This window comes from Microcoleus sp. B3-D2 (assembly GCF_036705345.1).
Classification (GTDB): Bacteria; Cyanobacteriota; Cyanobacteriia; order Cyanobacteriales; family Microcoleaceae; genus Microcoleus.
The window spans coordinates 7,821-52,158 of sequence record NZ_JAUBUG010000001.1; the positions used below are offsets into that span (position 1 = coordinate 7,821).

34 protein-coding genes and 1 pseudogene are annotated in these 44,338 nt (G+C 45.7%); 19 read left to right on the forward strand and 16 right to left on the reverse strand.

All coding sequences use genetic code 11. The features are described 5' to 3' along the window. Positions 1 to 239: 239 nt before the first annotated feature. Both QUB14_RS00045 and patD read right to left on the reverse strand, forming a co-directional pair. Complete coding sequence (locus QUB14_RS00045; protein ID WP_190657725.1) at positions 240 to 824, reverse strand: zf-TFIIB domain-containing protein; 585 nt, start codon at positions 822 to 824, stop codon at positions 240 to 242. 42 nt (positions 825 to 866) lie between these two features. Then, on the reverse strand, positions 867 to 1,268 hold the full coding sequence (patD, locus tag QUB14_RS00050; RefSeq protein ID WP_333213874.1) for a heterocyst frequency control protein PatD: 402 nt from the start codon (positions 1,266 to 1,268) through the stop codon (positions 867 to 869). Between the two features lie 463 nt (positions 1,269 to 1,731). On the opposite strand from patD, the gene QUB14_RS00055 reads away from it, so the two are divergent. From QUB14_RS00055 to QUB14_RS00065, 3 genes are all read left to right on the forward strand, one after another. Further along, positions 1,732 to 4,005, forward strand: a complete 2,274-nt coding sequence (locus QUB14_RS00055) for a bifunctional (p)ppGpp synthetase/guanosine-3',5'-bis(diphosphate) 3'-pyrophosphohydrolase (RefSeq protein WP_333213872.1) — start codon at positions 1,732 to 1,734, stop codon at positions 4,003 to 4,005. 145 nt (positions 4,006 to 4,150) lie between these two features. Next, entirely contained in the window at positions 4,151 to 5,344 is a 1,194-nt protein-coding gene (locus tag QUB14_RS00060) for an ATP-binding protein (RefSeq protein WP_333213870.1), read from the forward strand. After that, positions 5,341 to 6,345 (forward strand): AAA family ATPase, encoded by a 1,005-nt coding sequence (locus QUB14_RS00065; protein ID WP_333213868.1) that lies wholly within the window; start codon positions 5,341 to 5,343, stop codon positions 6,343 to 6,345. Before QUB14_RS00060 ends, QUB14_RS00065 begins: the two co-directional genes overlap by 4 nt. Positions 6,346 to 6,406: 61 nt before the next feature. On the opposite strand, the gene QUB14_RS00070 is transcribed toward QUB14_RS00065, so the two are convergent. Continuing rightward, the gene (locus tag QUB14_RS00070; protein ID WP_333213866.1) at positions 6,407 to 7,327 is read right to left on the reverse strand and encodes a glycine betaine ABC transporter substrate-binding protein; all 921 of its coding nucleotides are present in this window, start codon (positions 7,325 to 7,327) and stop codon (positions 6,407 to 6,409) included. A gap of 163 nt (positions 7,328 to 7,490) precedes the next feature. On the opposite strand from QUB14_RS00070, the gene QUB14_RS00075 reads away from it, so the two are divergent. Further along, positions 7,491 to 8,858: an aldehyde dehydrogenase gene (locus tag QUB14_RS00075; protein WP_333213864.1), complete on the forward strand. Its 1,368-nt coding sequence runs from the start codon at positions 7,491 to 7,493 to the stop codon at positions 8,856 to 8,858. Between the two features lie 146 nt (positions 8,859 to 9,004). Here the strand turns inward: QUB14_RS00075 and QUB14_RS00080 are convergent, their stop codons facing one another. Beyond that, the gene (locus QUB14_RS00080; RefSeq protein ID WP_333213862.1) at positions 9,005 to 11,686 is read right to left on the reverse strand and encodes a tetratricopeptide repeat protein; all 2,682 of its coding nucleotides are present in this window, start codon (positions 11,684 to 11,686) and stop codon (positions 9,005 to 9,007) included. 59 nt (positions 11,687 to 11,745) lie between these two features. On the opposite strand from QUB14_RS00080, the gene QUB14_RS00085 reads away from it, so the two are divergent. The 3 genes from QUB14_RS00085 (at position 11,746) to QUB14_RS00095 (ending at position 12,838) form a co-directional block, all read left to right on the forward strand. Beyond that, entirely contained in the window at positions 11,746 to 12,015 is a 270-nt protein-coding gene (locus QUB14_RS00085) for a hypothetical protein (RefSeq protein WP_333213860.1), read from the forward strand. Between the two features lie 15 nt (positions 12,016 to 12,030). Further along, positions 12,031 to 12,240, forward strand: a complete 210-nt coding sequence (locus QUB14_RS00090; protein WP_333213858.1) for a hypothetical protein — start codon at positions 12,031 to 12,033, stop codon at positions 12,238 to 12,240. 247 nt (positions 12,241 to 12,487) lie between these two features. Then, complete coding sequence (locus QUB14_RS00095; RefSeq protein WP_333213856.1) at positions 12,488 to 12,838, forward strand: 4a-hydroxytetrahydrobiopterin dehydratase; 351 nt, start codon at positions 12,488 to 12,490, stop codon at positions 12,836 to 12,838. 26 nt (positions 12,839 to 12,864) lie between these two features. Here QUB14_RS00095 and QUB14_RS00100 read toward each other — a convergent pair whose 3' ends face one another. Then, entirely contained in the window at positions 12,865 to 13,599 is a 735-nt protein-coding gene (locus QUB14_RS00100; protein ID WP_190657709.1) for a response regulator, read from the reverse strand. A gap of 595 nt (positions 13,600 to 14,194) precedes the next feature. Here QUB14_RS00100 and QUB14_RS00105 point away from each other — a divergent pair. After that, positions 14,195 to 14,443, forward strand: a complete 249-nt coding sequence (locus QUB14_RS00105) for a DUF6761 family protein (protein ID WP_006634037.1) — start codon at positions 14,195 to 14,197, stop codon at positions 14,441 to 14,443. A 394-nt stretch (positions 14,444 to 14,837) separates the two neighbouring features. On the opposite strand, the gene grxD is transcribed toward QUB14_RS00105, so the two are convergent. The 3 genes from grxD to QUB14_RS00120 all read right to left on the reverse strand — a co-directional run bounded on the left by grxD (position 14,838) and on the right by QUB14_RS00120 (position 16,289). Further along, on the reverse strand, positions 14,838 to 15,161 hold the full coding sequence (grxD, locus tag QUB14_RS00110) for a Grx4 family monothiol glutaredoxin (RefSeq protein WP_333201083.1): 324 nt from the start codon (positions 15,159 to 15,161) through the stop codon (positions 14,838 to 14,840). 201 nt (positions 15,162 to 15,362) lie between these two features. After that, positions 15,363 to 15,623, reverse strand: coding sequence for a BolA family protein (locus tag QUB14_RS00115; RefSeq protein ID WP_190657703.1), 261 nt, complete (start codon positions 15,621 to 15,623; stop codon positions 15,363 to 15,365). 42 nt (positions 15,624 to 15,665) lie between these two features. Further along, positions 15,666 to 16,289 carry a hypothetical protein gene (locus QUB14_RS00120; protein WP_190734082.1) on the reverse strand — a complete coding sequence of 208 codons (624 nt, stop codon included), beginning with the start codon at positions 16,287 to 16,289 and terminating at the stop codon, positions 15,666 to 15,668. A gap of 213 nt (positions 16,290 to 16,502) precedes the next feature. Between QUB14_RS00120 and QUB14_RS00125 the strand changes: the two genes are divergently transcribed. From QUB14_RS00125 to QUB14_RS00135, 3 genes are all read left to right on the forward strand, one after another. Beyond that, entirely contained in the window at positions 16,503 to 16,823 is a 321-nt protein-coding gene (locus QUB14_RS00125) for a type II toxin-antitoxin system HigB family toxin (protein ID WP_333213851.1), read from the forward strand. Positions 16,824 to 16,979: 156 nt separating this feature from the next. Beyond that, entirely contained in the window at positions 16,980 to 17,378 is a 399-nt protein-coding gene (locus QUB14_RS00130) for a helix-turn-helix domain-containing protein (protein WP_006634032.1), read from the forward strand. Positions 17,379 to 17,588: 210 nt separating this feature from the next. Continuing rightward, a complete protein-coding gene (locus tag QUB14_RS00135) occupies positions 17,589 to 19,916 on the forward strand; it encodes a S8 family serine peptidase (RefSeq protein ID WP_333213849.1) in 2,328 nt (775 codons plus the stop codon). A gap of 432 nt (positions 19,917 to 20,348) precedes the next feature. Here the strand turns inward: QUB14_RS00135 and QUB14_RS00140 are convergent, their stop codons facing one another. Continuing rightward, positions 20,349 to 21,080, reverse strand: a complete 732-nt coding sequence (locus QUB14_RS00140; RefSeq protein ID WP_333213847.1) for a WecB/TagA/CpsF family glycosyltransferase — start codon at positions 21,078 to 21,080, stop codon at positions 20,349 to 20,351. 207 nt (positions 21,081 to 21,287) lie between these two features. Then, positions 21,288 to 21,425 carry a hypothetical protein gene (locus QUB14_RS00145; RefSeq protein WP_190737207.1) on the reverse strand — a complete coding sequence of 46 codons (138 nt, stop codon included), beginning with the start codon at positions 21,423 to 21,425 and terminating at the stop codon, positions 21,288 to 21,290. A 111-nt stretch (positions 21,426 to 21,536) separates the two neighbouring features. On the opposite strand from QUB14_RS00145, the gene QUB14_RS00150 reads away from it, so the two are divergent. The 3 genes from QUB14_RS00150 to QUB14_RS00160 all read left to right on the forward strand — a co-directional run bounded on the left by QUB14_RS00150 (position 21,537) and on the right by QUB14_RS00160 (position 27,685). Then, positions 21,537 to 24,746 carry a glycoside hydrolase family 15 protein gene (locus QUB14_RS00150; RefSeq protein WP_333213844.1) on the forward strand — a complete coding sequence of 1,070 codons (3,210 nt, stop codon included), beginning with the start codon at positions 21,537 to 21,539 and terminating at the stop codon, positions 24,744 to 24,746. A 525-nt stretch (positions 24,747 to 25,271) separates the two neighbouring features. Beyond that, positions 25,272 to 25,754 carry an Hsp20/alpha crystallin family protein gene (locus QUB14_RS00155; RefSeq protein WP_333213842.1) on the forward strand — a complete coding sequence of 161 codons (483 nt, stop codon included), beginning with the start codon at positions 25,272 to 25,274 and terminating at the stop codon, positions 25,752 to 25,754. 602 nt (positions 25,755 to 26,356) lie between these two features. After that, on the forward strand, positions 26,357 to 27,685 hold the full coding sequence (locus QUB14_RS00160; protein ID WP_333213840.1) for a serine/threonine-protein kinase: 1,329 nt from the start codon (positions 26,357 to 26,359) through the stop codon (positions 27,683 to 27,685). On the opposite strand, the gene QUB14_RS00165 is transcribed toward QUB14_RS00160, so the two are convergent. Further along, entirely contained in the window at positions 27,682 to 27,810 is a 129-nt protein-coding gene (locus tag QUB14_RS00165; RefSeq protein ID WP_333213838.1) for a hypothetical protein, read from the reverse strand. The two genes, QUB14_RS00160 and QUB14_RS00165, sit on opposite strands and share 4 nt — an antisense overlap. 578 nt (positions 27,811 to 28,388) lie before the next feature. Between QUB14_RS00165 and QUB14_RS00170 the strand changes: the two genes are divergently transcribed. The 3 genes from QUB14_RS00170 to QUB14_RS00180 all read left to right on the forward strand — a co-directional run bounded on the left by QUB14_RS00170 (position 28,389) and on the right by QUB14_RS00180 (position 36,998). Further along, a complete protein-coding gene (locus tag QUB14_RS00170) occupies positions 28,389 to 34,463 on the forward strand; it encodes an AAA family ATPase (protein WP_333213836.1) in 6,075 nt (2,024 codons plus the stop codon). A gap of 9 nt (positions 34,464 to 34,472) precedes the next feature. Then, entirely contained in the window at positions 34,473 to 35,972 is a 1,500-nt protein-coding gene (locus QUB14_RS00175; RefSeq protein WP_333213834.1) for a response regulator, read from the forward strand. Between the two features lie 180 nt (positions 35,973 to 36,152). Further along, positions 36,153 to 36,998 (forward strand): TdeIII family type II restriction endonuclease, encoded by an 846-nt coding sequence (locus QUB14_RS00180; protein ID WP_333213832.1) that lies wholly within the window; start codon positions 36,153 to 36,155, stop codon positions 36,996 to 36,998. Positions 36,999 to 37,040: 42 nt separating this feature from the next. Here QUB14_RS00180 and QUB14_RS00185 read toward each other — a convergent pair whose 3' ends face one another. From QUB14_RS00185 to fabI, 4 genes are all read right to left on the reverse strand, one after another. Continuing rightward, positions 37,041 to 37,805 carry a PmeII family type II restriction endonuclease gene (locus tag QUB14_RS00185; RefSeq protein ID WP_333213830.1) on the reverse strand — a complete coding sequence of 255 codons (765 nt, stop codon included), beginning with the start codon at positions 37,803 to 37,805 and terminating at the stop codon, positions 37,041 to 37,043. Next, a complete protein-coding gene (locus tag QUB14_RS00190; protein ID WP_333213828.1) occupies positions 37,780 to 38,751 on the reverse strand; it encodes a site-specific DNA-methyltransferase in 972 nt (323 codons plus the stop codon). Before QUB14_RS00190 ends, QUB14_RS00185 begins: the two co-directional genes overlap by 26 nt. Before the next feature lie 78 nt (positions 38,752 to 38,829). Continuing rightward, positions 38,830 to 39,468 (reverse strand): imidazoleglycerol-phosphate dehydratase HisB, encoded by a 639-nt coding sequence (gene hisB, locus QUB14_RS00195; RefSeq protein WP_190657741.1) that lies wholly within the window; start codon positions 39,466 to 39,468, stop codon positions 38,830 to 38,832. Between the two features lie 207 nt (positions 39,469 to 39,675). Then, positions 39,676 to 40,452, reverse strand: a complete 777-nt coding sequence (gene fabI / locus QUB14_RS00200; protein ID WP_006634022.1) for an enoyl-ACP reductase FabI — start codon at positions 40,450 to 40,452, stop codon at positions 39,676 to 39,678. A gap of 340 nt (positions 40,453 to 40,792) precedes the next feature. On the opposite strand from fabI, the gene ntcA reads away from it, so the two are divergent. Both ntcA and QUB14_RS00210 read left to right on the forward strand, forming a co-directional pair. Then, on the forward strand, positions 40,793 to 41,458 hold the full coding sequence (gene ntcA / locus QUB14_RS00205) for a global nitrogen regulator NtcA (protein ID WP_006634020.1): 666 nt from the start codon (positions 40,793 to 40,795) through the stop codon (positions 41,456 to 41,458). A 77-nt stretch (positions 41,459 to 41,535) separates the two neighbouring features. Beyond that, positions 41,536 to 43,269 carry a DUF3084 domain-containing protein gene (locus QUB14_RS00210; protein ID WP_333213826.1) on the forward strand — a complete coding sequence of 578 codons (1,734 nt, stop codon included), beginning with the start codon at positions 41,536 to 41,538 and terminating at the stop codon, positions 43,267 to 43,269. Positions 43,270 to 43,612: 343 nt separating this feature from the next. On the opposite strand, the pseudogene QUB14_RS00215 reads toward QUB14_RS00210, so the two are convergent. Beyond that, positions 43,613 to 44,338: pseudogene (locus tag QUB14_RS00215) on the reverse strand (hypothetical protein); the annotation flags it as partial.

A 44,338-nucleotide genomic window follows, 5' to 3' on the forward strand; every position in this document is an offset into this window, starting at 1 on the left:
CAAAGATTTTATCACTACATCATTAACCGACCAACCGCTTACTAACAACAGTCAACAGTCAACCGTTAACAGTCAACAGTCAACCGTTATGCTGTTTGTAAATACCAATATAAATTGCTACTAACAAAGATTTTATCACTACATCATTAACCGACCAACCGCTTACTAACAACAGTCAACAGTCAACCGTTAACAGTCAACCGTCAACAGCCAACAGCCAACAGCCAACCGTCAACTGACTAAATTTCCTTTCGCTTCAACTCAGCTCTCCGCAGTATGTAAGTAGCCGCACAATCTGCGTGAGGATGGTCTGCTAAAACTTCCGCCAGTTCCAACACGTATCCGGCGATATCCGGCCCCAGCTTCTCAGTAAGCACTTGACGTTCCCGAGAGGCGAGTTCTTGCACGCGGGCCTTAGCTTGCCAATTGGCAGAAAACATCTTGTCAATCTCGGTGTGGAATCCCAGACTTTCGAGAATGTCCCACTCGCCGTTATCGCACCAAATGCCCCCGCACAACATACAGCGCTCTATGTAAAAGGGCACTCTGCTGAAAGGAACTTTCGCCCGTGACAGATAGTGACCGTCTTCGGGACACAGCGCTGCTTTGCTGTCGTAGACTGACGGCGTGAATTCTATGCCCAGAGTCCCTGTCGCATCTGGCTTCTCGGATTTGTTGTACCACTGGCTCTGCTCTTTCTGCCAAGCTTCGTATTCTCTGCCTGGAATCCAGATACCGTAACAGTTGGGACACCACTGCACCGACATACGGCCGGCTAAGGTACCGCCTTCTAAGTTGGGATGTTTACATTTTGGACATTCCACCGCTTTATTTCTCCTTGCCTTCTTAATTCCCTGTTAATTCAATTATTTATTCTGCATCTGGGCGGGGCCTGAAGAATCAGAATTTTTTTGTAGCAGCGCGCCACAGTAGCCAATTAGCGTGTTGAGCCGCGCGATCGCCGCAGTTTGCCTCGCCTTTGCTGTCGCTGGCTGGCGCGACGCTTGCAAAAACGTGACATCTGTCCCCAACAACCGCAGTTGCTTGTGAATTTCCGTCAAATAGGACTGCTCTGGGGGTGTTTCTGAGCCGTCTAACTCATCGCTTTCGGCTCTCATAATTTGGTTTCCGAAAAATTGTTGCACTTTTCTGTATTCGATCGCCAGCGCGGCCCCATCCAGATTATCCTGTGCTGCAGTTCTTTGTAGTTGTTCTAGTGCTTGCTGTAATTCTTGGTAGCACTGGCGGCGGTCTTCGGACAATATCATGATTTTGTAAACAAATTTGTATTTATAATCAAAGTAGATACTTACTTAAGTTTGCTCATATGGAGGGAAGCCGTGCGTTTTTGGAGCAATTCCCTGTTTTGTGAGAACTTTTTTTGATTTCCTGCCCTGACTCTACCCTTCTGGCTGCTGCTTTTAGTTTAGCGTTGCCGGTAAATGCCGAGCCGCCGCAACCTCAACTGCTACCGCCAAAATATGCTTATTTTACCCGATTTTCCCCGAGCGACAGACTGCGGCGGCGGCAGTGGTGTCACTATATTTTCCTACCTCCGAGGGGGGGCGACTCGGGATTACATAGGTATAGTTAACAAAAAAATACTCGATTTTTTTGAATTGCAAATTGTGGCATTCAATTAGTTTAGTATAGCTAAACACATAATTTCGGCAATTCAACCGGAAACTGGCTTTTAACCATTTGTATTTCTAAGTTTTAAAGGTGTACCCCATGAACGCGAACACTCTGACTCCCTCTCATTCGATCGATCCTGCTGTAGTTCCCGATTGGCTGCAAGAATGCCTGAATACTCGATCGCAGCCTGATGGGGGCGCTAACCCGAATTGCTCGACGGACGACAGCTTAATTTGTCGGGCCTTTGAATTTGCCCGCGACTTGCACCAAGGACAATACCGCAAATCAGGAGAACCTTACATTTGCCATCCGGTAGCGGTCGCTGGAATACTCCGGTATATGGGCGGCAACAACGTCATGATTGCCGCCGGCTTCCTCCACGACATTGTTGAAGATACAGATATTACCCTCGAAGAAATAGAACAGCGGTTCGGCGCGGAAGTGCGACAGTTGGTTGAAGGTGTCACCAAGCTTTCTAAGTTTAATTTTTCCAGCAAAACAGAGCGCCTTGCTGAAAATTTCCGCCGAATGTTCCTAGCAATGGCTAAAGATATTCGCGTGATTGTCGTCAAACTGGCAGACCGGCTGCACAACATGAGGACTTTGGAGCATTTGTCCGAGGAAAAGCAGCGCAGTATTGCCCTAGAAACCCGAGATATTTTTGCTCCCCTGGCGAACCGTTTGGGTATCGGGCGCTTTAAGTGGGAATTGGAAGATTTAGCGTTTAAATACTTGGAACCGGAAGCTTACCGCGAAATTCAGGAATTGGTGGCCGAGAAGCGGGCCGATCGAGAAACTCAACTCGCAGAAGTCACAGATTGTTTGCGAGAAAGGCTTGACAATTTAGGCATTAAATGCTATGAAGTTAGCGGCCGTCCCAAACATTTGTACGGGATTTATGGGAAGATGCAGCGCCGCCAAAAAGGCTTTAACCAAGTGTACGATATTGCTGCGGTGCGGATCATAGTAGAAACCAATGATGACTGTTATCGGGCTTTGGCGATCGTCCACGATTCTTTCCGCCCGATTCCCGGCCGCTTTAAAGATTATATCGGTTTACCAAAAGCCAACCGCTATCAATCTTTGCACACCGGAGTAATCGGAACCAGCGGCCGCCCCATCGAAGTGCAAATTCGCACCGTAGCAATGCACCACATTGCAGAATACGGCATTGCCGCCCACTGGAAATACAAAGAAACTGGCGGTTCTAACACAACAGTCACCGGCGACGACGAAAAATTTACTTGGCTGCGACAACTCCTAGAATGGCAAAGCGACCTCAAAGACGATCGCGAATATTTACAAAGCATTAAGGACAACTTATTCGACGAAGATATTTACGTTTTTACTCCTAACGGAGACGTGATTGCTCTCAATAGCGGGTCAACTCCCGTAGATTTTGCTTACCGCATTCACACAGAAATTGGCAATCGCTGCACCGGTGCCAGAGTCAACGGGCGAATGGTAACACTAGACAAGGTTTTAAAGAACGGCGATATTGTAGAAATCTTGACCCAAAAAAATGGTCATCCAAGTTCCGACTGGCTGAATTTTGTCAAGACAAACGGAGCGAAAAACCGAATTCGTCAGTGGTTGAAGCGATCGCACCGAGATGAAAATCTAGCTCGGGGACGGGAATTGCTGGAAAAAGAATTAGGTAAAAACGGCTTAGAATCTTTGCTGAAATCTGAACCCATGCAGTCGGTGGCTCAGCGCTGCAACTACCACAGCGTCGAAGATTTAATCGCGGGTTTGGGCTACGGCGAAGTGACTCTAAATCTCGTAGTAAATCGACTGCGAGATTTAGTAAAATTGCAGCAAAAAATTGAAGCTGCTCCCGCAGGAGGGCAGGAATTGCCCCAGCTAATACCTGCATCGACGGCACCGAAACCCGTACCGAGTTCGTCTCCGAGCAAATCGCCGATCGCAGGTGTAGAGGGATTGCTCTACCATTTATCAGGCTGTTGCTGTCCGATTCCCGGGGAAGCAATTATTGGAGTTGTGACTCGCACTCGCGGAATTTCGATTCACCGGCAAGGTTGTTCCAATGTTGAAAGCGTACCGGGCGATCGGTTAGTTCCCGTAAGTTGGAATTCGAGCGATCGCAATGCTAGCCGCCCGAATACTTATGCTGTAAACATTCAAATTGAGGCTCTCGATCGAGTAGGAGTTCTCAACGATGTATTGTCGCATTTAAAGGACAACAAAGTCAACGTCCGCAGCGCTCAAGTAAAAACCTATCCCGGTTTGCCCGCATTAATTGACTTGTGCATGGATATTGAGGATAAGGAACAGTTCGAGCGGACTTGTATGCAAATTAAAAAAATGAGCGATATTTTGAATTTGCGTAGGCTGAGTCAAGTGAATTAGGAATTTAATTAAGCGGCTGATTCGGGAAATTGGTAAGTAGTAATGGACAATAAACTTTTCTATTTTAACTCTTAACAATTCCCAAACTAGCCGCAGTCTGCTGTTAGCAAGCAGTAAGAATAATTTACGAGAAATAAGTTAAAGCATGGATGACAGTCAGTTAGAAACTCTCCTCAAAGACATTGAATCCGATCGAGTAGAGCGCAAGGCCTCAACATCCGATAAAGGTAAACTCCGTCAGGCTATATGCGCTTTTGCCAACGACTTGCCCAACCACGGACAGCCAGGGGTACTATTTATAGGTGTTAATGATGATGGAAGCTGTGCCAATTTGAGCATCACCGATCAACTTTTACAAACCCTCTCGGATATACGTTCAGATGGAAATATACTGCCTTTTCCCGCGATAACCGTGCAAAAGCGAACGCTTGCCGGGTGCGAGTTAGCAGCAGTCATTGTAGAACCATCAGATGCGCCCCCTGTCCGCTATGACGGGCGAATCTGGATACGGGTGGGCCCCCGCCGCGCTACTGCCACAGCCCAAGAAGAGCGCCGTCTCTCAGAAAAACGGCGTTCCAGAGATTTACCTTTTGATATTCAATCTTTGCCTTCCGGGACACTAGATGACTTAAATTTAACTTTATTTCAACAGGAATATCTACCTTCAGCATTGCCGAGTGACATATTAGAAGAAAATCAAAGAACCGTCGAACACCAATTAGCATCAGTAAGGTTTATTAGCACTTTACCGTCAATTCAGCCAACAAATTTAGGTATATTGGTAGTAGGAAAAGACCCAAGGCAATTGATACCGGGTGCTTACATTCAATTTTTGCGAATAGAGGGAACTGAGGTAACTGACCCAATTAAAGACCAGAAAGAAATTGCCGGGCCACTTTCTATGATGCTGAGAGTGTTAGATGAAATACTGCAATCTCATATCTCAATAGCTTCTGATATTACCGCTCAGTCAGTGGAAATCCAGCAGCCAGATTACCCGTTAGTAGCACTGCAACAGCTTGCTAGAAATGCGGTCTTGCACCGCACCTATGAAGGGACGTATGCACCAGTAAGAATTACCTGGTTTAGTGATCGCATTGAAATTCAAAACCCCGGGGGGCCATTTGGACAAGTTAACAGACAAAATTTTGGTAGGCCTGGAATCACTGACTACCGCAATCCAAACTTAGCAGAAGCCTTAAAAAATCTTGGTTATGTACAAAGGTTTGGAATGGGTATCGCCATAGCTCGCAATTCACTGCAAAAAAATGGCAGTCCACCACCGGAGTTTGTTGTCGAAGATGCTCATGTTTTAGTAATTATTAGGAGGCATCCGTGACAGTACCCATTATTGCTTTTTTCAATAATAAAGGTGGCGTCGGTAAAACTTCGCTAGTCTATCATTTAGCCTGGATGTATCGCAATTTAGGACTGCGGGTGCTAGCAGCAGATTTAGACCCCCAAGCCAATCTCACTGCTGCTTTTCTAGAGGAAGAACGTTTAGAAGAATTGTGGGAAGGCAATAACCGACCTAACACAGTTTTTCGCTGCGTACAGCCTTTAATTAGAGGAATTGGTGATATTGCTACTCCAGAAGTAGAGCACATTGAAGAGAGATTGGGACTCTTGGTAGGAGATTTATTGCTCTCTGGATTTGAAGATGACCTCTCAGCAGAATGGCCCGGGTGCACCGATCGCAAGGAGCGTTCTTTTCGGGTCATTTCTGCTTTTTGGCGGCTCTTGCAAGAAGCAGCAGCAGTTCATCAAGCTGATGTAGTTTTGACAGACATCGGCCCGAATTTAGGAGCGATTAACCGGGCCGCTTTGATTGCAGCTAACTATGTAGTAGTTCCTCTATCACCGGATTTATTCTCACTGCAAGGATTAAAAAATCTCGGCCCAACTCTCAGACGTTGGCGGCAAGAATGGCTGGAAAGATTAGAGAAAAATCCTGCCCCTGATTTAAAGCTTCCTCAAGGTCTAATGCAACCTGTTGGTTATATTGTCCTGCAACACTCGGTACGGCTAGACCGCCCAGTGAAAGCTTATCAGCGATGGATTGGACGGATTCCTAATATTTATCGGGAAGCTGTGCTCAATGAATCGGAAAATAGCACGCTTTCCATCGCCGAAGATCCTCACTGTTTAGCTTTGCTAAAACACTATCAGAGTCTGATGCCGCTTGCCCAAGAAGCCCATAAACCTATGTTCCACCTCAAACCTGCGGATGGGGCAATTGGTTCTCACGTCCAGGCCGTGCAAAGTGTTTACGGAGACTTTCAAAAGCTAGCTCATAAAATTGCGGAAACCGTACAAATCCCAATACTTACCAATTTCTAATCCCAACTTTTAAGTAAGCTGCTACGCATATAAAGTGAACTTTTAGGAGAGAAACTGCCGATTATTTTGCGCTACGTGCGGGCTTTGACTCGCCCAACTTGTGCTGCAAAAACTCCTGCGCCACTTGTCCCGCTTCCTGCTGTTGCTTATCAACTTGATAATTCAGTCGTCGCATATCTTCCTCGGAGATTTGGCCGCCCAATTCCGCGATTACAGGGCGCAATTCTGGGTATTTCTCCAAAACTTGCGATCGCACCACCGGAACGGCTTCGTAGGGCGGAAAATAGTTCTTGTCATCTTTGAGCACTACCAAACCCAAACTTTGAATCAAACCGTCGGTTGTATTACCAGCAATCACATCTACTTCTTTTTGTTGCAGCGCTTGATAAAGCAATCCTAACAGCAACTCCTTCGGTTCTTCTCGAAATTTAATCCCATAAGTTTTAGCCAATCCCGGGAATCCATCTTCTCTCTCTTTGAACTCTGGCCCGAAAGCAGCCCGCAGTTTGGGTGCAGCTTTTCCAAGTTGCGAGAGAGTTTGTAAATTAAGTTTCTTAGCGTCATCTCCCCGCACGATAATCGCAAAACCGTTATTAAATCCCAGCGGTTGCATCCATTCTGCCTTAAACTGTTTGGGATACTCTTGTTTTAGATAATCGAAGACTTTTTTTGGGTCAGAAATCGGTTTTTGTTTTAGCAGGTTGGCGTAAGCAGTACCCGTATATTCGACGTACAAATCGATTTTACCTGTTGTTAGAGATTGATGGCAAAGCGAACCTCCGAGGTTGAGTTCGCGTTCTACTTTGATATCTGTTTTAGCTTCGATATGGCGTGCTAAAATTTCTGCTAGAATGACTTGTTCGGTAAAGTCTTTCGAGCAGATGACAACTCGCTTTTGGGAGTTAGAGGTACATCCTGCTACTGCAAGCAAGCAAAGCAGCCAGCAGGAATAGAAAAAAAAATCGTTCTTAGAGATTTTCATGACTTAACTCACATTAAAAATCTACACTTAATACCTTATAAGTTATAGCATAAAGCCAATATCCCCGACTTATTGAAGAAGTCGGGAATCTAACACCGATCGCACTTTACCCAAGTTCCGTTTTCCTGTTGTAACATTTATTGATAGACATGGAGGACTAAATATGGTAATCAGAGTCAGCGATATTATCCAGCAGCAGCGACAATTTTTTGCGACTGGGAAAACTAAGGATGTGGATTTCCGGATCGAACAACTCAAAAACCTCAAGAGTGCGATCGCTTCCAATCAATCACGGATTGTGGATGCTGTCAACGCTGATTTAAACAAGCCGGAGTACGAGGCTTATTTTGAACTTGCTACGATCGCAGACATTAATTATGCCATCAAAAACGTTAAATCGTGGGTAAAGCCGAAAAAAGTGCGTACTTCGATCGAGCAATTTCCAGCATCGGCCCGCATTTACCCAGAACCTTTGGGCGTAGTTTTAATCATCGGGCCTTGGAATTACCCATTTCAGCTAATGATATCACCCTTGATCGGGGCGATCGCCGCAGGCAACTGCGCCATCCTCAAACCTTCAGAAGTCGCCTCGCACACGTCGGCAGTTGTCGCCGACTTGATTACCAAAACCTTCGATCCGGCTTATGTAGCCGCCGTCGAAGGAGGAGTCGAAACCAGTCAACAATTATTAGCGGAAAAATTCGACCACATCTTCTTTACCGGAGGCACAAAAGTCGGTAAAATAGTGATGCAAGCCGCCGCCAAACACCTGACACCTGTCACATTAGAATTAGGCGGCAAAAGTCCTTGCATTGTAGACTCAGAGATTCAAGTTGAATACACTGCTAAACGCATTGCGTGGGGCAAATTTATCAATGCTGGTCAAACTTGTATCGCTCCCGATTACCTGTTAGTTCATAAAAAAGTTAAACCAGATTTGATCCAGGCAATTAAAACAGCAATTCACGAATTTTACGGCGACGAGCCGCAGAAAAGTCCCGACTATTCCCGAATTATCAATCAGCATCATTTAGGACGTTTGGCAGAGTTAATGAAAGACGGAGAAATTGTCGCCGGCGGTCAAACAAACCCCGAAGATAAATATATTGCACCGACGGTTCTCGACAAGGTTTCCTGGGATTCGCCTGTGATGCAGGATGAGATTTTCGGGCCGATTTTGCCAGTTTTGGAATATGATGATTTCGGGGAGGCGATCGCCCAAATCAACGCCCGTCCCAAACCCCTAGCTTTGTATTTGTTCTCGAAGGATAAAGAGAAACAAGAGCGAGTTTTGCGGGAAACTTCTTCCGGCGGAGTTTGCATAAACGACACGGTTATGCAAGGCGGACTAAGCTATTTACCTTTTGGCGGAGTTGGCGACAGCGGCATCGGCACCTATCACGGAAAAGCAACTTTTGACACTTTTTCGCATCAAAAAAGCGTGCTGCAAAAGTCATTTTTACTTGACTTAAAATGGCGGTACGCTCCCTATCTAGGTAAGTTGGATTTGATTAAAAAGCTGATCGGTTGATATTGCCTAAGCACCAGATTCCCCCTCACCCCCCAGGGCTGTTTCTTTCTTCCGAAGTCCGGCAGGGGTTTCAACCCCTGCCGGACTGAATGCTTGACGTGTTTGTTGTTAGCAAAGATCGCCTCCTTCAATCCCATATCCCTGTTCTAATCGGTGCTGTGCCATTCTCGATCGATTCTCTCCAAATCCATGGCGGCTCCCAATTGTTGAAAAATTTGATGTGCTGTATCGTAATGTTGTTGAGCAACTTCTGTGTTGCCGCGCTTTCGCTCAAGTCGTGCGAAACAGTAGTTAAATTCGGCAATATGCCAAGTCATCCCCAGTTTTTGCATTTTTCCTAAAGCTTCTGTTAACAGTTGTTCTGCTGTATCTATATTGCCTCTAGCGAGCTCATTTTCTCCGAGACTACCGATCGAAGTTGCCATCCCTGGGCGATCGCCCAATTCTGTGCTCAATGCCAAAGATTGCCGGAAGAGTTTCTCAGCTTCATCCCAATTGCCGCGATTTCGCTCGATACCTCCCAACAATCCCCAAGAAGTTGCCATGCCCGATCGATCGCCCAATTCTGTCATCATTTCCAAATGTTGCCCGTAGAGTTTCTCTGCTCCATCCCAATTGCCGCGACATTCCTCTATATATCCCAAGAAGGCCCAAGAATATACTATGCCGCTCTTATTATCTTCTTCTTCTGCGATCGCTAGTGCATCTTGAAAAAATTTTTTTGCTAAATCCAAATTCCCCAAATACCCATGAATTGCACATAATACACTCAAGCAATAGGAACGTCGAGGGCCTTCAACATAAGGTAATATTTGCTCGTACAATTCTTTTGATAAATTCCAGTATCCCCACCTTGTTAAGTATTTATCTGGGATTAAGTAGTAAGCTTCGCGATAGTTGCCCAACCTAAAGGCAAAATGTTGAGCTTCTAGAACAGCTTGTAAATCGGCTAAACTTTGAGGATTATCCACAGTTTTACCAGTACAGTAAAACTTATAAACACTTTGCAGCAGCTTTGGCAGTTCATTTCTATATTCCCCTTGCAAAAACTCCTCAATCACCCGGTGCAAATCATAAAAATCCTCACATTTCTCCTCGTCATAACGACTCTCCACCAAACTCGCACCGACTAATCGCTGTAAAATTGATTTTGTCTCGTTAATTTCTGCGTCTGTAAATTCCGCAGGTGCTGCTAATTCTGCTGCTAATTCAAAGCGGGGATCTTTTTCAATATCCTCCGTATACAGTCGCAAAAAAGTTAAACCCCTGACATCTATCGGCACTCGCAAAACACACATCCGACGCAGTAAATCTCTTGCCGCTTCACTTTGCCTTGTTAGTTGTTCTCGCAACATCGGTTGTGCATTCTTCGTTACCAATTCGGGATGCTTCCGCAGATACCCCGGTTTTCCCTTGCCGAGAGCAGCCAATTGAGTTAATAAAAAAACATGACCTTCAACCCGCTGAGATATCCACTGCAAATCAGCTAATGTATCAGTCAACTTTCGCTGCCGCAAAATCTCGACACCCGCCGCTAAATCCACACCTTGCAACATTTCTATATGCACCAATTCCGAATCCGGTGCTAACCCCGGATAGCGGGTATGTGCCAAATCCGCAGGCACTTCCCGGCTGGTTAAAATCGTTTGCGATGGGTGCTGCTGATAAACCAAAGCATTCAGCAACTTACCCCAATCCGGTGAAATTGCTCGATGTACCTGCGCCGCAGCCAAAATGTCTGGATTTCCCGCCTCAACAGCAGGATGCAAAATAGATTCCAGGTTGTCGAGTACCAAAAGACAGCGAGTTTGTTGCAAGCCAGCCATAATTTTCGCAATCTTTTCATCGGCAGTTTTCAACGCTTCCGCAGCCTGAATCCCCAAACCTTCACTTAACAGAAACCCAGCCACGTCATCAAAACTCGTTCCCTCCTTTGCCTCGAAATACATCGCGCACTCATAACCGCCACCGGGCAAAATTTCCCCCTTTTGAAAAACAGACTTCTGCCAATTCACTCCCAATGCTTCTAAAAGTTTGACAGCCAAACTCGTTTTGCCCATACCGCCTTGCCCGATTATCGCCAATACTTTCGGCGGCGAAGTGCCATCGGGCAGCATCTGTACTAATTTTGCCGTTAAATTTTCCACCAATTCATCCCGCCCTTTCCACACAGGAATAGAGTCAGGTAGTTGAGAGAAAGCCACCTTGATTGCTTTGTCGGGAGGGGCATCTGCGGGCACATCATGATTCTCGCTTTTGCCGTCAGTATTTTGTCCGCTGTTACTCTGACTGCTGATACCGGGTTCGCCGTTAACGCCCCACACTTCTGCCAACTTTTCCAAATTCTTGGCTTTGTCCTTTTGACTCCACAGCTTCAGAGTAAAAACCCAATTGCTAGTACCGCGCCTTGCATTCTCCGGGCGGTTATCCTCCAGAATTTTCAGCACATCTCTGAGATAATCAGTAAGTGCCTCACCGATATACTTTTTAACTTGCGCCTCAGATGTTTTTTCAGTTGGTTTAAAGCTTTCTATATCTTTAAGCAGATGGCGCAAGGCTTCCAGCGTCGCCGTGACGGTTAACTCAGTGGTGTCACCTTTCCAATCGGCGCGGAGATAAGAGATGTCATTTCTATTATTTAACTTATAATCTAGCAGCGCCTCAACCAAATCAATCACTCGCTGCCGAGACTTTTCGCCTTTTCCCTGCTTGGGCATAGCTTCGGAAAGTAAATTGCTAAAAAAAGTTTCGGGAAAGTTTCGGGAATCCCGATACCGAATGACAGTCCCGAATATCCCTAATGCCGATTCTAGCACAGTTCCAGCCATTCTTTGCCTTCGGGTATCCCGAAATTCCACACTCAATTTAGTTGAGTTGGAAATGGTTTATGGGATTATCAAAACAGCATCAATGGATGATTGGAGAGGCGATTGTCGGTACTGTAGTCGGTGCCATCAATTCTTCGGCGGGGATATTGTTGACTTTTGGGTTAGTAGGTTTTCACCTCTGCTTTGACAAATATCAACAGGAAGTGTCGCGTTGCCCTCTCGAACAAACTTTAAACAGCGAGGAAGTATCGAAACTCTATTCTTGTAATGATTGTCCTTTCAAGAAAGCGGCGATTGATGTAGAAAAAGTTGCAGAAGAAAGTGAGTAAACTGTGGTGCATCTAATGTGGAACAGTCTGCAAAGCCTGTTCGGGCGGGACACCCCACAAGAAAATTTATTATTTGTGGAACACGCCCGAAAGCCTGTTGCTAACCCACAAGAAAATTCATTATTTGTGGAACAGTCTGGAAAGCCTGTTGCTTATCGGCGGGCGGGACACCCCACAAGAAAATTCACTCAGGATGTTAACTCGAAAGTGCGATCGCTCTTTTAATCAGTATAGGTAAAAAAGGACGCTCGCCCGATCGTGAATTGAACTTTACAAACAAACTTTTAGTGTAGTAAAATCAATCCTCAAAATCAGATTCGCATATTATAATAACATGAAACGGGTGTTATAACTTCTGAGCGAAACAGCGATCGCCTCTACCTCTTTTGCTAGTTACGTTGCGCCCAGCTACTTGCTGCGATTAGAAAATGTCTATAATATCTTTTAGCATCCGATCGCTAATAAGCAATTTATGGAACCTTTAGCAAAAGAACCCTGTGCCGCCTGCCGCCCAAACTCTCCCCGCCTCACAGCTTACGAAATTGTCCAGCTAAAACCTCAAATTCCCGACTGGAATTTAATCGAAAAAAATGGCATTCCCCAAATAGAACGCACCTACGAATTCCCGGATTTCAAAAGTGCGATCGCCTTTACAAACAGCGTCGGCGAAGCAGCAGAAACCGAAGGACATCACCCCGCACTGTTAACCGAGTGGGGAAAAGTTACCGTTACTTGGTGGACTCACGCGATTTCTGGACTGCACCGCAATGACTTTATTATGGCTGCGAAAACCGATGCGATCGCCAATCAATTCTCAAAATAAAATCCGACTTATAGCCCGATCGTAGTCTAAGAACTCACAGCTCCGGGTACCAGCGGAGAATGCCGTTGATTCCCATTCAACAACTCCAGATTCAATCGGTAGCCGACATTCCGTACAGTTTGAATCAGGCTCGGCTGTCGCGGGTCGATTTCGATTTTTTTACGCAGAGAGAGTACGTGAGTGTCGATCGTCCGGGGGTTATCAATCGCATCGGGCCACGCCCTCCGCAGCAAATCCGAGCGCGACAGCGGCACTCCTCCAGCTTGAGCTAGCACGTACAGCAGGCTAAATTCCTGGGGAGTCAGCTCAATATGTTCCTCGTACAACCTGACTCGGCGCTGCACCAAATCAATTTTCAGCAGCCCGCACTCCAGCGTCGCCGGCGGTACCATCGTGCGGTTGCGGCGCATCAGAGCTTCCACCCTGGCCATAAATTCTTGCATCCCAAAGGGTTTAGTCAGGTAATCGTCTGCCCCCGCCTTCAAACCTTCAACAATATCCGATTCCGAATTCCGCGCCGACAGCATCAAAATCAGCGACTGCTGCTGCTGTTGCAGCCAGTGGCAAAATTCCAAACCGTCCCCATCCGGCAATTGGGCATCCAGAATGACTAGGGTGGGCTGACGGCTGAAAAATATTTCCCTAGCGTGACTGATATCCGCTGACTGGTGCACCCAGTGACCGACTTGCTGTAGATGCCAGCCCAAGAGCGATCGCAGGTGCGGATTCCCTTCAACAATTGAAATACTTGCAGATTCCACAGAGGCGAGCTTCCCATATCACTAATTGCTACAAGGTTAACAGAGCTTTTGTCAAGCTTTTGTAACCATCGCTACTCAAGCATGAGCTGCGTTTAAAGCAGCGGACATACCTAGGCTAGGACTTTTAAATATTGGCTCAATTTCCGAGGGTCAGCCTGCAGAAAGGTTAAATCATTCTGGCGGTAAGCTTACAATGAAAATAAGACAGTGTAAAGCCGATCGATCCCATGCCCCAACCGCCTGCCAAAAGCGAACCCCCCGACCCAGCCCCCACTCCCAGGAGGTTGACAAATCGCGCAAGTGAAACTAGAATTCCTCCAACCGTTAGCTCGGTAGCCGGAAGACTCAGCCACTTTGACCGCCAAATTCAGCAACATCCCGACTCCATTAAACGCACAGCGAATTATCTAGGTGCGCGCCAAAAGTCGAGCAACTGCATTGCAACGAGTGAAATTTTTTATGGAGGGTAGCCTGTAGAGCAGGGTAAAAACTTTTATTTAGAAATCGCCTCAAGCGGAGCCACTCAGCATCAATCGAGGCCATTCCTAAATCCCGCCGTCATTATACAAACCACAAAGGATTTCAACCTCACACCATGCTACAAGACACCCAAACAATCCGGCACTACCAAAAACTCACCGACGCCCTCGTCGAAATGTGGAATAGAGGTTATCGCTTCGATGACCTGCGGCTTTACTTAGACGGGTATTTAGCAGCCCTGCGGCATTCCAACGGTCTGGAACCCTATCTGATTCACAGACTAGAGGAAGAAGCAGCGCGTTACATTCACGACCCCTCCAATTTTGCAATGCCACAGACCCAAACTGAAGCCGACTACTATTAAATAGCAAATTCGGTTGGATAAACCCTTGATGATTTGGGAATTGGGAATTGGGAATTGGGAATTGGGAATTGGGAATTGTAACGGGTTCCCTGGCTCTGCCTGGGAACCGATGTCCAGAGGCTCGGCCTCGCTTTGGGAGCCTAAAAATTCGATGCCGAGCCGACCGCATTGCGTTCCCAGGCAGAGCCTGGTATAGCAATCCTAAATGAGCCGTAAATTTTTTACCCCACCCCAGCCCTCCCCGAACTGGCGGGGAGGGAGTAAGAAATTCACAAATGATTTAGTATTGCTATAACGAATAATTAAGTAAATCAACCTAATTCCACGTTAAACGCGATTGCTGTTATATCCCCGACTTCTTTAAGAAGTTGGGGATATGTTTTTTCTGTCTAATTTAAGAAGCCAAAGCCACTTCTACAACTTCTTGCAATTCGCCCTTTTGATACATCTCGATCATAATATCCGAGCCGCCAACAAACTCGCCGTTGATATAAACTTGGGGAATTGTTGGCCAGTTGGAATACTCTTTAACGCCTTGACGAATTTCCTGGTCTGCCAAAACATCAACAGTTTCGTAAGGCACTCCCAAAGTATTGAGAATTTGCACCACAGTATTAGAAAAACCACACTGGGGCATTAACTTATTGCCCTTCATAAACACCATGATTTTGTTTTGCTTAACCAACTCGTCAATTCTTTGATGTGCTGTTGTACTCATGGTAGCTCCTAATATTGTTTGAAAATTTTTAAACGTTGACTGACGCAGAAACCGGGTTTTTTACGAAAATCTTTCGTTACAGCCATAGATTCCGGTAAAAAAACCGGGTTGTATGGGTTTTTGTGCGTAAGTGGAGCAGTTGTATTTCAAGCAACTATTGACACCTGCACAAACTTGTGGTATGCACTTGCAAGTCAACAATTAAGCGACTTGACTTTTCGCTTCCCATTCTGCGGGAGTTAAGGTTTCCAAGCCCAAAGCGTGGATGGCTTCACTAGCCATTGCCTGTTTGAGAGCGCCGTAGACCAGTTGGTGCTGCTGTACTCGGCTTTTTCCTTCAAAGGCTGCAGAGACGACTCTCGCCTGGTAGTGGTCACCGCCACCGGTCAAATCCTCAACTTCTATTTTAGCGTCGGGCAACCCTGCCTTAATCATTTCTGCTACTTGAGACGGTGTAACCATTGGTTTCTCTGATAAACGGCTGTAATTTAGATTTTAGTGGAACTATTTTGTCGAGGAGCTCGGTTGACTGCTGGCTGGCCGGGGAAAGGGCGAATCCACAAAACCCAATTCCAGTAACTGCTGGTAAGCTTTCTTGCCCAAGTCGCGAGTTGGCTGCTGCGATCGAATAATCTGAATCAGCAGGGGCACAGCCAGTTCGGGCTTATTTTGCGCCCGGTGTACCAACGCCAGCCGGTAGGTAGCTTCGTCCCGCATTTGGGCTGTTTCTACAGCTTTGGTGCGGTGGCTTTCGGCCAAGCGGATGTCAATTCCGGCAAAACTGCTCCCCAGTTGTTGGTAAAAGTTGGACAGTTGATTGAAAATTTGGCGGGATTCTTGGAGTTTTTGACTGGCGAGTGTGTAATTTTGATTGGAAATAGCACTGCTGGCTTCTGTCATCAAACGCTGGCCTCCTTGGACGCTCAGCAGACTGCTGTCTTGCGTCAGAGGGCGAAGATTGTTGGGGTCTGTGGGGTCGTCGGCGGGTTCGACTTGCGGTTGGTTCTCTGGCCCAGAAGGTTGTTGTGCTTGGACTTGGAGCGGTTGCAACAGGGTAAAAGCTGCGATCGCCCCGATCGTAATCCGGGCAGTGGAGCGAAGCCAGCAAACAGTTCCAGAGTATACCATGAAATTACTTTGCGCCTGTGCGCTTTAAAAAAATATTTAGCTTGAGCCGATCTTACCATTGGCGATCGCAACCGGCTAAGTGTAAACCAAATTTGTTGAAATGTCAAAGGGTTCGATCGGGCAAAAGGCTCTTTAGGAAAAATTCAAGTAGAGACTTGACAGAAAGTTCTCAGTCTGAGAACATAGAGGTGTCGTGTAAAAAACGGTACTGGAATGAGGCTAATTTCCAAGAAAAATCTGGAGAGTGCGATCGAATCCTACTCCGACGATGCCAAGGCTGCGATCGCAGTCTGGCGCAAGGCCATCAAAGACAACGATTGGGAATCACTAGAAGAGATTCGACAGGGATATTCCAAATCGGTCGATCAAGTCTGTGGATATACCATATTTAATATTAAAGGCAATCAGTATAGATTAATCGTAAAAATCAACTATCCCGCCAAAATTATATATTTTAAAAAATTTTTAACCCATAGCGAATATGACAATATCAAGTGGAATGATGAAGATGAAGTCAAACATAAAATAGGTTAAGTTCCACTAAAATCATCAGGGAAACATTACAGATTCCCTGATGTATTCAATCACTCCAAAACATTTACTCCAAACGTCAAAATTATGATGCCGAGAAACAAACACCCACCTTCTACTTGAGAACCATGTCTAAGTAAGCAAGCAAAGGAATGAGAAATGAACATCACAATTGAAAAAACAGCTTACGGTCAACTGCTGGCTAAATCTCAGCCTAAGCCAATCCTGAACGAAGAAGATAATGATCTTGCCCTCGCAGAAGTTGATTTTCTGATGTCTAAGGAAGAATTAACAGTAGAAGAAGAAACTTTACTGAGTCTCTGGGGGCTGTTGATCGAAGAATACGAATCAAAATATTACCCAGATCCAGAAGTGACTCCCCGGGATGTTCTATTGCATTTCATGGAAGTTCGCGAACTCAAACAAGCCGATTTAGTGGGCGTGATTGGTTCCAAAGGAGTAGTCTCTGAGGTGGTTAATGGGAAACGGGCGATTAGCAAGGCGCAAGCTAAGGCGCTGGGAGAATTTTTTAATGTTAATCCTAGCGTGTTTATTTGAGCGTGTTTATCTGAAAAACTCGCCGATCTCGAAAAAGACTCGGCGGTTGAAACCGCTAGCAACGCGATAGCACAAACTAAGTCCGACGCGGACTGATGGAAAAACTACCGCTGTTAGTTACAGTTTCAAACCCCTCATGGTAAAAACATCCCTGACGCCTTATAAATATGTTTGATAAATAGACATCAAAGTCAAACAGGAACATTTCTGATGGTACAACCCGGCAAACCGACCTCCGACACTCTCCAAAATTATCAAGGTATCGGAGTTCCAGAAGAAAGTCTGGCAGTGATTTTGCAGCGCGGCGGCGACGAATTGCTGCTGTCAAAAGCGGACGATCGCTTTACAGTCCGCCCCTCATCAACAGCATCAGCCTCAAACGATTGGGCTGCAACAACTGGGGCAAAACTCAACCGCCGCGTCGGCCAAAGCAATCTCGATGAATATCTCGTTGCGGCCTCTAACCTAGAAGCAGCAATGCAAGCAGCCCGCGCCAGCGATGCTGTAGCTTTTGCCAGCCACGTCTATTGCCCCGCGAACAATCCGAGTACATTCTTTTATTTAACCGACCAAATTACGATTCAATTTGGCGAACAAGTAGACGAACAATCGCGAAAGGTGATCGCCAATGCAGCAGCTTTAAAAATAGTGCGGCCAGTAGAAGGAATTCCCAACACCTTCGTCTGCGAAGTCACAAAACAAGCAACAGAAAACCCGGTCAAAATTGCCAACCGCCTGACAAGATATCCAGAAGTTCTCGTAGCGGAACCCAACATTTTAGTAGAGACGCAGCAGCATTACACGCCCCGCGATCCGCTTTATCCCAAACAGTGGTATCTCAATAACAAAGGCGGCAACCAACTTGTCGGCGGTGCTCAAATTTATGCCGAACCAGCTTGGGACATGACTCGTGGAGTTCGATCGATCGTAATTGCGATCGCCGACGATTCAGTTGACATCACCCACCCAGACTTTCAAGGCCAAGGCAAAATCGTCTCACCCATCGATTTCAAAGAGGGCGACACTTCCCCGATGCCAGTCGCCGACTCAGACAACCACGGCACAAGTTGTGCCGGCGTCGCCATTGCAGAAGAAAACGGCAAAGGCATTGTCGGCGTCGCCCCCGGATGCGCCCTGATGCCCATCCGTACCAGTGGTTTTCTCGATGACAATTCTGTCGAAAAAATATTTAATTGGGCGATCGAAAAAGGTGCCGCCGTCATTTCTTGCAGTTGGGGGCCTGCTGCAGTTTACTATCCCCTTTCCCTGCGGCAGAGTGCAGTCATCACCAAAGCAGGAACCCAAGGGCGGGGCGGCAGAGGCTGCGTTATTCTGTTCGCTGCGGGGAATGCCAACCGCCCAGTCAACGGTACTGTTAACGAGAAAGGCTGGCCCAACAACGTCGTGGAGGGTCAAACTAGATGGCTAAACGGATTTGCCGTTCACCCCGACGTAATTGCCGTCAGCGCTTCCACTTCCCTCAACAAAAAAGCAGCCTACAGCAATTGGGGCAGCAGCATCTCGGTTTGCGCCCCCAGCAACAACGCGCCGCCGGGAACTTGGTTGCCCGAAACTGGATTTATCGCCACGCCGCCGCAGGTGACGCAGTATTTGCCCGGTTTGGGGGTGTTTACTGCCGATCGAGTCGGTAATCGGGGCTACGACTGGGGGGACTATACGGATACTTTTGGCGGTACTTCCAGCGCCACTCCAGTAGTCGCTGGGGTTGCAGGGTTGATACTTTCGGCTAACCCCCGTTTGACGGCGCGGGAGGTGCGGGGAATTCTCGAACAAACTGCTGAGAAAATTGTCGATCCCGATCCCGATCCCCAGTTGGGCAATCGCATGGGAAATTACGATCCTAACAACGGTCGCAGCGATTGGTTTGGTTACGGGAAAGTGAATGCTTTGAAAGCTGTGCAAGCTGCGGTGAGAAAGGGCGGGGGCAATCCGAATATCGGCGGTGCGGTGTTCAGCGATATTTCTGGACATTGGGCACAGAAGTTTATTGAAGCTTTGGCTGCGGCGAATATAATTAGCGGTTTTCCTGACGGTTCTTTTAGGCCTGATGACAGTTTAAACCGTGCTCAATATGCGGCGCTGTTGGTGAGTGCGTTTAGTCCGATTCCGAGGGTGCCGGCTACAAATTTTATTGATGTTTCTGCTACTTTTTGGGCGAGAAGTGCGATCGAACGGGCAAATCGGGGGGGTTTTTTGGCGGGGTTTCCCGGGTTGAAGTTCGGCCCGAATCAGAATTTGACTAAGAGTGAGGCGATCGTATCTTTGGTTAACGGTTTGGAACTCAAGGGCGGCAATCCTGATTCTTTGAAAGTTTACAACGATCGTTCTCAAATTCCTAATTTTGCTTTAAGTGCGATCGCCACAGCAACTGCTTTGAAGATTGTGGTTAATTATCCTTCCCGCGATTGGCTTTCGCCGCAGCGGGATATTACCCGCGCTGAGATTTCGGCTTTGATTTACCAGACTTTGGTGGCGATTAATCGGGCAAAGGCGATCGATTCTCCTTACATTGTGTAGCTAGAGTCAAAAAAAGTTCGGCTGAGATATTGCACCATTCTGGATTAACCTGTAGGGGGGGGGTTCACCAATAATATCTAACAAGTACCAACAATTTGAATAAACCCGCCCCCACCCAACTCTGCCCTAAAAAAGAAAGGATTACCTATTGACTTTCTTGGATTTATTGTGGTATATTATACATAATGGAAGTGGTGGTAAAAATAAATTTTTTACCACCACTTCCATTATTAAATAATACATAATTAACTGGTCAAAGTCAAGCATTTAACCAGAAAAAAGCGGCGTTTTTTTTATTACCATAAAATATTTTTTGTACAATGCCTAATATAAATAAATGGTAAGATTAAATGAACCGCGAAGGCGCTAAGAACGCGAAGGAGGAGAAAGAAGAAGATGCAGTTCTTCCTTCGCGCTGTTGAAATAATTAATTTAAGCTCGAAAATTCCCCAAAGCTTTCAAGGCAAACTGTGGCAAAGCTAACATCCTGCGCCAGCGCCAAGGTTCTTGATAAAGTCGGTACAGCCATTCTAAATGATTGTCGCAAAACCAAGCCGGCGCGCGGTCTTTTGTTCCCGCCCAAATATCAAAACTGCCACCAACTCCCACCCAAATTGACTGAGGACAAAGGTGTCGGTGTTCGGCAATCCAAAATTCTTGGCGCGGCACTCCCAAGCCTACAAAAATTAGTTTGGGCTGCATTTGTTTGAGGCTTTCACGGAAGTCTTTTTCTTCATCTGCGGAAAGATAACCGTGTTGAGAAGCAATCGACAATCCGTTAACCTTTTGCTGCCAAGTTTGGGCCGCAGCAGCCGCTACTCCTGGGGAACCTCCAAAGAAAAATAGTGGTTCCGAATCAGGTAATTTTCCAGCTTGTTGCAGCAGCGATTCTGCTAATTCAATCCCCGGATAGCGCTGTGCCGGTTTGCCACGCAGCCGCAAGTACAACACTACTCCCGAACCGTCGGGAATCACCAGTTCCGCTTTGCGGATTACATCTGCTAAAGTTTGATTTTGCTCGGCTTGCATCGCCATTTCAGCATTCAGCGTCACGACGTGACTTCCTAACCCTTGATGCAGGCGCTCCATCAGCCAACCTGCATAATCATCTAATATGTGAACTGGTAGTCCCAGCACTGAAAATTGCGGGCGCGATCCATCCATATTTTTTTCTTTGAGATTCCTACACACCTAGTTATTTAAATTAGCTTAGATTGGCGATCGACGCTAGACCAGTCTTGGTGGCAAAAAACCCGGTTTCTGCCACCAATAGTCTGTTAAGTCATCGTCCGGTGGCCCAGAAACCGGTTTTTTTGTAAGCGACAGGTCGCGCAAGTTCATTAGAGTTGGCCCGCCAAGTGCGATCGAGCATTAGTGTTCGATTTTTTTGACAGAGCCGTCTGCGTACCATTCCATCGGTACTAGCTCTATTTTACCATTAATTTTCACTGTAGAGTAGACAACTTTCACGAAAGGAACGCTGTTGTTATTGCGGTTTTTGGTAGACATGGCAATTACCTTTTTGTGTTTGGATAACTTGAGAAATGATCTAATATCTGATATATTTAAAAGTCTATTCACCGCAAATCTACTCGCATCAGGAAAAAGAAGGAAAACGAAATGGCGATCGCAAAAACCCAGCGGCAAACCAGGTTAGATTATTACTACCAGCAAATCAAAAACATCATCCTCAAGCGCCAAAATCCAATTACTGGTTTGCTGCCGGCGAGTACCGCCGTTAACGCCCACGGCGACTACACCGATGCCTGGGTGCGCGACAACGTGTATAGCATTCTCGCGGTTTGGGGTTTGGGTTTAGCTTACCGCAAAATTGATGGCGATCAGGGCAGAACTTTTGAACTCGAACACAGCACAGTCAAACTGATGCGCGGTTTGCTGTTTGCGATGATGCAGCAATCGAGCAAAGTAGAACATTTTAAAAATACTCAGTCGCCCCTAGATGCCCTGCACGCTAAATACAACACTCAAACTGGAAGTATTGTTGTCGGTGATGACAAGTGGGGCCATTTACAGTTAGACGCTACATCTATATTCTTATTAATTCTTGCTCAAATGACGGCTTCCGGGCTGCACGTAATTTTTACAATAGATGAAGTCAATTTCGTGCAAAATTTAGTTTACTACATCGGTAGAGCCTACCGCACGCCCGATTACGGAATTTGGGAAAGAGGCCATAAAATCAATCGTGGCAATGCAGAATTGAACGCCAGTTCAGTTGGCATGGCAAAAGCAGCGCTGGAAGCAATAAATGGGTTAGATTTGTTCGGGATTAAAGGCTCTCAAGCATCGGTTATTCACGTTTTGCCAGACGAAATTGCCAGAAGCCGCATAACTTTGGAATCGCTTTTGCCTCGCGAATCTAGTTCAAAAGAAGTAGATGCTGCTTTATTGAGCGTGATTAGTTTTCCGGCTTTTGCTGTGGAAGACCGAGAATTAATAGAACGGACTCGAAATAAGATTATTGACAAATTGCAAGGAAAATACGGCTGCAAGCGGTTTCTGCGGGACGGACACCAAACAGTGTTGGAAGATGCCGATCGCCTGCACTACGAACCCACAGAATTAAGGCAGTTCGAGCACATTGAATGCGAGTGGCCGCTATTTTTCACTTATTTGCTCTTGGACGGCATATTTCAGGGAAATCAAGCCCAAGTGCAAGAGTACCAGCAGCGTTTGGAATCTCTCGCAGTCGATCGCTCTGGTTTGCCGCTGCTACCCGAATTGTACTACGTCCCCGCCGAAAATATAGAAGCAGAAAAGCTAAATCCCCGCAGCCAGCAGCGCTTACCCAATGAAAATATTCCCCTCGTTTGGGCGCAAAGTTTGTATTTTCTCGGTCAATTGCTGAACGAAGGATTAATCGCAGTTGGCGACATCGACCCGCTGGGAAGGCACCTCTCAGTGGGCCAACAGAGAGAACCTTTAGTGCAAATTGCACTGTTAGCTGAAGACGAAGATTTGCAAGCAGAATTAGCCGCTAACGGCATTGCGGCACAAACCCCAAAACAGGTAGATCCAATTCAAGTCCGCCAGACTAAAGAATTATCAGCTATTTACACGCAAATTGGACGCAACGACCAATTAGGCTTAACCGGCCGCCCCGTGCGCCGTTTGCGGAGTTTAACAACTTCTCGGGTGTTTAAAATTCGCGAAGAGGCGATCGTATTTCTCCCCTCATTTTTGAACCGACAAGAGTTTTACTTAACTTTAGATTACCATTTTTTAGTAGCTCAAATCAAGAGCGAAATAGCTCACATTCACCGCCACTGGTATCAGTTGGGACGCCCTACGGTAACGCTGATGCTGACTCACACGATGCTGGAAACCGGCCGGGAAGCGTTGTTAGAATTAATGAAGGAATTCCGGGATGGACACTGTAACAACACGCCAGTTAAACTCGGAAATCTTAAGCAGTTAATGCTGACTGCAGGCACGGAGAGAATTGATTTGATGCACGATTTTGAATTTACCGAATCTCCGGTGACAGGTGCAGTAGAAACGCGCAGCTATCTAACTTACAATTCTGAAAAAACTTGGCCTTTAGGTCACACGCAAGAATTTAAATTAGAGTGCGAAACTAATACTCAATTCTTGCTAACTAGCCTGCGAGATTCCGAAAATATGTACGAACAAGTTGAGTTGCTGCACACCTTAGTTAGACTCAAAGGCTTAAATTTTGATACAGGATTTGGAGGTGCTGAAGAAACAGTTAAAGTTGTCGATTTGCTCAACGAAGTTTATACAAAAGCTGGAGAAAGTTCGCAATCAAAAATCCAATGGGCAGTCATCCGCCATGCCGCAGGTTTGCTGGACAAAGTTGATATTAGCTTGTCCGATGCGGTGACAGATATTTTGGTGCGGCAAAAACAAATTGCTGTGGGGAAAGCCTACAGCGAAGATTCGATAATTTCGCGACCAGGTTCTTACACGGAAGTGATGGACAAAATTCGCCAATTCTGCGGAGAAGATATTCGCGATCGAGTTCTCACCCAAGAAATTCTAATTTACCTCAGCGTCCTAATTAAAGCAGAACCGCAATTATTTAAAGGTCTGCTGACACTGAGAGTTAGCTACTTTATTCTGCTGTTAACAAGCGAATTAGCCCGCGAATTGGCAGTGACCCAAAATGAAGCTTACGAACATTTAATGCAGCTAAGTCCCTTTGAAATCAAAAATCGCCTGCGCCAAGTGTTGACAGAATACGAGGAAATGAATCAAATCCTCAAACAGCAAGAATCCCTGCGCGTCAAACAGCAGGAAAAAGATATTGAATGGGTAGTAGCGCCAGTTTCCGAAGAATCGCAAATGCTTGCGGGAGGATGGCGGCGGAAGCGGCAAATGGAAGGTGCAGTCAATCGCGTACCGAAGGATTTTTATCCGAGTGTTTGGGGACTGCTGCGGCACTGCAAAGGCTTGATAATTGGCGACAAATTAGAGCGGCGCAATCGGTTAGATAGCCATATTATATTATCGGAAATGACGCCGGGCGAAAAGAATTTTGCGCTACAAATCGAGCATTTGCTCAATAAAATTGTCGCCCCGGAATACCGACAAGTCAATATTGAGGCGCTGATGGAGTTGGCGGCGATCGCCCAGCGCAACCCTGAATTGCAAGTAGAAGAATACATCGTTTTAGATGTATTAGTCGGTCACGCAGTCCGGCTGAATTGGCAAGGAAAATACCCGGAAAGAGCCGGTAAATACGACGAAGATAAAGCGGCGGCTTGGCAAGCTTTTTACAATACTTCGCCTTACGTTTGCGCGAGTCACGTACTCGATGCTTTCCGGTTCTTGACGAAATTTGGATAGATTGAGTGGGGGTGGTTAATACAAGCTACGACCTCGATAGTTCGGCGGTTGAAACCGCAACTACACAAACTAAGTCCGCCTCTGCGGACTAAGAAATAAGGGAGATATTTAAGCTCGATCGGGATTATGCGAGATCCCTCAGAGAGCGAGCGATGGCTATTAGAAAGCAGCTTGCGCCCGCTCTGCACCTCCTTACCCTGCTACACATCACCCGCACCGCATTTTTTGTACGGTTGGCAACACCAGCGCTCCTTCCCCCGACGCTCGCGCCGTGCAGAGTTCGATCGGCTGGCTCATCATGGCGTTGCCCCAGTATTGTCGGTTTCTAGGAATAGCTTTGTACGGTTTTCTTCACTGCCAATTAATTCTGATTCTTTCACGTTCATTCTGGTAAATACGACCAACTCAGTGGGGTTTTCCTGGCTGTTGCTCCCAGTTATAAAGCGGCATCATGATAACTGTAAGCAACGAGCTTCAACCCAAACTTTCGTTATAAAGTCTTACCAATCTTTGAGGTGACAGATTATGTTGATGCGCTATTGGCAACCATTCACAGAAATTGAAACGATCCGCCAGCAACTCGATAAAGTTTTTGACCAACGGGCAACAACGAAAGATAACTCACAAGCCACTTGGGTGCCCGCTGTGGAATTTGCTGATGCTGGGGACAACTTTGTATTAAAAGCGCAACTGCCTGGAATTGACCCCAAAGACATTGACGTTCAAGTCACTCGGGAAGCAATTTCTATCTCTGGCGAACGCCGCTACGAAAACACAGACGAAAAACCCGGCTACGTCCGCTCAGAATTCCGCTATGGCAAATTCCACCGGACGCTTCCCTTGCCCGCACACATTGAAAACGACTCTGTGCAAGCTGAATACAAAGATGGCATTCTAACGCTAACGCTGCCCAAAGTGACTAAAGCTCGCAATAAAGTCGTCAAGATTAATTTGGCTCAAATTGCTGGAACTACAGCGAATCCGACCCTGGAACAGGCTAACCAATAACGATCGGCGTTTGGTGTAACGAATGGTGAACTCAGTACGCAGAAGGCTGCGCTTAATTGAGTGAGACAAATTTTACCAAATTGAGCCTGATGGGATTTACCTAACAACAACGGAATTGGAAAAACTCATACCGGGAGCTAGAATTGCTCTCGGTATTCTTTATTTGGGAAAGCCGAGCGAAAAACCTACAGATGCCGTGAGTCCGCGCTGATTCCAGTTAGTCTGCCAAAATATTTCACGCTTGTCGGCACCAATTTTATTGAGTCTGCGAACCTACACAGCATTGGCGATCGCTCCAATGGCCGCTCTCTGGTTGCAAACTTTAGATGGGGTGCTGGCGTTTTGATTCAAATAACCCAGTCTCTACCGGGGGTTTCTTAATATTTCTTTACCTCATACCATCGGAAAGCCGTTATCTCAGCTACGGTATCAGTGGATGCGTGTGGGCCTGCCTCCAAGTGCTGCTGTGCCTTAAGTGCCTAACCCAGGATGGTGTAGTATATACTGTATTATGGTCAGGCAAAACTCCCGAATATTTTTATATGAATTCTGCTCGCTTTGCGAACGAGTAATCATCTCCGTCAACCCACACTTTTAAAACTATGAGCAAACAGAAAAACAAACCTTGGGATGAAAAATGGGAAATAGTCAAACCGATTGGTGGTGGCGGACAAGGCGAGACTTTTCTTGTCCAACCTAAAGATCCTAAAATTTTGTCTCAGACTTGTGTATTAAAAAAACTCAAAAATCAGAAAGATCCTGAAAGACGCAAGAGAATGGACAGAGAGGTTGCTGCGTTGAGAACCCTCGATTGCCCCGGCATCCCGCAATTAATTGACTCGAATTCCGACCAATTTGCTGCCGACGTTCCGCTTTACATGGTTGGTGAATTTATTGAAGGGAAAACACTTTCTCAAGTCCTAGAGCTCGGTCAACCTATGGGGATTGGGGATGCTGTTAATCTTGTCCTGAAACTTCTAGATACCGTACTATACTGTCACAAGGCTGGCATCGTACACCGAGATATCAAACCGGATAACATTATCATCCGCAACAATGACCTCAGCGCTCCAGTTCTTATAGATTTTGGCATATCGTTTAATGAATCCGATACTGACAAAACTATTTTAACCCCCGCTTGGCAGCAACTGGGAAACAGATTTTTAGCACTTCCCGAACTCCAGGTAAATAGCAGTATGCAGCGCGACCCCAGGGCAGATATTACGCAATGCTGCGGGATATTATTTTTTGTGATCGTCGGTTCGCCTCCTGTCACTTTGCTCGACCACGAAGGAAGAATGCCCCATCAAAGACCGGAAAGTCAAAAAGCTCTGGCTAAAATCCCTGATGATTTGCTGGCTAAAGTGAATGGAATTTTTGACCGAGCTTTTGGAACTCAAATCGACTACCGCTGGCAATCTATACCCGAGCTACAACAAGCCTTGATAGCTTGCATTTCTGAAACTGAGAACGCTCGCAATGCCCAACAATATATTGCTCGAATTCAAAATAAAGTATCAACTTCATCTGATTATGCCCGACGCCAGTCTTTTAAAGAACTTGCTCAACAGCTTAATCGGGAACTTTATAACATGAGTCGAACTGTTGCAAGGGAACTTGGAAAAGGCTTTGGTACAGTTCATAATAGAACGTACTTGAAAAGCCGCGATTTCGAGCGAATTGACATAGACTGGACTCACCTAAAGTTCTCGGAGAGGCACGGCATCACTAATGAATTTTTACCAAATGATTTTTTTCCTAAGTTTACAGGAGCTGCAACAGGAAACGAACTCGTTTTGGTGGCAGAGGTAAATGGAGCACAAGTTGAACTATTAAGGACTCCTTTAAACTGCGAGCCTGATTTGACTCCTTTGGGCGAACGTCTCAGGCTTTTCTATCTTGAAGGAGCGAGGAACCTAATGGGAGCCTAAGCTACACAGCGCCAGCGATTGCCGCCAACTCTGATTTTGAGCCAAACTAAAACCAAACCCCACTGTCGCCATGCCCAAACTTCCCGAATGCGATCGCTCTCTCCTCGATCGCCCCCAACCCACACTTAATCTGTGCAGTTCATCCCACAGGCTCAGACACCGACACTTGCCCCGACTTTTGAGCAGACGCCAACGCTGAACCCGATGAAGTGTGGGAAGCCGAAGGGGCAAGCTACTATGGTGGCGAATTGATTCTGCAACCGAGACAGCGGTGGACACCAGAAAGAAAAACAGTTAGAACTTTTGGATACCCACCCACTGTTTACTGACCGGTGTCCCCAATGTGAAATGACTTACCCCCAGTATGAAACGCCGCCTGTTCATTGGGATTGTTCGGCTTACGGATGGATAGATGATTCGGTTTGAGGTGATGGTTGACAACGATAATTATCAGCAACGGCAAAACACTCGATCGACATCCCCCTTGAAAGTGCAGCCAACTAATCCCCCAACAAACACCCAAAACGCGCCTTGAGGCAGCACAGTTAACAACACAATCTCATGAGACCATGATTGCCAGAAGCGAAACATGAGCTCACTTTTGTTGAGTAAATTACTATGTTACGATCAGCTCCAATAATAATTAACTTTTAAAACCGGCCTTAACCTCACACTCAATTCCCTTGCGATCGGTAGAATAACAATGACCATCAACTTAGCTGGCTATCAATTCGTTGAAACCCTCCACAGCGGGATAAGAACTTCAGTCGATCGCGCTCGGAAGGATTCAGACTTTTCCAGCGTGATCGTCAAAAGGCTAAAGGCTGAGTATCCCACTCTTTCGGACATCACCCGCTTGCGACACGAATATCAAATCCTGCACAGCTTGAACGTAGAATCGATTATCAAAGCCATTAGTTTAGAAAGCTATAAAAACGGTTTAGCACTGATATTAGAAGATTCCGGCTCCGAGTCTCTCAATGATTGGATGAAGGGTAAAAAAGTCTCAATCATTCAATTTCTTTCTTTGGCTCTCCAGCTTGTCTCTGCCTTAGCAGAACTCCACAAACATAACATTATTCATAAAGATGTAAAGCCACAAAATATTATCATCAACCCCGCCACTGAAAAAGTTAAAATTATTGATTTCAGCATCGCTTCGCGCCTGGAGCGAGAAAATTCGACGCTCAGCCATCCAGATTTGCTCGAAGGCACACTCGCCTATATGTCGCCAGAACAAACTGGCCGGATGAATCGGTCAATTGACTACCGCACTGATTTTTATTCACTAGGCGTTACCTTCTATGAAATGCTCACAGGCGAGTTGCCCTTTAATTCCACAGACCCGCTGGAATTGGTACACAGCCATATTGCCAAAACTCCCATTCCCCCTCACCAGCTAAATCCTGAAATCCCACCCCAAATTTCAGCGATTGCGATGAAGTTATTAGCTAAAAATGCTGAAGACCGCTACCAAAGCACAGAGGGACTAAAATTTGACTTAGAAACTTGTTTTATCCAACTACAGGCTAGCGGAGATATTTCCAACTTTGTTGTTGGAAGTGCGGATAAAGCAGGGCAATTAAATATACCGCAAAAGCTCTACGGTCGCTACAAAGAAATTGAAGAAATTCTAGAAACTTTCGATCGCGTTGCCAGTGGCACCACCGAATTAATGCTGGTCTCCGGTTATTCCGGGATAGGCAAAACAGTTTTGGTCAATGAAGTTCACAAACCCATTGTGCGGCAACGAGGCTATTTTATTGCGGGGAAATTTGACCAGTTCAAGCGCAATATTCCTTATGCTTCCCTGATTCAAGCATTCCAATCCTTAACTCAGCAACTTCTAACCGAAGGCGAAGTAGAAATCCGAACTTGGAAAGAAAAACTGTTATCCGCTTTAGGCGATAACGGACAAGTCATCATTGATGTTATCCCTGAAGTCGAATTAATTATTGGCAAACAGCCACCCGTAGCAGAACTAGGGGCAACTGAAGCTCAAAACCGTTTCAGCCGCGTCTTTAAACAATTCATTGGCGTATTTACGACTATTGACCATCCCTTAGTTATCTTCCTCGATGACTTGCAGTGGGCGGATTCAGCATCGTTGAAGTTAATTGAATTGCTAATAACTGATTCTGATAGCAAGTATTTATTGCTGATTGGGGCATATCGAGATAACGAAGTTTCTCCAACTCATCCGACGATTCAAACAATTGACAAGATTCGCCAAAGTGGTGCGACGGTGAATAATATTGTCCTTCAACCATTACACCTAGTTCATGTCGAAGAATTAATTGCGGATACTTTAAATGAATCGGGCGGTTCGGAAGCCCTGTCTGTAAAAACGCGAAATTTCGCGTCTCTACTTTTTAATAAAACGCAGGGCAATCCTTTCTTCATAAGTCAACTCCTCAAAACTCTCTATCAAGAAGATTTTTTGACTTATAACTTCACCCCCCTAATCCCCCCTTACCAAGGGGGGACACAGGGGGGTTGGCAATGGAATATCGAGCAAATTCAAGCGATCGGCATCACCGATTACAATGTTGTCGAACTGATTGCTAGAAACATACGCAAATTGCCAGAAGATACCCAAAAAGTATTAAAATTTGCTGCTTGTATTGGCAACACTTTTAACTTAGAAGTTTTGGCGATTGTCAATCAGGAATCTTCCTTAGTCACGGCAGCGCAATTGTGGGCAGCACTTCAAGCTGGGTTGATTTTACCTTTGAGCAACGAATACAAAATTCCCCTCGTATTTAGTCAGGAAGAATCGGGCGGTTTTACCTTAACTGATGTGAAGGTTGACTACAAGTTTTTACATGACCGAGTGCAGCAAGCTGCCTATTCTTTGATTCCAGATGAGCAGAAAAAAGAGACCCACTTAAAAATCGGTCAACTGCTGCTGCAAAGTACAACGCCCGAAGACCGAAAAGAAAATATTTTCGCTTTAGTTAACCAACTCAATTATGGTACTGACTTACTTACCACTGAATCCCAAAAATATGAACTAGCCCAATTGAATCTGATTGCAGGTCAGAAAGCGAAAGCTGCTACAGCCCACGATTCCGCCGTCAAATATTTGCAAGTGGGTTTATCTCTGCTAGCGGTAGATAGTTGGGACAATCGGTATGAACTGACATTAAGGCTGCATGAGGAAGCAGCAGAGTCAGCATATTTGAGTGGTGATTTTGACGGAATGCAGAGATTCGTTGAGATAGTACAAAACTGCGCCAACACGCTATTGGACAAAGTAAAAGTGTACGAAGTCCAGATTCAAGCTTATATGGCGCAGAACAAGCTGGTCGAAGCATTGAATACGGGGCTGCAAGTCTTAAAGCAGTTGGAGGTAGAGTTTCCCGACTCGCCAAACCCATCTGATATTGGCCAGGCGCTGGGGGAAACTGCGGCAATTTTGAGCGGAACCCGAATTGAGGACTTAATCGATCTCCCTGAAATGACCGATCCTTATCAATTAGCAGCGATCAGGATTTTGTCAAGTATATTTTCTGCTTGCTATTCTGGGATGCCCGCACTGGTGCCTTTAACAGTGTGCAAACAGGTCGATTTATCCGTTCAATATGGCAATGCTTCTGTGTCTCCCTTTGCATATGCGGTATATAGTCTTCTTCTTTGCGGGGCGGTAGGAGATATTGAGCGGGGCTATGAGTTGGGCCAATTAGCTTTACGTCTAGTGTCAAAGTTAAATGCCAAAGAAATCGAAGTCAAGACTTGCCACTTAGTGTATGCTGCCGTTCAACATTGGAAAGAACACGTCCGGAATACGTTAGAGCCTTTCCTGTCGGCTTTCTCTACTGGGCTGGAAACTGGAGATTTAGAATATGCTGGCTATGCCGTCATGGTGTGGAGTCATTACTCGTTTTTTGTTGGGAAGCAACTAATGCAACTCGAACAAGAGATAGCAACTTACACAGATGCAATTCATAAAATCAGCCAAGAAACAGCGCTTAACAATACAAAAATCTGTTGGCAAGCAGTCTTAAACATGATGGGAAAAAGCGCAAATTTCTGCCTGTTAAAGGGGGAAGTATACGACGAAGAGAAAATGCTGCCGCTATATCAGCAAACCAACAACCAACTGGCAATTCATTACTTATACTTGCACAAAGTTGCGCTTTGTTATGTGTTTGAAAATTACGCGGAAGCTTTAAAGAACATCCCTCAAGTAGAAAGTTCTTTCGGATCGTCTACAGGGCAGCTAACTGTTGTTATCTTCTATTTCTACGATTCTCTAGTACGGCTAGCTGTGTATCCTGAAACTTCGCAGTCCGACCAACAGGACATTCTTAACCGAGTACAAGCTAATCAAGAGAAATTGCAAAAATGGGCGCAGTATGCCCCAATGAATCATCTGCATAAATTCTATTTAGTAGAGGCCGAAAAATATCGTGTTTTAGGCGAAAAAGTAGAAGCGATCGAGATGTACGACAAAGCGATCGCTCTTGCTAAAGAAAACGAGTATATCAACGAAGAAGCACTAGCTCAGGAACTCGCTGCTAAATTCTATTGTTCATGGGGTAAAGAAAAGATTGCCCGCACCTACATGACCGATGCTTATTATGCCTATATGCGCTGGGGATCTGTAGCTAAAGTTAAACATCTAGAAGAAAAATACCCGAAATTAATAGCGCGATCGCCTGCGGTCACCGAAACCCCTTTAGATCCTAAGATGACAATTGCTCCTTTGACCATTACAGGCGGTCAACCAGAGTTGCTAGACTTGGCAACTGTAATGAAAGCATCTATTGCCATTTCTAGCGAAATTGTTCTACCTAACTTGCTCACCAAGTTAATGAAAATTTTGATAGAAAACGCCGGCGCTGAAACTGGATCGCTTATTCTCTCAAAAGAGGGTCAACTTGTTATAGAAGCGGCGGGGACTAAAGATCGAGTCCGAGTGCTAGAATCTTTACCAGTATCAACTTATGGGCAAGTGCCTATCTCGGTACTTAATTACGTCACCAGAACTCAGAAAGATGTCGTTTTAAATGATTCCAGCCGCGAGGAAATCTTTAACGCCGACCCCTACATTGCCCAACACAAACCAAAATCAATTTTGTGTGCGCCTATCCTATCTCAAGGTAAGTTAAGTGCCATCCTGTACCTAGAAAACAACGTGATTGCTGGCGCTTTCACGCCGAAGCGGGTAGAAGTGTTGCGGATGCTATCGGGACAAGCTGCGATCGCCTTAGAAAATGCCAACCTCTATCACACTTTAGAAGTCAAAGTAGAAGAGCGAACCGAGGAATTAAAAGGCAAAAATACGAGCCTAGAAGTGGAAATTCAAGAGCGACAGCGAGCCGAGCAAGCGGCCGAAGCCGCAAACCGCGCCAAGAGCCAATTTCTCGCCAACATGAGCCACGAACTTCGCACACCGCTCAACGGCATTTTAGGTTATACCCAAATCCTCAAACGAGACACAGGTTTAACCAGTCAGCAAAATTCTGGTATTAACATCATTCATCAGTGTGGCGAACACCTCCTAACTCTGATCAATGACGTTCTAGACCTGTCCAAAATCGAAGCCGGAAAAATGGAACTCTACCTCACCGAGTTTCACCTGTCAGACTTTCTCCAAGGCATTACTGAAATCTGCCAGATTCGCGCCCAACAGAAGGGAATCTCTTTGATTTACGAACCGCTAACTCCACTTCCCACTTGCGTCCAAGCCGATGAAAAAAGGTTGCGGCAAATTCTCATCAACTTACTCGGTAATGCCATAAAATTCACCGAAAAAGGAGGCGTTAGTTTTAAAGTAGACAGGCTGGAGACTCAGCAATCTTTGTCATCACCAATCGCCAATCCCCAATCCCTAACAGCGAAATTTATTTTCCAAGTAGAAGATACAGGCATTGGCATCGCGCCGGAGGAACTCTCAAAAATATTTTTGCCCTTCGAGCAAGCCAGCGGTTCAGTTAGCCAGATAGAGGGGACAGGATTAGGGCTGCCAATTAGTCGCCAATTAGTGGAGATGATGGGCGGCGAACTGAAAGTAAAAAGCTCTTTAGGTAAAGGCAGTATTTTCTCGTTTGAGTTAGAGTTGCCTATTACCGAAAACTGGGAAGGGTATCAAAAAGAAACTGAAAAAATTATCAGGGGTTTCTCAGGCGATCGGCGGAAAATTTTAGTAGTTGACGATCGCTGGGAAAATCGCTCTGTCCTAGTTAATCTTTTAGATCCTATTGGGTTTGAATTAATGGAGGCAACGGACGGTCAAGACTGCGTGAATAAAGCGCTGTTATTTCAGCCGGACTGTATTATAATTGACTTAGTAATGCCAGTCATGGACGGCTTTGAAGCGGTGAGGCGGATCCGAAAAATCCCTGCATTGAAAGATGTAATCGCGATCGGAACTTCTGCTAGCATTTTATCGGGCGATCCCCACAGCATTTTCCAGGCTGGCTGCAACGCTTTTCTCCTCAAACCAATTCGGGCAGAAAAGTTATTAGAATGCTTGGGAAACCATTTAGGTTTAGAATGGGTTTATGAGGAGCGAACAACTTTCAGTTCAGAAGGTATATTTACCGATGCCTCTTCCCAAATCCAAGACCAACAAATGATTGCTCCCCCTTCGGAAGAAGTTGCAGTCCTGTTCGATTTAGCGATGAAAGGTGAACTCCTCAGTATTGAGAAGCGAGCCAGCAAGCTGAAGGCAATAGATATGCGTTATGCACCTTTTGTCAATCAGTTGCTTGAATTAACTAAAAACTTTGAAGAAGACAAATTAGTAGAATTTGTTCAACAGTTTAGATGAGGAGTAAAAATGACTAGCGAATCTTTAGACAGAGGCACCATTTTAATTGTGGATGATACGCCCACTAATCTGGGTTCAGTATTGGATTTTTTGAGCGCATCTGGCTTCACTGTTTGGGTAGCTCGCAGTGGGTCTAGCGCTCTCAAAAAAGTGCAATATTCCCAGCCGGATTTAATTTTGTTGGATGTTCTGATGCCAGAGATGGACGGATTTAAAACCTGTCAAAATCTAAAAGCAAATGACTTAACTAAAGATATCCCAGTTATTTTTATGACCGCGCTGGACGATACAGAAAGCAAAGTCAAAGGCTTTAATGTGGGGGGAGTTGATTATATCACTAAGCCCCTTCAACAGGAAGAAGTTTTAGCTCGGGCTATCACGCACCTGAATCTGCGAAATCTAACTAAAAAGCTTCAGGCGCAAATTGTCGAGCGCGAGCGAGCGCAAGCCGACCTACAAGTTTTGACACAAGAGCTAGAGACGCGAGTAGAACAGCGCACCGCTGAACTTTCCCAAACGAATGAACGCCTCAACCAGGAGGTTGCTGAACGCAAGCTTGCAGAAGCAGCTTTGCAAGCATCGGAAGCGCGAGAGCGGCACAAAGCCCTAGAGCTCGAAAATTCCCTGCACGAACTCAAGCAGGTGCAAAGCCAGCTCATTCAGAGCGAAAAAATGTCCGGGCTAGGTCAGCTCGTAGCTGGCGTAGCCCATGAAATCAATAATCCAATTAATTTTATTTATGGAAATCTTTCTTATGCTCTGGAATATTCAAAAACTTTGGTCACTATCCTTGACCTCTACGAAAAGCACTATCCTAATCCGGCTCCAGATATACAAGCAGAAATCGCCACAAGCGAGCTAGATTATCTCAAAGACGACTTGCCTAAAATGTTCAAATCGATGTACTTAGGAGCCGATCGCATCCGCGAAATCGTTTTATCTTTGCGCCTCTTCGCACGGCAAGAAGGATATGAAATGAGATCGGTCAACCTTCACGAAGGGATCGACAGCACGCTGATGATTTTACAGAGTCGGCTAAAATTTAACTCAGACCGCCCCTCGATTGAAGTAGTGCGGGACTATTGCCCAAACCTGCCCGAAGTGGACTGTTATGGGGGAGAAATGAATCAGGTATTTATGAATGTACTTGCAAATGCGATCGATGCTATTGACGAGTGGAACACGCAGAGATCGCTAGAAGAAATTAAAGCGAATCCTAGCGTGATTCGGATTAGCACAGAAGTAACAAGCAGCAATTGGGTAGCTGTCCGAATTGTGGACAATGGGCCAGGGATATCGGAAGAGGTTCGTCGCCACGTATTTAACCCGTTTTTTACGACAAAACCCCCCGGTAAGGGCACAGGGATTGGGTTGTCGATTAGCTGGCAAATTGTAGTGGAAAAACACCGGGGAAGCTTGGGGTGTATTTCTGCACCAGGCGGGGGAACAGAGTTTACTATTGAGATTCCGATTCGGCAGGAGTCTCCTGTCTTGTCGCTGTCAGCTTGATCTTCTGCAAAAAAGTTAGTGAATCCATAGGGTTAATTTTTTAAACTACTCCCCAATCTAGCCAGCTTAAAAAAAGTTGTCTGGCCGCTGCTTGTCAAGTTTCCTCACCAACGATCGTCATCCCAATTTGGTATTACAGTTTTCAACAAGTCTCGTCAACAGAATGTTGGCAGTAAAATAATGTCAGCTATTAGCTCAACTACCCGCGTCATAATCAAAGCATACTTAGAAGTTTTCATCGACAATCTTGTCAATGAATACAGAGGACGGCTAATACCGAAACTTGATATTCCAGCAGCATATTTATCATGCAAATCCTCTAAAGGTCAATTGAAACCATTCCAGGCTGCTATTATGCCCTCAGAATTGCTCCGAATTAACGAGTTTGAAAGAGGTTTCAGCAGCAGCTTGGGCACAACTTATGAAGAATGTGCAAAACTCATTGCTTTGGAACATCACCAAGAAGCAAGCAGAAGCTATGAAATTTCTGGCGAAGTTAGCATAGAGGCTATCAATGAAATTGAGCGTCAGATAGCGCTATTTGAACAGTCAGCAGACAATAATGCAAATAAACCTGCTTTTGAAGAAATGATAGAAGCTGTTCTTGTGGCTCAAAAAACGAACCATTTAGTTACGCGATCGGTCAGAGTCAAAGCAGATTTGTACGTCCTATCCCATGACGGGAGGAAATTTTTCTTTGAAATTAAAGGATCGAAACCCAACAAAGGGCAATGTTTGGAGGTAATTCAACGCCTGCTGAGATATCATTTACTGTGCGGACTGTCTCGGCCCGATGCTCAATCTTATTATGCTATGGCTTACAATCCTTACGGGCCAAATCGTTCAGATTATAAATGGCCAGTGGCAAGGAAGTACACGCCTTTTGAACAAGCTGTCATTATGGGACATGAGTTTTGGAATATTATAGGGGGAGAGACTGCCTACGAAGAACTTTTGGATATATATCAAGAAGTGGGGCGGGAGAAGGGTAAGCATATGCTTGATGCTCTTGCTTTTGGATTTTAGGGGTTCAAATAATGAACACATGGTTAAAATTAGATAGAGGACTTACTTTTTTTTTCTTGGCTTTCTTGGTGGTATCTTTCCACTGTTAAGCTGAACAATTTTTTCCCAATCTAATGACCCTTCTGATGTAGAAAAGTGTTCTAGAAACTCCTTAGTAAATCTATTGACTGCATTACTCCAAGCATCTTGATAATCAGGGCGATGCCGACTAGGATAATCTTTCATTAATCGGATCAGTTTAAGATAGAATTCCGGATCGCCTGTAATTTCTTCCCAGAATGACTGACCAGACCGGACTGCATAAAGTCGCTTATCACTCGGTTCACTGGTGGCGCGTCCATAACATTGTCCTAGTAATGCCCTAAACTGCTTGTTAATGTTTTTGCTAAGAAACATAGCCTGAGCATTTTCAAAGTTATCTTTTAACTTACGTTTCTGGTCTGCATTTCCCCAATTTGGGCCAGATTTAACTTGAACGACAGTGTAAGCTTGAGGCGTGTCAATAACCACATCCATGCCGACATCAGTGGCTGCCACGCCTCCACCAACAGCTTGAGCAATTGGCTCAAAAAATATATGACCAAATAGACCTTCATCTGATGATGACATATACGCTTGAAGTAATTCTTTGACAATTTCCGAGCCATCCTGCATACCGATAGCACGAAACAAATATGGATTTTTTCGCCGTAAAGTATCCCACAAATCTAAGTGTGAAAGCTTTTTAATGCGGCGGTCATAAAATATGTCGAGTTGTTTCTTAATCAAAGCTTCTAGCTCATCAGGGCTGATTGATAGAATACTCACTGCCTTTCTCCCATAATGTTAATTGAGTTGCTTCGCGCAAACGATTTTGAGCAATAGTGCAGTATTCTGCATTCAATTCTACTCCAATAAATCGACGATTTAACTCTTGACAAGCGACAGCCGTTGTCCCTGACCCCATGAAGGGATCTAAAACTACATCATTATATTGCGTGAACAATTTAATAAACCATTTTGGTAATTCTACTGGAAAGGCTGCACTGTGTCCCCGATTGCTGCATTCTGTTGCTAAATGCAAAACATTTGTGGGGTAAGCCAGCTCGCGATTGACCCAATTAGAAACATTTTTACCAAAGCCACTGCCAACTTTGGAATTGTCCCGCTGCTTGTCTGTCTCGCTCAATTTGGTCAACCTCTTATTTTTCCAATCGCCCATAGGTACCATCACAGCTTCTTGATACATAGCAAATTGTTTGTTCATGGTGAAATGCAAGCAGCGTTCCCATGAATCTCGGAAACGATTTGGCCATTTTCCAGGGAAACAGTTCTTTTTGTGCCAGCAATACTCTTCCACCCAAAGCCAGCCTTGTTTTCGTAAAGCTAATATTATCTCAATCACAAAAGTGTGTCGCTCCCCATTGACAACAGGTTCTTTAATATTGAGAATAAACGAGCCTGTGGGTTTGAGAACCCGCTGCAATTCTTCAGCTATAGGTAAAAACCAAGTGACGTAATCATCAGCTTTCATGCCGCTATAGGTTTTACTTCGCTTGTCTGCATAGGGAGGAGATGTAATAATTAGATCGACACACTGTGCTGGTAACAGAGGCAATATATTACGACAGTCACCTTCAAAAATTCTGTCGGAAAAATCTGAGATTGGTGCCGTTTCTCTCGCTTCTTTCTCATCGAGTGAAGGAGAGATACTGTAACTACCTTTATTGGATATGTTATTAGTCTCAACTAAATTTGTTTTATTAGCTTTCATAGGTTTAATTATAGGGCGATAATAACTGAAAGTAGCAGGTTTGCAGTTGCGCTCGATCGGGCAACTGCAAACCCCATACTACAAAACTCCTTTAGAACTCGGAATCCGACTGGCGCGCCGCGGATCGATTTCTACCGCCATCCGCAGAGCTCGCGCAAATGCTTTAAACGCCGCTTCCACAATGTGATGAGAATTTCCCCCCTGCAACTGTCGAATATGCAGCGTCATTTGAGTGTGGTTCACCACCGCCGAAAAAAACTCTTTGACTAATTCAGTATCGTAAGTGCCGATCCGCTGGTTGGGAATTTCCAAGCTGTAACTTAAGTGAGGCCGTCCCGAAAAGTCTAGCACTACTTCAATTAAAGCTTCATCCAATGGTGCGATGAAATGCCCGAAGCGAGAAATGCCCGATCGATCGCCGACAGCTTTTGCCAGCGCTTGGCCTAAGGTAATTCCCACATCCTCGTTCGTGTGGTGGTCGTCAATCTCCAAATCACCGATCGCCTGCACGTCCAAATCGATCAATCCGTGAGAAGCAATCTGGTGCAACATATGGTCTAAAAACGGAATCCCCGTAGACGCCTTGCAAGTTCCTACACCGTCTAGATTGAGGCTGGCCGTGACATCCGTTTCCAGTGTCGTGCGTTTCACCAAGGCGGCCCTAGCTGGTTGAACTGAAGTTGCAGGAGGCACAGAAGGGCGATCTATTATCTCCATAATTCGCAAGGGGTCATTCATTAGTTATTGATAATTAGTAATTGAAGATTACAGATTGAGCAGCGCTGATTCTCAAGTGTTTAGTTAAGAGAATTATCCACAACTCAAAACTCTCGAAAGGGGCGGTTTTTGCATAAAACTTACTTGTTAAAGTTAAAGTTTATTGTCTCAACCCGCCCCTACATAACTCAAAATTCTCGACAACTGTTACATTCCCATGATTTCGTAACCAGCATCGACATACAAAACTTGGCCCGTAATTCCGCTAGCGAGATTGCTGCACAGAAAAGCCGCAGCATTTCCCACTTCCTGCTGAGTCACCGTCCGCCGCAGCGGCGCCACTTCCTCAACGTGGTGGATCATGTCCAGAATACCGCCAACTGCTGACGAAGCCAGAGTCCGAATCGGGCCAGAAGAAATCGCATTTACCCGAATATTTAACGGGCCCAGTTCAGCAGCCAGATAGCGAACATTCATTTCCAAAGCCGCCTTAGCAATTCCCATCACATTATAATTAGGAACTACCCGGACGCCGCCCAAATAAGTCAACGTCACAATACTGCCACCCTCGGCCATCAGCGGTTTAGCTGCTGCACAAAGCCGTACCAGCGAGTAAGCGCTAATATCCAAAGCATTGGAAAAACCTTGGCGCGAAGTGTTGGTGAAATCTCCCGAAAGTTCGTCCTTGCCGGCAAAAGCCAGACAGTGGATCAGGACATCTAACTTGCCCCACTTGTCGGCGATGGTTTGAAAAGTAGACTCAATTTCGCTCTCGTCTTGGACATTGCAGGGCAAATACAGACTGGGATTGAGCGGTTCCACCAGTTCAGCGACTTTGCGCTCGTGCTTGCCTTTCTCGTCCTTCAAATAAGTTATGCCGAGGTTGGCCCCAGCTTTGTGGAGCTGCTGAGCGATACCCCAGGCGATCGAGCGATTGTTGGCAATGCCCGTAACAAGAGCATTTTTTCCGGTCAAATCTATCATCTGTATTTCTTCTAGAAGCAACTAGCACCGTTCTCATTGGCTCTGTGCGACAACCCCGCCAGTTTAGACACAACTGATTCAGCTTTAACTGATTGAGACACAATTGAGACACAATTGAGACACAATTGAGACACAATTATATTAATTTTGCTGTGGAGCTACATGGGGGCGGAATTGAAAAAGTTAAGAGAAGGGCTAGATTTAATCATACAGTGCGTGTTTACCTTAACATTAGATGGAAGTAACCGAATCCTTGGATATTGGAGGTTGGGCAGTATATTTACTCAATAAGGTTAATCGGCAAGTTATAAAGTATTGATTAGTACAGAAGGATCTAGTCGTGACGCATGATAGACCGCTAGCAGCCGTGTTCCGCCAAATCAGCGGCGGGGCGTTTCCACCCATTGTGGAAACCTTTGAACGGGGCAAGACAATTTTTTTCCCTGGAGACCCGGCTGAGCGCGTCTACGTTCTCATTAGAGGTGCTGTGAAGCTCTCCAGGGTGTACGAAGCAGGGGAAGAAATTACAGTCGCCCTCCTGCGCGAAAATAGCGTATTTGGGGTGCTGTCTCTGATTACGGGACACCGATCGGACAGGTTTTACCACGCGGTAGCCTTTACGCCGGTAGAGTTGATCTCGTTGCCGATCGAACAAGTCGAGAAAGCGCTCAAGGAAGACCCGGAACTGTCGATGGTGATGCTGCGGGGACTGTCGTCTCGGATTTTGCAAACCGAGATGATGATTGAAACGCTGGCCCACCGAGATATGGGTTCGAGACTGGTCAGCTTTTTGCTGATTCTGTGCCGGGATTTTGGCGTGCCCGGTACAGAGGGGATTACGATTGATTTGAAGCTGTCCCACCAGGCGATCGCCGAAGCGATCGGCTCGACTCGGGTAACGGTGACTCGTTTGCTGGGGGATCTCAGGCAAGAAACAATGATCTCGATCCACAAGAAAAAGATCACAGTCCACAACCCGGTGGCTTTAAGCCAGCAATTCACTTGATGCCGAGAAAGTATAGGATTTTGGATTTTGGATTTTAGATTCAATCCAAAATCCAAAATCCAAAATCTAAAATCGGAATGACTGCTGGATACATCCTGGTATTTGTAATGTTAGTGTTGGGGGGTGTGATCGCCACTGTCAGCGATCGCCTTGGGACGAAAGTCGGCAAGGCAAGGTTGAGCTTGTTCAAGCTTCGCCCCCGCGATACTGCTGTTGTTGTGACAGTGATGGCCGGCAGCATCCTGTCAGCAATTACTCTGGCCATTTTGTTTGCTACTAGCAAGCCGCTGCGAACGGGAGTTTTTAGAATAGACGAGATTCAAAAAAGGCTCAACAACGCCCGCAGAGAAATCAACCAGGCCACTCAAGAAAAAAATCGAGTTGAAAGTGAATTAGCTCGAGCCAGAGCCGCTCAAGCGCAAGCTAGAGCCAATTTAGAGCAAATTAATCAATCGCTCCAAGCAGCTAATGCCGAGCAAGCTCGGACGCAAACAAAATTAAACTCGCTGCGGGCCCAGCTCAACAGCGTGCAAGCAGCCAAGTCTAAAACTGAACAGCAGTTAAGTCAGGTAGAAGCGGCTAAATCTAAGACAGAAGAACAGCTCAGCAGCGTGGAAGCAGCTAAATCCCGCACCGAAGAACAATTGAAACTGGTTGAAACGATCCGATCGACTACACAAGCTCAGCTCGATCGCACTGAGAACCAATTGAAAACAGTTTCTGCTCAAAAAACGACTTTAGGATCGGAAATCGCCCAACTGCAAGAGGAACGCCAACAGTTAATCGAGCAGCGAGAGCAGGTAAAAACTCAAATTGCCCAGCGAGACGCAGAAATTGCCAAGCGAGACGCAGAAATTGCCCAGCGGGACAAGGAAATTGCCCAGCGAGAGGGAGAAATTGTTAAGCGAGACGCAGCAATTGTCGATCGCAACGAACTAATTGCCCAGCGAGACAAGGAAATTGCCCAGCGGGTGCAAAATCTCGCCGAGCGCGATCGAACTATTGTCGAGCGCGACAAAGTAATTGCCGAGAGGGAAGCACTCTTAGAAACCTTGGCACAGCAACAAGCTCAACTCGAACAGCAACAAACTGTCTTGCAGCAGCAAGTGCAAGTTTTGGAACGCGACTTTCAGGCAATCCGCGAGGGTACAGTTGCCATCAGGCGCGGTCAAATTTTAGCTGCTGGCGTCGTTCGCATTATCGAACCCGGTATGGCGAGCCGCGCGATCGATCGACTCTTGCAAGAAGCAAATAAAACAACCGTCGAACTGATGCAGCCGGAAAATAAGAAGGCTAAAGAGCAGGTTATTCAAATTACTAAAGCAGAAATCGATCAACTAATTAGTCAGGTTAAAGACGGTCAAGACTACGTGGTGCGGATTGTCGCCGGCGCTAATTACCTGCGGGAAGAAAAGCTAATTAAGGTATTTGCAGAAGCAGAAATCAATCGAGTTGTTTTCCGCGCCGGAGATGTGATTGCAGGGGTTGCTGTCGATCCGGTGACTTTGACCGACGAACAGGTGCGACAGCAGTTGCAGCAATTGATAGAAGCTTGTCAATTTCGCGCTCGCCTGATCGGTGTTGTGGGCGGTAGAGTTCAAGTGGCCGACAATCAGATTGAGACTTTAGCTGGTTTTATCGAGCAGTTGCAGCAGTACGAGAAACCGCTGGACGTTCAGGCGATCGCCACAGATGTCACTTACATCGCCGGCCCGCTTAAAATAGATTTAGTTGCTCTTGACAACGGAGTCGTTGTTTTCCGCACCGGACAACAAAAACAAAGCCCAGGAGATTTGAAAGTTAAAAAATAAGTGCGATCAACTTATCGAATTATTGCAAAAATTTTGGGCGATCGAATTACAATTTTGCTTGACATTTTCGCGCCCTTGACATATCATTAAATCATGGGAATCCGTGCCGCCATATATATAGCAATCGTAGGGTGCGTCGCCACCAAAAATCTGGAAGCACCACCAACAATCTCACAGCGACGCACCGCACCGCTAAGAAGGCAAAGAAAGAAACTAAGAATCGAACCCTGAGATATTGACATCACAGAACAAAATTTTGCTCAATTCATAGCATTTGTAATAATTATTGTAACAGTATATTGTTGAGTTTGTCGATGTACAACTTGGGGGTTGATCGGAAAGATCATAAGTTGTCTAGCCATGATTCTTGGCTTACTTTTTCATCATGCAATGTTTTTCGCATATTCATCTTTCTTGGATATCTTTCCCCGCGAGCTTTCATGGCATCCTTTCTATTTTCCTCCATATACTGCTTGTGCTGATTGTAAAGCGTCGGCAAATTTTCAACTTCTCGATCGGAAAGACCATAAGTAGTTTTCCAATAGTTCTTGGCTTCTTCATGCAATGTTTTATGACCCACCACAATCTGTTTTTCATATCTTTCCAAGCAAGCTTCTATGGCCTTATGAAAGTCTCCGTCCCTGTCACGATACCATATTGGCGAAAAGACACCCATTCCGCGTTCATTTTTCTCAGAAAAACGCCCATATATTGACTCAATGCGTAGATGAAAGCTGGGATCTTTTCGCTCGAATGCATTAATGTACGACTTAACATTCTTAATCCTGTTATACAAAATAGCATCACCGAGACTATAAGCGACTACTACATCACTCCCACCTGGCTCATAACAAAGCGGGTTTGTCCTACTTCCCATTGGGCATGGTCGAACAATTTTCATTAATTCAGGGGGTAAGCCATGCAGCTCGTTATCAAAAATTGCCTCTATTATTCCTCTCTCAGTACGAAAACGCTCTGTAGCTGATGGAATTTGAATATTCTTTGCATGATCCAGATGTACTCCCCCTGGATATTTAGACGATGGAGTTTGATTGTTACTCCGCATCGC

Coding starts and splice junctions, on each gene's coding strand:
- patD (WP_333213874.1), bottom strand. CDS start 1,268: ATGATATTGTCCGAAGACCGCCGCCAGTGCTACCAAGAATTACAGCAA.
- QUB14_RS00055 (WP_333213872.1), top strand. CDS start 1,732: ATGAACGCGAACACTCTGACTCCCTCTCATTCGATCGATCCTGCTGTA.
- QUB14_RS00060 (WP_333213870.1), top strand. CDS start 4,151: ATGGATGACAGTCAGTTAGAAACTCTCCTCAAAGACATTGAATCCGAT.
- QUB14_RS00070 (WP_333213866.1), bottom strand. CDS start 7,327: ATGAAAATCTCTAAGAACGATTTTTTTTTCTATTCCTGCTGGCTGCTT.
- QUB14_RS00075 (WP_333213864.1), top strand. CDS start 7,491: ATGGTAATCAGAGTCAGCGATATTATCCAGCAGCAGCGACAATTTTTT.
- QUB14_RS00080 (WP_333213862.1), bottom strand. CDS start 11,686: ATGGCTGGAACTGTGCTAGAATCGGCATTAGGGATATTCGGGACTGTC.
- QUB14_RS00085 (WP_333213860.1), top strand. CDS start 11,746: ATGGGATTATCAAAACAGCATCAATGGATGATTGGAGAGGCGATTGTC.
- QUB14_RS00090 (WP_333213858.1), top strand. CDS start 12,031: ATGTGGAACAGTCTGCAAAGCCTGTTCGGGCGGGACACCCCACAAGAA.
- QUB14_RS00095 (WP_333213856.1), top strand. CDS start 12,488: ATGGAACCTTTAGCAAAAGAACCCTGTGCCGCCTGCCGCCCAAACTCT.
- QUB14_RS00105 (WP_006634037.1), top strand. CDS start 14,195: ATGCTACAAGACACCCAAACAATCCGGCACTACCAAAAACTCACCGAC.
- grxD (WP_333201083.1), bottom strand. CDS start 15,161: ATGAGTACAACAGCACATCAAAGAATTGACGAGTTGGTTAAGCAAAAC.
- QUB14_RS00115 (WP_190657703.1), bottom strand. CDS start 15,623: ATGGTTACACCGTCTCAAGTAGCAGAAATGATTAAGGCAGGGTTGCCC.
- QUB14_RS00120 (WP_190734082.1), bottom strand. CDS start 16,289: ATGGTATACTCTGGAACTGTTTGCTGGCTTCGCTCCACTGCCCGGATT.
- QUB14_RS00125 (WP_333213851.1), top strand. CDS start 16,503: ATGAGGCTAATTTCCAAGAAAAATCTGGAGAGTGCGATCGAATCCTAC.
- QUB14_RS00130 (WP_006634032.1), top strand. CDS start 16,980: ATGAACATCACAATTGAAAAAACAGCTTACGGTCAACTGCTGGCTAAA.
- QUB14_RS00135 (WP_333213849.1), top strand. CDS start 17,589: ATGGTACAACCCGGCAAACCGACCTCCGACACTCTCCAAAATTATCAA.
- QUB14_RS00140 (WP_333213847.1), bottom strand. CDS start 21,080: ATGGATGGATCGCGCCCGCAATTTTCAGTGCTGGGACTACCAGTTCAC.
- QUB14_RS00145 (WP_190737207.1), bottom strand. CDS start 21,425: ATGTCTACCAAAAACCGCAATAACAACAGCGTTCCTTTCGTGAAAGTT.
- QUB14_RS00150 (WP_333213844.1), top strand. CDS start 21,537: ATGGCGATCGCAAAAACCCAGCGGCAAACCAGGTTAGATTATTACTAC.
- QUB14_RS00155 (WP_333213842.1), top strand. CDS start 25,272: ATGTTGATGCGCTATTGGCAACCATTCACAGAAATTGAAACGATCCGC.
- QUB14_RS00160 (WP_333213840.1), top strand. CDS start 26,357: ATGAGCAAACAGAAAAACAAACCTTGGGATGAAAAATGGGAAATAGTC.
- QUB14_RS00170 (WP_333213836.1), top strand. CDS start 28,389: ATGACCATCAACTTAGCTGGCTATCAATTCGTTGAAACCCTCCACAGC.
- QUB14_RS00175 (WP_333213834.1), top strand. CDS start 34,473: ATGACTAGCGAATCTTTAGACAGAGGCACCATTTTAATTGTGGATGAT.
- QUB14_RS00180 (WP_333213832.1), top strand. CDS start 36,153: ATGTCAGCTATTAGCTCAACTACCCGCGTCATAATCAAAGCATACTTA.
- QUB14_RS00190 (WP_333213828.1), bottom strand. CDS start 38,751: ATGAAAGCTAATAAAACAAATTTAGTTGAGACTAATAACATATCCAAT.
- hisB (WP_190657741.1), bottom strand. CDS start 39,468: ATGGAGATAATAGATCGCCCTTCTGTGCCTCCTGCAACTTCAGTTCAA.
- fabI (WP_006634022.1), bottom strand. CDS start 40,452: ATGATAGATTTGACCGGAAAAAATGCTCTTGTTACGGGCATTGCCAAC.
- QUB14_RS00210 (WP_333213826.1), top strand. CDS start 41,536: ATGACTGCTGGATACATCCTGGTATTTGTAATGTTAGTGTTGGGGGGT.